Consider the following 52930-nt stretch of genomic DNA (forward strand, 5'->3'; position numbering starts at 1 on the left):
GAAGGACCCTTGGGAGACCCTGAATCTATCCATCTTTCCGGAGCATTTTGAGCGCCTCCATGAGATGCAAGCTGGCTTAAAACAAGCTGCCATCGAAAATCATGATGACAATAAGCTGATCGGCTATCCTTATAATTTTTGGGACTTCTACGAATTAACGAAACCATGCGAATAAAAAAACGAAATTTTATCACCCTGGGTCTCTTGTTGCTCACGGGCTTGCTTACGGTGCAAGCCGGGAAAGTATGGGATATAAAGGAATATGGTGCCAAAGGGGATAGTTTATTCCTAAATACCGAGGCCATTCAGCGGGCCATAGATGCTTGCCATGACGGGGGTGGGGGCGTGGTGCTCGTCAGTCATGGCGTATATATTTCGGGTACCCTATTTTTAAAGAGTAAGGTATACCTCAAAATAGAAAAAGGAGCCAAGCTGGTAGGGAGTGCCAATCCTATGGCCTCATGGCCCGGCATGTAGAGACCTTGTCATTGAAAAAAATAGTAGTCAACTCCATCCAACCGGATCGGCGAAAGGAAAGGGTTTTGGAGGATGTGAAAACCGTGAAAGGGGAGTGATTCTTTGCGCAAAATCGCACCGACTAGAGGCTCTTGTTCAATAGAGAATTTACCATGAAAATATAGTTATGTTTAAAAGTACCTTAAGCCGATTGGCTTTTTTAATGCTGTATGCCCTGTACTTTCCTACATGGGCTCAGGCGCAAGACCTGAATTTTAATAAAGGATGGCGATTCTATAACGCCAAAGCCGAAGGGGCTGAAAAGCCCGACTTCGACGATTCCCAATGGCGAGCGCTGGACCTCCCTCACGACTGGGCGATAGAAGGTCCCTTCGATGTGAAGTATAATGCCCGCAGTGGTGGTCTTCCTTTTCATGGTACCGGTTGGTACCGAAAGACCTTTAAAGTTCCAGCTTCGGCCACGGGCCAAAAGGTGCGCATCGAATTTGAAGGTGCCATGTACAACGCCCATGTATGGGTCAACGGGCAGTTTGTAGGCAATAGGCCCTTCGGTTATATAGGATTTGAATATGATATTACCGACAAACTACACTTCGATGGAACCGACAATGTGGTGGCGGTGCGGCTGACACCCGAAGACCTGTCGAGCCGGTGGTATCCAGGAGCGGGGCTCTATCGGTCGGTTTGGTTAAAAATAGATGCTCCCATTCATGTGGCTCATTGGGGTACCAACGTGACCACCCCTACGGTTTCCGACGCTAAGGCCGTTGTGCAGGTGGAAACTACTGTTCAAAACAGCAGCTCCCAATCGGCCGAAGTAGTGGTAAGGCAAGCGTTTTTCTCCCCCAGTAATGAGCCAGTTGGGGAGGTAGAAGAATCGCTTACCTTGCCGGCAGGTACTTCGGCTGTCTCCGGATTGTATGCCAATATTCAGAAGCCCCTGCGGTGGGATTTGGAAACTCCGAGTTTATATAAGGCCGTTACGACCATCCTGAAAGACGGCAAGGAGATCGATCGATATGAAACTCGCTTCGGTATTCGGACCATACGCTATACCACTGAGGGGTTTTATCTAAACGACCGTCTCGTCCGTTTTAACGGGGTATGTTTGCACCACGACAATGGTGCCTTAGGAGCCGCCGTATACCGCCGTGCCGACGAACGCAAGCTGCAGATCATGAAGGACATGGGTGTTAATGCCATACGTACCAGCCACAACCCACCCTCACGCGAGTTGCTGGAACTATGCGACGAAATGGGCCTAATGGTGTTAGACGAGGCCTTCGATGTATGGAAAATCCCCAAAGTACCCAATGGCTATAATCTGTTCTTCGAAGAGTGGGCAGAAAGGGACCTTAAAGATATGATCCGTCGCGATCGCAACCACCCTTCCATTGTGATGTGGAGCATAGGAAACGAAATATTGGAGCAAGCCGACAAAAAAAATGGCTGGAAGAAGGCCCAAATGCTTAACGAATATGTGAAGCAAATGGACCTTACCCGGCCGAGCTCCGCTGGCTTTAACAACTATCCAGGTCCTTTCGACTTTAATATGGCGCAACAGGTCGACATCGCTGGCATGAACTATAAGCCCTCAAAATACTCGGAAGAAATCGAGAATTACCCTGGCCTGCCTATTTATGGTTCAGAGACTTCTAGCGTCACCAGCAGTCGTGGCGTGTATCATTTGCCCATAGAAAAATACAAAACCCACGAGTCCAAGCAGGTTACCAGCTACGACATCATTGGGCCTCCTTGGGCCTACCCTCCCGACATTGAGTTCCATTTTCAGGAGTTGAACCCTAAGGTGATGGGCGAATTCGTGTGGACCGGATTCGACTACCTGGGTGAGCCCACTCCCTATGGAGGTAAAGACAATTCGACCAACGGATATTGGAATGCCGACTGGCCTGCTCGAAGCTCGTATTTTGGAGCCGTAGATCTTTGTGGTTTTCCAAAAGATCGGTTTTACCTCTATCAAAGTCAGTGGACCACCAAGCCGATGATCCACTTATTGCCCCATTGGAATTGGAAAGGTATGGAAGGAAAAAACATTCCGGTTTACTGCTATACCAATTGTGATGAAGCGGAGTTGTTTTTGAATGGCAAGTCCTTAGGGAGAAAAGTGAAAGGGAAGGATTTGACGGAGATATTGATCGATTTTTCAAGGTATGAACCCAAAACCTTCCAATCCAAATACCGACTGTCTTGGGACGTTCCATACCAACCAGGCACGCTCAAAGTGGTAGGCTATAAGGCAGGGAAGGTGGCGTTAGAACAGACCATGGTAACCGCCGGCAAACCCGCAAAAATAAGCCTTTCGGTAGATCGCCCTGAAATAGATGCTGACGGTAGAGACCTGGCCTATGTTACCATTCGTATTGAGGACAAGGATGGGAATTTATGCCCTGAGGCCGACAATCTGGTCGATTTCGACTTGCAAGGAGCGGGAGAGCTCGTTGCCGTCGACAACGGCAACGCCGCCACCGTAGAGTCCTTTCAGGCCTCTTATCGCAAGGCCTTCAGTGGCCAGTGCCTGGCCATACTTAGGGCTTCGGAGCACAGTGGTCAGATGACCCTAAAAGCTACTTCTAAAAAACTGAAGGGCGCTGAAATCGTCATTCAAACAAAATAATTGGATATGAGATCAATAAGAATTCTGGCCATTGCAGTGTTGATGGTTCTGGTAAAAGGCCTTGCCGCTAGTGCCCAGCAACCCAATGTAGTGTTTGTCCTTACCGACGACCAAGGGTATGGCGATATTGCGGCCCATGGGAATCCGTATATTAAAACACCTCATTTGGATGAGCTGTATCATAATAGTATCCGCTTTACCGACTATCATGTCGCTACTACCTGTGCTCCGTCACGGTCGGGGCTGTTGTCGGGTAAGTATTGTAATGAGGTAGGGGCCTGGCATACCATAATGGGTCGGCAAATGTTGGCGGCTGAAGAGACGACAATTGCCCAGTTGTTTAAAAATGCGGGATACAAAACGGCCATTTTTGGCAAGTGGCACCTAGGGGATAGTTATCCGTTTAGGCCCCAAGACAGGGGGTTCGACGAAACCCTTATCCACGGAGGTGGGGGGATTACCCAAGCTCCCGATTATTGGAATAACGACTATTTTGACGACGTATATCTTCATAATGGAAAGCCTAAGAAATACGAGGGTTATTGTAATGATATCTGGTTTTCGGAAGCCACAAAGTTTATCCTTAAAAATAAAAAGAAGCCCTTCTTCTGCTATATTCCTACCAATTCGCCCCATGGACCTTATCGTATTATGGACGAGTATAGCAACCCTTATAAAGGTATTGAAGGAATTCCCAATCCTAACTTCTATGGGATGATCGCCAATATCGATATGCAGGTAGGAAGGCTAATAGATCGCCTCAAAAAGGAAGGACTCTATGAGAACACCATTTTTGTTTTTATGACCGATAATGGGACGGCTGCAGGAGTCAAGTTTGGCAAGGATAACCAAGTAGCGAAGGGTTTTAATGCCGGTATGCGTGGCACAAAAGGTTCTCCTTACGAGGGAGGTCACCGGGTTCCGTTCTATTTGAATTATGAAAAGGCCGGACTGTCGCAAGGTCGTGATATCAACCAGTTAACTTCTTATACCGATTTTCTGCCTACCATGTTGGATTTGTGCAAGATACCGCTTCCTGATGATCTTGGGATTGATGGCCGAAGTCTCGTTCCTCTTACTCAGGCAACGCCCGTAGATTGGCCGGAGCGTACCCTTGTGGTGGATGTGCAACGGGAAGAACACCTCGTAAAGTACAAGCAATATTCGGTTATGACCACCGACTGGCGCTTGGTGAACGGAACGGAACTCTACAAAATCAAGGAGGATCCGGGTCAGAACAAAAATTTGGCCGCCCAATACCCCGAGAGGGTGCAAGTCCTTAAAAACGAATATGAAAAGTGGTGGGAAATTAACTCCAAAAGAGCCGAGGAATATAGTAGGGTAATTATTGGTTCGCCTCAGGAAAAGGTGACGGTACTCACGTCCCATGACCAGCATATTGAAGAAGGCGAAGGTCCGGCATGGAATCAGATGCAGGTTCGTGCGGGGGTGGGTGGCCATGGCTTTTGGGCGCTCAAGGCCCTTAAAAAGGGGAAGTATCGGATAGAATTGAGGCGCTATCCCCGCGAAAGTAAGCTGAAAGTGAGGGCCGTTGCGCCTAAAGGTGAAGAAGTTCCCGGAGGCGATGCCTACTTGCCAGGGAAGGCATTGGCGATCCAGAAAATGAAAATCAAATTTGGAGAAAGGACCTTAGAAAAAGAATTGAAGGACGATCAATTGGGCTGTGTCTTTGATGTGAATTTGGAAGAGGGGGATCTCGACCTTTATTCCTATATGGTCGACGACGTTGGTAAGGTATATGGTGCTTATTACGTATATATAGAAAAGAAATAGTAATAAGCTGGGCCTTAGGTTCCTTACCAAATAGGGGCCTAAGGCTAGCAATTAAACCTGAGTTGATCATGAAAATGCAATATTTATTACTCGTCCTCTTTTTTAGTAGCGCCACTATCATGGCGCAGCCCCCTGAACCTCCCCCGGGCAAGCGTTGGGTATTGAATGAAGCCTTCTCCGACGAATTTAACGGTACCGAACTCGATACCACCAAATGGCTCAACTACCACCCCACATGGAAAGGCAGGCCACCGGGCTTGTTTTTGCCTTCCCAAGTGTCGGTTAAGGACGGATACTTGCAATTGAAAGGAGGAAAAATGGCCAAAGATTCCATTATTTATAATTCGGCTGGCGAACCTATGGTCTTCAATGTGGCCAGTGGTATTGTAATATCTAAGGCTAACGATGCCTATTTTGGGTACTATGAATGTCGTTTTAAAGCCGCTAAAACGACCATGTCCTCTACTTTTTGGTTGTCTACCAGCACGGTGTCGGAAGGGCCAGAGCCCTGCAAGGATAAATATGGGCTAGAACTGGACATTCAGGAATGTATTGGTAGGGAGGGCGAGTTCGATGGCAAATGGTTTGCCAAAGGAATGCATTCGAATGGGCATTTCTGGTATACCGATTGTGAAGGCAAACGGCACGATTATCGTTCTCCCGAAGTTCGCTTCCCGTCCGATGCATTAGAGTCGGCTGCATTTAACACCTACGGCGGGTGGTGGCGCGACGAAAGCGGCGCTAGTTTCTATTATAATCGAGGAGAGCCCAAGGATATGCATTTTTACGATAAAGTAAAGTCCAAACCCTTTGATATGCCTATGACCATGCGCTTGGCCTCAGAGACCTACCCAACGCCATGGATATCACTTCCTACAGATGAAGAGCTGGCCGATTCGACCAAAAATGTATGCTATTACGACTGGGTTCGTTCTTATTATTTGGTAGATGTGGCGGAGCCCTTGAAAAAAGGCAATCGTAAAAATATGGGTTTGCTTCCTGAATCGCCAGATTGGCCTATGTTTCAGGAAAAGGTTACTTTTATAAAGACTACAGGCCCCGCCCAGATAGGCCACGAACTAGCCCTGAACTATATGGCCAGTAAGGACAGGGAGCTGTGCCTAGTGGTTTCGAATGAACAGGGGGAAAGTATCGAGGAACAAATATTACCCGTATATGCAGGCTATGGTCAGATGGCCGTGACGATCCGTCAACCATTGGCCCATGGGGTATATACGGCCAAGGTGTCGATCCGCCCTAAAGGTGCTAAGAATAATGATCGTGCTTATCATCACGATTCGATTGCCATTGAAAAGACCAAGGGGGCTCTTTAGGAAACCCAAGCAAGACTTGCTCAAATTATTGAGGATAGACATAACAAATACACCGCGACGCCATTATTCCTTCTCCATTACCGGTAATCACTTGGCGCTAATACATAGATGACAATACTGGATAATCTGGAGTATATTGATCCCGGGTTCAGGGGGCACGATGCTCCAGAATAGCCACCTTTTCCTTTAACCGCTTTCCTTCTGCTAGTTTTAAAATTATTCTCTCGTGTTCTTGACATTCTTTTTTAAATCTCTAAGCTTCAAACTTTCATTGAGGGCTTTTTGTTTTGCTGAACATTAATAACGACCAATATAATAAAACCGAATACTTCGAATATTCTTGATCTATTCATCTACCATCATTTTGTGCTTGTTTAAGCTACAAACTGGCCCAAGGATTCAAGCAGTTAAGAACACTTTGAATATAGATATCTGAAGTTGAAAGGAAATTCAAAGAGTCCATTCGGTGTGTGTTGAGACGAAATATTCCTGATTTCTGTAAAAGTGATTTGCCAAAAGTTTTTATTTTATCTGCTTATAATACGATATTTTATGAGTAGTTTAGATTTTATGAAAAAATTAGCTAACTGCAATGATCGAAATTTGTAAATTGTTTTATTTGGCATGTAGTAATCCTAATATCCTTCAAAGTTGGCGCCGAGAATTAGGTCGGCCATACAGAGTTCTGATCATTTTTCGTTACACAAAACCTGCAGGAATTCGGATGGCAATCAAGATCGGACTTTTTTTAATTAACATTACTATTGCGATTTTCATTACAAATAGCTGAATTTCGAAGTAAACCATTGACGTTAAGACTATAAATACTTTATTAAATTCAACCAACAAACTGAAAATGTTAGATAAATTAGTGGAAATTACTAATTCCAAAGCCTTTCTTTTAAATGGAGATCTCGTTATTAAAGAAGTTGTTGCAACGCAAAGAATATCTGAATTAAAAATCACTTTTGAGATCCAAGATTGCGAAGCTGTTGTATACAATTGTGAAGTCTCTTGCAAAGATATCGCCTATACAACTTCAAACAGATTGCATGAATACAAAAGACCATACAATCGTCTCAATCTGTATCACGACCATCCTGTTCTTTGGAACTATGAGAATTTCCAACACCTCGCTCTGAAAGGACGTTAGGTGAATATACCCGAGCTAATGGGAGATTTGTTTATCGTTCATGATCTGGCATGCGGTAATTGGGTAGACTTCCATTCAATATTTTTTCAACTTCCTAAGGTATTGAATGCCGATGGTGGAGCCATAGTTGCTGTTCCTTGGCGACTCTTGAATATTTACCAGCCTATGTTTGTCAAACACAAACTAATCTATTCAAATAAGGGTATATCTGAAGGTATAATGAATGGAGACAGAAAGCTTTCTGTTTTGCTTTTTGGAAACCCAGACATAAGCCCGGATATTTATAATCTCGGTCAACCATACGTTGTTGCTGAAAAGTTCATCGAGAAATTGAATCTCGTTGAAATAAGTTAAAGTCAAATAGTGCATATAAGACGTCGGTGTATATTTTCCGGTAAGCCGTCGCTTTATTCCGTGATCAAAAATGATAGGCTATTAATCAATCCAAGTCAGAGAGAATTTGTGCATTGATTGTGGAATTGCAGTTGAATGGATGAACCGTAGAGCATTCTGCAAAGAGCACAAAATAAGCGATTGTAAGTTGGGCTATTAGTAGGAAAAGCGGAATGGTGCATTTTAGGGACTGAAACAACTTAACCCAAGCATGTACCAAATGAATATAAGGTAATGATGTAGTCCTTTGAGTAACATAGGAAACGAAGCTCAAAATATTAGCCAACAGCAGGATAAACAAGCCGAAAAAAGAAGAAAAGTGGCGCGTGTACGTATGGCGCTACCTGAAAATCTGGAAAGAGAGGAAATTATATTGGATCCCGAAGGTGATTTGAGCGAATATAAAGTGATCGGTGAAGAAGTTACCGAAGTGCTAGTCATGATACCTGCCTCGTTTAGGGTCAAACGAATTATCCGCCGCAAATGGGCACTTAAAAATCCAGCAAAGTCAGATAATAAAGGTGTACTGATTGCTCCGATACCTTCCAGAACCATTAAAAGGGGCTTTTTGACGAGTCGGTGCTGGCACACCTGCTAACCAGTAAGTTTGTAGACCATTTACCGCTGTACCGGCAAAAACAGATCTTCGAGCGCCTAGGCATGAAGATACCTCCTTCAACGCTGACCGATAATACCAATGCAGCCTGCAAAGCACTAGAACCACTTTACAATGCCCTGAAACGAGAGGCACTCGCTAACTTGTATTTACAAGTTGACGAGACGGTGTGCCGTGAAATGGCGAGTTGCCATATGCTAACAGATTGATGATGGTGGGCCCATCGCAGGAGATGACAGGCATATCCTGCAAACCACCTTGTGGTGCTTTGCTACGAAAGTACAAGGTGCTGAGCGACAAGGAAAAGGCAGACTGGATCTGTCAGGTGAGTTCCAGTGAGTTGAACGAAAGTGAACTGTCATGGTAAAGTATCGATATCACCATATTCTGTTATAACCGGACAATAGTTTCGTGGCCGGGACAAAGTTTAGTGGCAGCAACCTGGTGTTGACTAATCGGCAGGCGGTACATAGGCAGCAAGACACTGTGACAGGCGATCTGTTGGAACAAGGGAATTTGTGCAGAAATGATAAGGGAAACGTACAACCGGATCACCCGGGAGGCGGTAAACCGATGATCTGTACAGAGACGGATCAGATCGTAGTACTGATGAAGACACTGTAATGGTGGAAGAGGGAAGGGTCTGACCAGATTGGTTTTATAACAAACAACAACTGTAGAAAGGGATGATTGATTATTATGAAACAAAGCAGCATCCCGTTACCAAGAAGATGGTACTGGAGGCTTAAAGGAAGGTGAAGGCAAACAAAGGTAGTGCAGGTATTGATGAGCAGAGCCTGACAGATTTTGAACAAAATGCATCGGGTCATCTTTACCGGATTTGGAACCGGATGACTTCTGGTAGTTATCATCCACCGGTTGTAAAGCAGGTGGAGATACCGAAGAAATCCGGGGGTGTTCGAAACCTGGGCATCCCAATTATCTCGGATCGTATTGCCCAACAGGTAGTGAAGAGCTATCTGGAGCCAAAGGTAGACACCAGCTTTCATGCTGACAGTTACGGTTATCGTTCGGGTAAGAGTGCTCATCAGGCGCTGGCCAAAGCGGTCACTAATTGCGGTTACTACAGCTGGGTAGTGGATTTAGAAATCAAAGGGTTCTTCGACAATCTGGATCACGATCTGTTAATGGTTGCAGTCAAGAGGTACACAGGGGAGAAGTGGATACTTATTTATATTGAGCGCTGGCTTAAAGCCGGTGTTTCAAAAGGTGGAGTTGTTGAGAAGCGGGAAAGAGGAACTCCTCAGGGAGGAGTAATTTCGCCCTTGCTGAGCAACATATTCCTGCACTTTGCCTTTGACAAATGGATGGAGAAATATCATTCTAATATGCCTTTTGAACGCTACTGTGACGATGCAATCATCCACTGTACGACTGAAAAGCAGGCTCTTTTTATTCGAGATGCCGTAGCTAAAAGGATGAAGGAATGCTACCTGGAACTGAACCAAGAGAAGACTCATGTGGTGTATTGCAAGAATATGACCCATACCGAGTCTCATAAGAGTGTAAGCTTTGATTTTCTTGGTTACACCTTTAGGCCGTTACGCAGACCAACCAAAAATGGCTGGCGTCTGACATATTTTCCTTGCATGAGTAAAAGCTCAAAGAATGATGTCAGACAAAAACTTCGAAAAGTAGTTGGTCGTGGCTACAAAGGGTCCATACAGGATCTTGCAAAGGTCTTAAATCCCAATATCCGAGGTTGGTACCGTTATTACTGCCACTACTCTCATTGGACAACCCGAGATGTATGGTATTGGTTGAACACCAAGATGGTAAGATGGATCATGAATACTAGACGCATGGGAAAGGGCAGGGCGTATCGGTGGCTTGTCAATGTTTACAAAACCAACCCACGTCTTTTTGAGCACTGGCCTAATGTGCGACCCTATTAACCTGTTTTGCTAATCTGGAAGCGCCGTGTGACGGGAGACTGTCACGCACGGTGCTGTGAGAGGTTTGGGGTGAAATTCCCCTTACCTACTCGACAGATTGCAAGTGCTTGAAGGCGGCAAGAAGGGCCCTTCTCACAGAGGATACCTATGGGCTTACCATGCTCCAGTGGATGGATTAGTCTTTTTTGACTACCGAACAGGAAGGGATCAATCTGGGCCAAAGGACATATTGAAGGATTACTCTGGCGTGATCCAGACTGATGCTTATCAGGCTTATCAAAGCCTGTTTGCTACTAATAATGGCATTGAACACTATTATTGTATGGCCCATATTCGTCGAAAATTTGACGAAGCAGTCAAATACGATAAGGGAAGAGCTACCTGGGCGGTAGATACCATTGCTAAGCTTTATAAGATAGAGAAAGAAATCAGAGAGGCAGAAACACTACTGACCGAAAGCCAGATTGTGGAGAAGCGCATGACAGAGGCTTCACCGATACTGAATGAGCTAAAAGAATGGATGCTACAGGAGTATCCCAAAGTACTCCCATCCAGCCCGATCGGAAAGGCCATCGCCTATGCATTGCCCCTGATGGACAACCGCAGCGGCGGACCGCATGAAGTACTATACATTACATGGGGATCTGCAACTGGATAACAACCTGATCGAAAATGCCATCAGGCCTGTGGCCTTAGGCCGGAAAAAGCGAAACGTCGCACCGTTCCTATTCGCTGGTACACATGAAACAGCCCAAAATGTGGCCATGATCTATTCCTTGTTTGCTACCTGCAAAAAACACAACGTGAATCCAAACGACTGGCTACTGGACGTACTACGCAAACTCAACGATATCAATTACGATGGTAAGTTCTCCGACCTGCTTCCGCATAGGTGGAAAACATCCTAAACCCTATTAATTAAGTAGCAATAGGGGGACCGTCGACTGCTTACACTTTAATGAGTTCTTTTAACATACCGGCTTTAATAAAAATTAAAGTTTGATGGTTAGTAAGATAGGGGGATTGCGTGAAATTGGCAAATTTTGGGGATTTATAGGAGGTATGATGTGGAAGTGGCCGGGGGCGTTTACTTGCTGTATACTGGTGATGAATTACAGCTGTAATCCAGTATATTGAAATAAATGTAAAATCTGTTTTTTGAAAATATGCAATGTAAAAGGGCGTTTTAAGCGCCTTATGGTGTTGATATTATTGATAAATAAAAAAAATATTGATAAAAAAGGTTTTATAGCAAAAAATTGTTGTAGGTTTGCATAATGAAACTATCAGACTGACTACATCATGAAAAAAGAGGAACTGCTTGCACAAATTATTACCGACTATCTGGAACCGCAGACTTTGGAGCAGAACTACGCGTGGGATATTTCTAAGCTTCTTATTGATGAATCCAATGTCCTGAGTTTAAGTCGTCAAGAAATTCTTGATGTTAAAGATGCGACATCTGCTTTCAGTCAAAATCGATTGTTAAAAAAGATTGTCAGTCAGAGATTATCTAATAACAAGCTGAACTATGAATTACTGCACTGGATTATAAAAGATTGGGGTGGGATATCTGCCTTTAAAAACCCTGCTGATAATAAGAAGAATCAAACAAGAATTGAAAGTTTTTTTGAAAGCCTTGAGGAACGTGCTCCACTAGCGACCGATCTTTTTAAGATTATCCCATCATTATCAAAATTGTCTAGTTTTTGGGATCCAGAAAACTATGTTATCTACGACAATAGAGCGATTTATACTTTAAATTATATAATTTATAAGGCAAATGAGAAAGGTGCTGGACTAAAATATTTTCCTATAAAAGGTGGTTCCCGAAATAAAATGGTTACTGAAAAGCCGATTGAGATTTTAATAGGTAAGTACAACAGAAGTGCATTTTATCCTGAAGAGACTGCTTATTACATATATTGTGATTTGATTAATGCTTTAAATGCCTTACTGTATCCTGGTCATATCGATGAGCCCTACCGCACTGAGATGCTTCTTTTTTCGAAAATTGAAATTCCTTTTCGAGCCATGAATGGAAAGCTGGATAATCTGAAACCAAAATTGCGTGGTAAATTAAAAAATCATCAGATGCAAAAGGTTAATGGATTATCTCCGAAACAAAAATACTACCCTATACAAAAGCTACTGGCCAATGCTTTATCCGAAGGGTTAACAACGGTTACCGCCACCATAGGTGAGCTTAATCAGCAAATTGAGAAAATTGGCAAAGGCAAGCTTCCAGAAGTAGCATATAAATATAATGTGTTTTGGGGCAATGACTTTGCATCCAAAACGCACGTTTGGAAAACAGCTTGGCTTAGTCAAGGTTTTGTTGTAGCCAATACAACTGGTGTTGTTAATTCTCAAAGATTGGACACTGATCCAGTTCCTTCGGAGGGCACTGTGTCCTTTCAATTCGTAAAAAAAGATGTATTTGCTGAGAATGGGTTGAATAACACCCCACTAGAAAAGGAGCTTGAAATAGATCTTGAAAGTCTTTACGAAAAGATACGGAACGAAATTAAAACAAATACACCGAAGTATTTCTCGATAATGTTGAAAGAAAATGGTGCATTGGTTACTGCGAACGAAATACTCAGTTCCACAGAGCCAACAGACGGATTTACGATTTTATTATTGATGGGGCGACTTGATCTGACTTTAGAATTTTTTATCGTAAACAGCCCCAAGTATCATCCATTGTTTGCAGAAACTTTGCTGAACAATGCGAAACATCGAATTGGAAGAATTTAACAATATAAAAAAACAAGTTATTATGGAAACTACTACAATTGCCCAAAGACTGGAAAATGAAATGTATGATCAGTGCGAAAAGATTAAAGAACTCGTAATAGGATATAATCCTAGTTATTATAAAAACATGATTAGAGAAAACGGCGGTTTGAATGCTGCATTCAAATTGCTTACTGCTGAAAAACTTTCTGAAGGTTTTATCACGCTAATTGAACGAGGTCATTACCAACTTACATTAGAGTATTTGATATTGACGGATAATGAATTTCAAACTTTGTTTGACGGGCAGATTCTGAAAAATGCTGAAAGAAAATTACGAGGATTAATTTGAGCGAATGATAGGTGTTTTGTAGCTAACATTTCTATACCACTATTTAAGTAGGAACCCAATTCTTGATAAATTAGGTTCCTACACTCAATTTTAAGAAAAACCACGCTGGTGTTGATCGTCTTGCAAAATCCTTTCAGATGCCAATTCCCTGATTCCTATTCAGCACACTAATAATTAACTTATTCACAGTCTCCATCTCCTCCGGCTTGCTAGCAGCTGCAAAAAGCGTAAAGCTAGCAAGTGCCTCATTGCTAATTAGTAGATTTCCTTCTTTCGATTTCAGCAATCCATTTACTTCGAAGAAAAGCAAAAAACCAGCAGCTGAAATTCGTTTATTGCCATCAACAAATGAATAATTTTGATGATCGGATAGAGTAGGGTAGCGGCCTTTTCCTCAATGAATGGATAAAAGTCAAACACGCCAAAGTGGCCTCCTTGGACAGGAATACCTAGTTGTCGCAAATTAAGCAACAACTGGGATTAAGTGATTCAAATTCAGTACTCTAATTTATATGGTAGAAGTCAATTATTCCTTTTGAACTACCGAGCAATCTTCGGTAGTTGCCGCTGTTTCCAGCTATTTTTATTAAATGTTTTTCAATTATAACACCATTAGTTCACCCCAAAATCAACCTACCACCCTCCGGGGCCTCACTTTAGAAGGGAATTTGCCACTTTAGAGGATCAAGTGCCTGCATTTTATTTGCTTTGGTATAGCAGCGCTTTAAGCCTGAAGTTTATGTGTTCGAAAAACTGGTAGAAACAGAATTTACTAAGTTTTAGATTTGTTTATAAATCCAAAATGATAGCAGAACAGTTTTTCTATTGAAAAGGTAGTATTCTTTTGTAATGGCAGCCTTTGAAAAGAGAAAAGTGAATTTTACAACAATCCAATAGAAAACAGTTGAATATGAAAAAGGTCATTCCCATTATCTTTTTGTTTCTGTTCTTTGCCGGAAACCTCTTTGTTTTGGCAAATGCGAAACCCAAGAAGCGCATAAAAGCGATGGCCTATAACGTGCATCATTGTAACCCTCCAACGGCTGGTGAGCTCATTGATGTAGGGGCGATAGCCAGAGTGATTAATGACCACAAGCCAGACTTTGTGGCGCTCCAAGAAATTGATGTCAATACCATTCGTTCAGGGAAGGGTCGGAATCAGGCGCAGGAACTTGCCCAGCTAACAGGCATGTTCTACTTTTTTTCTAAGGCCATTGACCACCAAGGTGGCGATTATGGCGTTGCGGTGTTGTCGCGATACCCCATTATTGATTCCATGCGCATTGCATTGCCTATCTTGCCAGATCAACCCGAAGAACTGCGTGCCGTAGCTGCGATCACCGTGGCTTTATCCAAAAAAAGGAATTTTGTCTTTGCCAGTACCCATCTGGGTCTTCGCGAACCCAATAGGCTGATTCAGGTCGATAAAATCATTGCCAATTTAACTACCTTGGATACCCCAACGGTGATTGCGGGTGATTTCAATGCCTACCCCGAAAGTCCGGTTATCGCCAAAATGGATCAATATTTTACAAGAAGCTGTACGGTCAACTGCCAATATACAATTCCTGTGATCAACCCAAAAAGCACCATTGATTATATTTTCTATAAATCGGCAAAGCCGATAAAAGTACGGAGCCATCAGGTGATTGACGAGCAATATGCATCGGATCATTTACCCGTCTTTGCTGAATTTGAAATAACCTTATAATCGCTTTCGAAAAGTGTTTGGGTTATGAAGTAAAAGGACTATCATTCGGTCGTTGTTACCTGCGTAGGTATCTTTCCTACCTCCTTATAATACCGATTACGATATTCTATAGGTGACATGCCGGAAATCTTTTTGAATAGCTCTCTAAACGCCTTAGGGTCGGTATAGCCTACGTCATACATCACGGTATTGATGCCAGCTCTATCTGATTCTAACATTTTTTTTGCCGCTTCAACCCTAACGCGCTGAATATATTCGATAATCGTATTGGAAGTGGCCCTTTTAAACCTCCGTTCGAAGGTCCTTCGAGCGACTGAAAAGTGATCACATAGTTCATCGACACTGATTTTTTCAGAAAAGTGAGTCTCTATAAACTCTTGAGCTTGTACTACCGCCTTATCATCATGGTCCTTTTGACCACTAAAAATGATAAAGGGAGATTGACTGTGGCGGTTGATGTCAATTTCAAATATTTTTGAAGAAAGTACAGCCATTTTTCTGCCAACAAATTTTTCGATGAGGTACAGGTTTAGGTTCAAGGACGAATAGGCCCCTCCACTCGTGTAAACACCACCCTCGTCGGTGATGATTTTATCATTTACAAGATTGACTTCCGGGTACATTTCACGGAATTCTTTGGTCATCAGCCAGTGCGTAGCACAGTTTTTTCCGTCTAGCAGCCCTGTTTTAGCGAGTAAAAAGGCACCAATGCACAGGCTAGCCACTTCCGAACCTTTTTTATATTGACCAATGATCCATGGAATAAAGGCATGATTGAGTTTTAAAATAGTTTGTATATCTCCATGAATGGCGGGAATAATGATGAGGTCAGTCTTGCCCACTTGGTCAATTGTGGTGTCGGGCTTTATACTGAAGATACCGTTGCTCAACTGGCTTTCTTTGGAATGACCGACCAGGTGAACATCGAAGAGATGCAATTGGCCAGAGCGTTCCAAATGGCTATTGGCCATTGTAAACATTTTGTAAGTCGCCTCTAGATTGCTCAGGCTAGTATCACCTTCGGGTACAAGTATAGAGATGTGTTTCATAATGGAAAGCTACAAACTAACCTTGACGTAATCAACCCCTTATATTGTCGTATTTGCACCAAGTAATTGCCATATATTTTTTAGAATTTTGGTAGGAATATAAACCTATAAAAAGAAGAAACAAGAATTATGGCTCAATCTCCCCGTAAAGGATCTTAAAAAAACAAGGGTATTTTTCACTGAGTTAGGTTTTGAAGTCTTGCACGAAGGTCCGGAAGAAATGATAGGGTTTAGAATCGGCAGTGTTCCAGTGATGATGGTGACTGAGGAGCAGTTCGGGAAATATGCCATGCACATACCATCACGGACACCAGCAAGAGTGCCGAAGTACTCATTTCGGTAGGGGCTCCTCATAGGAAATATGTAGAAGATAGGGCCCTTAAAGTAGAAGCTGCTGGGGGAAAAGTGTTTTCTCCGCCAGCGGATATTCAAGGATGGATGTTCGGATGTGCCTTTACAGATTTAGATGGACACCGATGGAATCTGTTATATATGGATAAGTATAAAGGGTAGTATGAATTATTTATTAACTTCAATATCTTGTAGGTCCATTTTTAAAGCACACTGTAACTATGACTAAAATAACCGTTACTCCAGATTGTGGAAACGCACCGAAGAAGGTCTTTCTCAAAGACTTTAACATAGCATTTGCAACTGGCGATGCTGATTTTATCATCGATCATGTCAGCGATGATATATGTTGGGAAATATACGGTGACAAAACCATCCAGGGAAAGGAACAGTTTGCTAAAGAGATTAACCTCATGAAAAGCTATGTAGCAGACGAAGTAGTCATTCATACGATCATTACCCATGGCAAAGAAGCGTCGCTCAATGGGGAGATGAAGATGGGGGATAAAACCTACGTTTTTTGTGATGTGTACCGCTTTGCAAGTGCAGGAAGTTCTATTATCAAAGAAATGCATTCATACGTGATTGAAACCAATAACTAAGTCGTTTTTAAATTTTAAATAGATCATAAAATATTAGGGAATCATGGCAGCAGTAAGTACTTATCTCAACTTTTCAAGAAATACAGAAGAAGCATTCATTTTTTACAGGTCCGTTTTTGGAGGCGATTTCTTTGGAAATGGCCCCATGAGGTTTGGCGATATTCCCCCGCAAGAAGGTATGCCTTCCATTGCCGAAGAGGATAAAAACCTTATCATGCATATCGAATTAAAAATATTGGACTGCCACAATCTTATGGGGACCGATGCTCCTGAGTCGATGGGCTTCAGGTTGAACTTTGGTAACAATGCGTATATCAACCTCCAGCCCGATACGCGTGTGGAAACCAAGCAGCTATTCGATGCCCTGTCCGAAGGGGGAGAAGTAACCCAGGAGCTCCAAGATATGTTTTGGGGTGATTATTATGGAAGTTGTATCGACAGGTTTGGGGTGCAGTGGATGTTTAATTGTGGGGAGAAAAATGAGGCAGAGCAATAAAAAGCAAGTTTCACAAGAGGATACCAGCTATTCAATCATTGAAGTTTTCAAAACGAATGTGATGGATGGCAAGCAGGCCGAAAAAATAATCCGAAGGTTAAATGTGTTCTTCCCAAAGCACAAAATCAATTTCGATCTCGAAGATTGTGACAACATCCTTCGGGTAGAGTCGGTGAGGGGGGGCATAGAATCGCAGGAAATAATAAAGGCGGTAGAACACCTCAACTATACAATCGAAATTTTGGAATGAGTGAGGTTTTGGCCCGTCAGGCAGCGGGCTGAGTAAAGATGAGATTCGTAAATATAATTCTGAAATTATACTCTATAATGATGCGTAAACTTACCTCTTTTACTTTCCTATCCCTCAATGGCTATTACAAGGGAGAGAACGACGATACGAGCTGGCATCGCCATGGTGAAGAAGAAGGAAAATACTCCGAACAATCTCTTAGTGCGGACAACGCCCTTCTCTTTGGTAGAATCACCTATGAGATGATGTCCAATTTTTGGCCGACGCCAATGGCCGCAGAAATGTTTCCGGTAGTAGCGGCTGGCATGAATAACGCCGAGAAAATTGTATTCTCAAATACTTTAAAAATTCCGGATTGGAGTAACACCACCATTCTGAATGGTGATATTGTGGGCCGAATACGCAAGCTAAAATCAAGCGAAGGGCCTGACCTGACTATTTTAGGGAGTGGAAGTATTGTTTCACAGTTTTCTAATGCGGGATTGATTGATATTTATCAAATCATGATCGATCCCGTGGCATTGCCAAGTGGTACTCCTCTTTTTGAAGGAATAAAAAGTAAGCTCGATTTGAAACTCACGGATTCCAGGATATTCAAGAGTGGCGTGGTATTGCTCACTTATACTAAACCATAAAATATGAGAAATGTTATTGCGGCCATAAACATGACGCTTGACGGGATTTGCGACCATACAGCAGGCATGCCCGATGATGATTTACATCTACATTATGCCAGCCTAATAGGCCATGCTGGAGTAATTTTATATGGAAGGACGACCTACCAGCTCATGCAATATTGGCAAACACTGCTAAAAAATCCTTCAGGCCAGAAAGCTATGGACGATTTTGCTTTGGCAATGGACAAAATACCAAAAATTGTTTTTTCACGGACCTTAAAAAACACCGAATGGGAAAGTGCAGAATTGTCCAATCGCCCCCTTGAGGAAATGATTTCAGAACTCAAACAATCTCCCAATGGGGAAAATAAAGATATCCTGGTCGGCAGTCGGAGGTGAATTATTCAGTTACTAAACCTGAATTTGATAGATGAGTTTCAGGTTTGCATTTACCCAATGCTTGAAGGAAAAGGTCGGGCCTTGTTTGACAAAATCAAAGACCAGAAAATTTTCAGCCTTGTAAATACAAAAATCTTCATGTCAGGAGCAATTGTGCTTTATTACGAACCGAAGCGTCAATAGTCAAAGTGAAGTTTATCCAGGCATTCCATGATCATAATAGCCAATGGAAAAAAATAGCAGGGTACAGAAATCTGATGGACCAGGTGCCGCCTAGTATTACACTTGCCTAGGTTTGGGCCGGGTCGCTGGGTGTCAATTAAGCCGTCATTTTGTATTTGTATAGTTTCCCTACTGGTTCTAGGATTCAAGAGCATGATTAGTTTATGCCCACCCCCGCACTGGCGTAGCCGGTAACTACATGGATATGACTCATCCCATCCGCAGAGATATTAAAAACCAGCATTAACCTCGTTTGAGCGGTAATTGGTATATTAAGTCCGGAGGTAATACCATTGCTTATCGAGCCAATTGCTACTATTCCGGTAAGCGAAGGTGCTAGTGTAACTATAGCACCAGGGACCGGAGTAAAAAGGTCATTGAGAGTAGTGGATTGGTATAGTTGAGCGGATATGGTGACGGTAGAACCCACTAATGTTATAGCAACTGTATTACTAAAATAGGCACTTATGGATGTAATGGTGCCATCCCGAGGCATAGAAAAAGCCATATTAGGAATAAATGCAGCACTAATGTTGCCGCCAACGAGGGAGATCCCAGAGGTTGAACTGCCAAATCCAATTACTGAAGCATTATCAGTTAAGCCTCCTACAGTAGTATTCATTGTGATGGGTGTACCAGAAGCGTAAGGAATGATGGTGGAAGGAGGATTGTTGGAAGGAGGTGTTACGGGTTTCCAGCTTCCGTCAAAATAATACAAACCAGGCGTATTATCGGTTTGATAGATGATTAGGCCATTTGCCGGAGAATCGATTCCGTCCCTTGTGCTTTGGTCCATTCTTGGTATGAGCAGGCCTTTGTCTGCCGATTGTACCTCAAGCTGGGCACTGGCATGTGGTGTGGTAGTACCAATGCCTACTTGTGCCCATGTCTTGAAAGAAAGAACCACTGAAAATATAGCGAAGAGAACGGATAAGAACGTTAGACGTGGCAAGTTGGGTATATAAATCATGGTGCTTTTCATAATCAGGAGGGTGTTAACAGGTTAGGGTTTTACGATTTTATAGGAATGTATGGTGCCACTGGCATTTTGTAATTGGAGCAAGTATATTCCAGCAGGGAGGCTTTTGATGTCTATCGGCAGATGGTCGTAGGACCTCAGGAGCTCCTGTCCTTGAGTATTAAGAAGCCGCAGTGAGGCGATGTCTTGCCTGTATTTTGGATGGATAACGATCCGATCCCCCACCGGGTTTGGATATACTACCACCGTAAATTCTTCGTCATTCGTTACGTTAATGATTTTACTAAATGCAAATGTCCCGTCCAGGTCCACCATTTTGAGCCGGTAAAGATTGTTGCCCAACCATGGATTATTGTCGAAAAATGAATAGGCTTTCGGTTCGGAACTATTAGTAGTAGACGTTACTCGTCCTAATGCCATCCAAGTTTTGTTATTAAGGCGTTTTTGGATCTCGAAGAAATCGCTATTCGTTTCCTCGGTGGTTTTCCAGTTAAGTACGATTCGATTCTCCTCTTGCTTACCACCAAATTCAACCAAGGTTACCGGTAAAGCTCCTAAGGTAGCAGCAGTGATTTTGCTGATAGATACCTCGGGTGTGATACTGTTGTAAACATAATTGTCGTCACTGTTTACGGTACTACCCATACTCGTGATGGGTACGTCGTTGCTGATATAGGCCACTTGAAGGTTACTTTCGATGTTTCCATTCAGTTCTGATGGATCTAAATAGTATAGACCCAGTTCGCCCTCAAATAGAATGGGGGTGGCGAATTCATAAACTCTTGAAATACTGCTAGGGGAGCCCAGTATTTCAGTAGATGAAATGGTAAGGGCATTGTCGCTGATCGTCATATCGGCTGTGGGGGTGACGGTAAGGCCGTTAATCGCCGTGGAGGTGTTGCTGAGAATGGTCACGCCTTCGGTCCCAACGACAAACTGTGCTTGAATTGGTATGGTGGCCAATAATGCCAACATACCAGAGAGGAGGTAGTTTTTCATGCCATCATATGATTTTATGGGATTACTTTGAATAGCGAATCCATGTATCATTTGATTAAATCTACAATTTATTTTATTGAATATGAAGTTTATTGCATAGAATTAGCTCTATATCTTATTGTGTTTGAGTTAAATAGTTTAAAATCGGCTGAGGAGTGGGCGCTACAAAGAAAGAGTCTGTCCAAATTTTTATCAGTCCTTAAAGGCATACTGGGCTAATCGTGCTCCATCCATGTGCTGTTGAAACCGGGGGGGGGCGGTATATTTAAACCCATGCATCCCGCTGTGTTCACCTTGATAATTAGATTCAATAGATGTAATATTACAGCATTAATACCTATGGCAATTGCCAGACAAAGGATTCCTGTAAATAAACCAAAGGACCTATTCGCTCACCCGTCAGGCGGAAGAAGACTTTATTCATAATTGTATAGGTTTAAAAAAATGGTGAATTACAAGCAGAAAAGTACATTTCCTCTATGGAAAACGCTTTTGAATGAACGGCACAAAGCTAGAATGATCAATCGATCAGGAATATGAACTGGCTTTCCGAATGGGTGGCAGACTGTAAAGAGAAGATTTAATCTATTTTTCCTATCCCCTCTAAGGATATTGAACCATTATTGAGTAGAAAATGAGTAGATTCATCAGGAAGGTAAGCGTAGGGTTTGTGGCGGCAGTATTTATGGCGTTAGTTGTTTATGGTCAGGTAGATAACCCCTTAAATCGGCTAGTACCTCGGGAGGAAATGGAACGTATTTTTGATGAAATCAAAACGCCATACAAATATGGTGTTGTGCTACAACATCCAGATACTACCAAGATGGTGGATAGTCCTACCATCTTTCGCAAAAACGATGTTTGGTATATGACATATATTGTTTTCGATGGTCATGGATATGAGACTTGGTTGTCGGAAAGTGATGATTTGCTTCACTGGAAATCGAAAGGAAAAATATTGTCGTTTACAGATGGGACTTGGGATGCTAACCAGAAAGCCGGCTATGTTTCTCTCGTTAATACCGAGTGGGGAGGTGATTATTCCGCAGAAAATTATAAAGACAAATACTGGATGACCTATTTGGGTGGAAATACGGCCGGATACGAATCCGGCACTTTAAAGATAGGTTTGGCAAACGCTACGACTTTGACGGAGGCCGTAGAATGGAATACCACTCATGCGCCACTATTGTCGCCCGAAGATGAGGATGTTCGTTGGTTTGAGAATAAAACCATTTATAAAAGTCTGGTCATTCATGATAAGCTCCAACATACTGGGCATCCCTTTGTGATGTATTATAATGCAAAAGGCGACACGGCTAAGTATGAAAGTATTGCCATGGCCGTATCCGACGATATGCTCACCTGGAAGAGGTATGGAGAACATCCTATAATCACGAAGGGGAAAGGTATTTGTGGCGATGCGCAGATTGCGAAAATCGGTGATATTTATGTGATGTTCTATTTTGGGGCATTCTGGAAACCCGGCGCTTTCGAGCGCTTTGCCTGCTCGTATGACTTAATCAATTGGACAGACTGGGACGGAGCGGACTTGATCGCTCCGTCCGAGGCTTATGACAAAACCTATGCCCATAAGCCTTGGGTAATCCAGTGGAATGGTGTCGTTTATCACTTTTACAACGCCGTGGGTGAAAGCGGTAGGGTGATTGCCTTAGCGACGTCCAAAGATTTATCAAATTGATCGCTCTCATCCGTTCGGCCACCAAGCCTGAGCGTTAGGTGTTTCCGTAGTCCTATACGGGATATTATAGAATGATTTTTGGTCTCGTATACGGCGGTTCGTTGGGGTTTTCTGGGCTACAAGTTCGACTAGAAATAATCGAGCCTTCGCTATATAAATAGCAACTGCGATTCGCTGTTGCCCACTTTATCAGCTATTTTGTTTAAAGACAGGTCGGTTTATGTTATATTTATTGTTTAATATTTACTTCAGGGATTTGGACCAATAGGTCATAACAAGTCCGATACTAAATCGTAAAACGGTAGGCCCTCTGTCCCTTGCCAGGTTACAGATTGAAAAAATAAATACTCAAAACATGAAAGCGGCAATACGTAGAAGTTATGGTTCCCCAGATGCAATTAGAATTGAGGATATAGAAAAACCCATCCCCAATGAAAATCAACTCTTAATAAAGGTTCATGCATGTACCGTCAATCGGACAGATTGCGCCATACTTAGTGCAAAACCCTTTATTATGCGCTTTCTTTTGGGATTGTTGCGACCCAGGAAAATAATATTGGGGACCGACTTTGCCGGTGAAGTAGTTTCAGTAGGTGCGAATGTCAGGTCTTTTAGCATGGGGGATGGGGTTTATGGTTTTAATGACTCGGGCCTTGGGTCACAGGCTGAATATACTTTGACAACGATCGATAATTTATTCCCCATTCCCGAAGAGGTAGGTTATCATCAAGCCGCAGCAAGTCTGGAAGGAGCTCATTATGCCTACACTTTTATTCATAAAGTAAATATCCAATCTGGTCAGAAAGTACTGATCAATGGGGCAACTGGCGGGATTGGCTCGGCGCTCCTGCAATTTGTAAGACAATTTGATGTTGAAATTACCGCCACCTGTAATACCAAAAATATCGAGCTGGTGCGATCGTTGGGAGCCGATAAAATATGCGATTATACCCAAGAAGACTTTACGAAAGGGGGGGATACCTACGACTTTATATTCGATACTGTGGGTAAAAGTACCTTTGGAAAGTGCAAATCACTATTAAAAGAAAATGGAATTTATATATCCTCAGAGCTAGGGCCTTACTCTCAAAATGTTTTTTATCCACTTTTGACATCCTTCTCCGGTAAAAAGGTGATTTTCCCGATTCCTTATCCTGTGCGGGAAACGATTCCTTATATCAGAAATCTTTTGAAGTCTGGAAAGTTCAAGCCAGTAATAGATCGAAGCTATGTACTTGAGGATATAGGCCAGGCTTACGAATATGTGCGGCAAGGGCTGAAAACAGGGAATGTTTTAATCGATGTGGTGCCCAACAAGCAATAAGGGCCAAACATTGAATTGTAATCGGGTAATAATTGAAACAAACTTGCTTTGGTTTCTTTTAAACGGTTGGACCAATCAAGCCCTTACAAAAATTGATCAAACAAATGAATTTTTTGAATAGAATAAGAATAACACTCCTATTAATAATACCTGGTTTATGCTCGATGGTGGCCTATTCACAGCCTATTAATTTGGAAAAAAATACGCAAACGCTTTTGAATCGGCTGGAACCTAGTGCTGTGAAGTCTATAGTTACAAATCAAAATACGTCCAAGGCGGAGCAACTCCTCGAATATTACAAAAATAGAAAGCATATCAAGCATCCTATCAATAGTGGATCGGACCGGGGGATGATTGCTGAAAAGGAATTGAAATATGCAAATGATGCACTCGCGCATATATTTGTGGGACAGCCTAGTTATCCACCTCATTTTTGCGGAGATGATATCAACTGGAATTCTCGACCCGTCCCCGATAATGAATGGGTGTGGCAACTCAATCGCATGTATTTCTGGGATGCGATGGGAAAGGTATATGCCAAAACTGGGGATGAGCGCTATGCCAAAGAATGGTGTAGTCAGTTGGTAGACTGGACCGACAAGAATCCACGCGACAAAGCCCATGACTATGCTTGGAGGTCTATTGAGGCAGGAATAAGAGGGTATAAATGGACCGGCCTTTACTACCAATTTCTCAAATCGGAACATTTTACATCGGAGGTGCTGGTTTCTTTGATGAACAGTTGCTATGACCATGCCGAATTTTTAATGACCAAATATACTTCAGGCAGTAATTGGAGTCTTATGGAGGCCGAGGGCCTTGCTTTTATTGCCATTACCTTTCCAGAATTTAAAAATTCAGAAAAGTGGAAAACGGAGGCCATACGCCGACTTAATATTGAAATAGACCACCAGGTATATGCCGATGGGCATCAGCGCGAATTGGCCATGGGGTATCATTTGGGTTGTATTCACTGGTTTTACAGAACTTATGAGCTAGCCCAAATGAATGGATTAGGAGACGCTTTCCCGGATTCATTTCATAAAAAGATAGAGAAAATGTGTGAGGTCCCTATGAAAATAGGTTTGCCCGATGGTACGCATGCACAGTTTGGCGATGATTGGGCTGGAGTTCCTGGGCAGCATGCCAATTTGTTCAAGAAATGGTCGGAACTATTTAATAGGGAAGATTTTCTTTTTATGGCCACCAACGGCGAACAAGGTCATAGGCCCGATCAAACCGCCTATGCATTAAATAATAGTGGAATCTACTCCCTACGGAGTGACTGGGGTAAAGATGCTATCGGTATGGTTTTAAAATGTGGCCCAAATGGGGGAGGGCACTGTCAGCCTGATAATGGAACCTTTACCCTGGCTGCAGGAGGGCGAACTTTGATGCCCGATGCGGGAAGTTATATTTACCATGGCGACCCAGAAGGCCGGAAATGGTTCCGTCAAACGAAGGTGCATCAGACCCTAACGCTGAATGGAAAAAATACAAAATATGCCCCTAAGCTACTTAACTGGAAACCCGGAGCCCATCTGGATGTTTTGGTAGTTGAAAATGCCGGGTATCCCGATCTTACCCACCGCCGTTCCGTATTCTTTGTAGATAAAAGGTATTTCGATATTGTAGACGAAGCCATTGGAGCGGGTATTGGTGATGTGGATATTCATTTTCAATTGGCCCCAGGCAAGGCCGTAGTCAACGGCGATCAGGGTTCTTTTCGGTCCGATTATAAAGAAGGATGGAATATTTTTGTGGCTTCTAATCAGCAGAAAGGACTTGAACTCCATGAAGAAGAGGGGAGGGTGTCTTTTGGAATACACCAAAGCGGAAACGAGACCCGCCTTTCGTTACCGATTAAAAAAATCAAGCGAGGAGTCCGTCCTGCGGTTTGTGACCTTGGTTGCTCCCTACGAAAAGGATATTCCACAGATAAAAGTGGAACTCCTGAATCGACCGGGGCAAGACTTCAATCATCTTCAAATTTTGGTTCAAGAAAAGGGTGTGAAAAGGATTTTGAAAAGTGAGTTTAAGGACTAAAAAGGGAGTGCTTACGGTGTAATGTCTGTTTCAAAGGACGGCAGTAGCCTAGCATCCTCTAAGGCAGCTGTTCGGTGGCCCTCAATTTTAATGTAATCCTTGCTTTGGGCAAATTCAATGAATTTAGCTACCGAATGGTGTTTGACTAACAGCATAGCATCCCATTGCTCGGTCTGGGGGCCAATTAGAAAGTCTTTACACTTTCCGTAATAGAGAATTTTACTTCCTGCCTTTTCAAAAAGAGGTATGGTATGTTGCAAATACAACTGGTATGCATCTTCTCCACTGATCTCCTTGGCTGGTTGTAGTGTTTCGAAGTCGGCATAGTTGGCCACTGACCTATATTTGAGTAGGTTTAGCATGACTATTTCTCCTTTGCCGTTAAAGTTTTGATAAAAACTCATTCCTGCTTCAACAGTTGCATGGGTATAGTGACTCATTTTTTTCTGAGGTTAAGTAGCCGATCGTTTTTATCTAATCCGCGCTTGTTGGTGTTTGTATGACTCTGTACAGTAGGTGTTTATATAATTTGCGCCTTGGCCAAATTTAACAGAATCATCACTTTTTTCAAATGATTCTGGTTTATTTTGCGATGGATTCAATGTTCTAGGTGGCATACAACATTGAATTCTTGTAGCCAGAGGCCTCTAGTGTGCTGATTTGAGGTAGAGCCTGACCGAAATATGGTCACGCTATACGAGGAGGAGGCCTTTAAAAAGGATGTCAGAAAAGTAGATTATAATATTTAAGACACAGGACATTTTGCATAAGACATCGGAATAACTAGGGGATTTATGAAAAATAGGTAGGGTGGATCATTTAATATACCCTTAATAACTGGGCTAAGTAGGCAGAAAGTGTATTTTACTTTAAAGGATAGTTATTGGTGGGGTACGTCTATCTTGCTCTCTATAACTCAGAGCGTAAATAAATGGCCTCGGTCTGTTTGCGTATTTTGTAGTTAATGGGTATGGAAGTGTCAATATAAAAATCCTGATTATGATTGGTTTTGAATTAACAGTAAGAGGTGAAAAGGTTACGGGTGCCCTAAGGGATGGTGTATTTTCTATTATTTTGACCAAGATGGCCAATAAGGATTTGGACACTATAGAACTAGATTTTACGGGATTGAATACGGCTGATACGGAAAATTATGAAACGCTTGCGTGGTATCAGTCGAGCCTAGCGATTGGAGATGAGATCATAATAAAGGTCAAGGAAATTCAGGACGTTTCGCCTCCCATAAAAGTAGGGAAACATAATCTTGAAAACAGGAATGCCCAGCGGGTTGAAGAATATTATCGCCTAAAGAGGGAGTTGGAGGAAAAGGGGTTAATTTGAAGACCTTATATTTCCAGCCGGAGCAAGCGCTTTAAACCGGCGGGTCGGATTTCTGCACCCTCTGATATTCCAAGTAGGAAAATGTGATCGGGATAATGGAAATCACGGCTGTTACTACCAATAGGACTATGATGCTACGGGCGTGGCTTAAGAATAGGCCCTACTTAAATCTTAAAATCCATTGTAAAAGATCATCTATAACCGTCGTATTGAGAGAATAAATCACAAACTTCCCTTTTTTTCGCTCTGAACCAGCTCAGCCTTTTTAAGAATGTACAGATGTTGCGAGATACTGGGCTTTGAAATATTGAAAAGCTGGGCAATATCACCTGCCGACATATCCCCAGCTTTTAGGTGAACTAGTATCTCTAGCCGGGTTTTGTCATTCAATGCCTTAAAAATCTCGTTCATATTTAGATATTTAGACAAATATCTAAATATATTGGAAATACCCAAGACGGACCTACTTGTAATTGGAATATCAGTCGTTGATACCGTCGAATAGCTCAGTTAGATTAGTCGTTTATACGGGCCAGATTACCGATCACAAATGGCGCAATCGGGCTCGCCTATTAGTTTTCCATCCTTATTCATTTCGAATTTACAGCAAACCGTAAACTGATCGATTAAAATGGCTTTGGCTCTGCGAATCCGAGCTTTGAGATTGGCGAGGCTAATGTCGATGATTTGAGCGGCTTCAGCCTGGGACTTTCCTTCCTGATATACCAATTGCATAGGGGCTTGGTAAAGTTCAGGAAGTTGATTGATAAATCGATCCAAACAGCATATTGGTACGACATCGTCGTTCGATGGAGTAGGGACGTTGTCGGTTATAATATCTGGTTGTCTGGTCTTGAAATGATCGTACACTTCATTCCTGACGATTTGGAATATCCAACTTTTGAGTTTCTCAGGGTCTTTTAGTTGCCCTATTTTTTGATGTATTTTTATAAAAGATGTCTGCAGTATATCTTGGGCTGTATCTGGGTGTTTAACCTTTTGTAGGACAAAAGAATAGAGCTCCGAGTGATATTGTTGCCAAATATGTGCCGTATTCATAAGTTGTAAGTAATAAAAGGTTGACTTTTTGGATGGAGTCAACCTTTGGTGGTATTAGCAACAGTCGCACTGATCGCAATTGCAGCTTTCACAAGGACATTCGTTGGTCGCGCAATTCACACAATCGCACTGGTCACATTGACATTCTTCACATTGACAAGTATTCATAGTTTCGTTGTTTTTGGTTCATATTATAGACTGAGATCTGACAAAAAGGATACTCTATATGAATAAAAAATTGGCATCGTTACAAATTGCTACAGCCTTGGTATATGATCCAGACAATTTTCATGCCACAGTTTTAATTGGTTTTCTTGGTCAATATTCCCTCCTGAAAGAATGACCAATACCCGTTTTTTAGTTTTCTGTCCCTTTAACCATCTACAAACGCCATCCATGGACATGGCACTGGTGGGCTCAATATGAAGTTTTAAAAGATGAGTCAACCATTGTGTCCAATAGATAATTTTGGATTCTTCTACCTCATATAGCTCGTCGAGTAGTTTTAAATATTCGACGGTGATATCCCCTACGGCCATGGTCATGGCACCGTCGGCTAGGGTATCGGGTACGGCTGCAAGTTTTTGAATCACATTCATTCGTAAAGATTGGGCGGCATCATTGGCATTTAAGGGTTCGACCCCTAGCACCTTAGTGCCTGGAGAAAGTGCATGGGTGGCGACTAGCGTGCCAGACAATAGGCCTCCACCCCCACAGGGGGCAGCTACGGCGTCTAGACGATCCACCCGTCTCAGTGCTTCATAAATGGCCGTTCCTTGTCCTGCTATTACCTGATGATGGTTGAATGGAGGAATCCAATAGACCCCCATTTCTTCGGAAGCCTTCTTTACGCTTGCATCGGTCTTATTGCGATCCGCTCCCAATTCAATTTGCGCCCCATAAGAGGCAGTGGCTTGAATCTTGATTTTTGAGGAGTAGGCAGGCATATAGATTGTGGCGGGGATATCAAACTGAGCCGCGGCCCAGGCTACTGCCTGGGCGTGGTTGCCCGAACTGTTGGCGATGACCCTTATAGGTTTTACACCATTTTCAGCTAGCCATGAAATGACGTTACAGGCCCCCCTCGCTTTAAAAGCACCAATTTTTTGCATACACTCGGCCTTGAAAAAGATTTCATGACCCAGCCAGGTATTCAATAATGTAGAGGATAGTATGGGTGTTTCTGTGACGTATCGTTCTATCCGACTATGGGCCTTCTCGATGTCTTGAATTTTAAGCATAGGTGTTTTGTGATTTCTTTATGATGGTATAGGTCTCCTTAAAATATTGGCGCTATCCAATTTACTGCCGAATGAGCTAATTTTATATATGCCTGTTGTCTGAAACGAATGATTGGGGATTATGTTTCTTTATCCAAGGTTGATTTCCATCAAAATGTTTTATGATAACATTTATGGGTATGTAGCTGGTGAAATACTAAGAATATGGACGTTGGTCTTATCCGAATAGTAGCTCCTAGCTTTTAAATGCGATTTATGGCATTGTCGTTTTCGAACTAGAATCTTATATCCCTCGACGTAAAAGGTCGTAGCCATCGCTTTTTTCTCTAACTTGGCCGCCGTAACTAGCTAAAAGAATAAACCTTAAAATGCGCTTTAGAAATATTATATTCGGACTGGTTTTAATGATAAGTTTGGCCGTCCTGTCCGCTTGTCAATCGGGAAAAAATTTAAATCATACCACTTCCACGGTCAATTCTAAGGCCTCCCTCAAGAAGCCCTATCTTATACTGATCTCTTTAGATGGTTTTCGGTGGGATTATGTGAACCAGTATAAGCCACCATTCTTAAGTAGCTTTATCCAGAATGGCGTACAAGCCGAATCTTTAATTCCCGCATTCCCTTCCAAGACTTTCCCCAACCATTATACCATTGCTACCGGGCTCTACCCGGAGGGGCACGGGATTATTGGGAACACCTTTTTTAATTACAAAAAGGATGTCACTTATAAAATCGGGAATCGGGATATGGTTGAGGATGGAAGTTTTTATGGAGGCACGCCCATTTGGGTCCAGGCCGATAAAGCGCAAATGGTGACGGCCAGTTATTTTTTTGTGGGCTCCGAAGCCAATATTCAAGGTGTGAAGCCGACCTATTATTACAAATATGACGGTAATGTAAAAAATGAAGACCGAGTGGCCCAGGCTTTGAAATGGTTGACGTTACCCGCCAAAACACGACCCCATCTGATCACCCTGTACTTCTCCGACATGGACGACTTTGGCCACCGCTATGGGCCCGACAATCAGGAGAAGATTAAAACTGCCTTATTCCAATTAGATAAAAACCTTGGAGAGCTCTTTAAAGGGGTAGCGGCTTCGGGCCTTCCCGTCAATGTAATGGTGGTATCGGACCATGGAATGACGCCCGTCGAAACGACTCACCTGATCCCTACGGAGTCGATAAAGAACGACAGCCTGTATACGGTTATGGACAATGGGGCGATCATGAACATTCACCCCCAGGAGGGCGTTTCTATTGATGGGGTATTGTCGTATTTACAACAAAAGGAAAGTCATTTTAAGGTATATAAAACGGAAGACACCCCCGGCTTCGAATATACTCCCAAAAGCAAAGACTGGGGAGCGCTACAAATCATACCCGATAAGGGGTATTATTTCAGTTCCCGACAAGGAATAGACAGTAAAGTACGAAACGGCATTGAGGTCTTTGGGGTGCATGGCTATGACCCCACCTTTAAGGATATGCAGGGGATATTTTATGCGCAGGGCCCAGCCTTTAAAAAAGGCTATACCACTGGTTCTGTAAAAAATATTCACCTCTATCCCCTTATGTGTAAAATACTGGGATTGCCTATTCCAGCAGCAATTGATGGCCAACTTAATGAGCTAGAAGGAGTACTTGCACCAGCCGGCGGGGGGCGATAGTGAAGCCTATTCGAATGGATTGCTGGGGATACCAGTTAAAAAAGCAGAAAACGCACGCCTATTGACTGGCGTGCGTTTTCTGTTTATCGGGTGAAGACCGAAATTTAATAACCTGGGTTTTGCTGAATCTTTTCCTTATTGATATCAATCTGGCTTTGGGGGATCGGGAACACCAAATGGTTTTGAGTCAGGGTAGTGACTAAGTTGATCTGGTCCTTTTTTCCGTTAAGGACCGGTATGGCCCGGTCGGTACGAACCAGGTCATACCACCGGTGTCCTTCAAACGCAAGTTCTACGCGTCGCTCCTGTTCAATAGCCAATCGGAAGGCCTCCTGGCTAGGCGTATCAGCAGCGCTTCGGCCTTGGAGCCCTGCTCTAGTTCTGACCTGGTTTAGATAATCGAAGGCGGGTCCGTTGGCTTGATATGCGAGTTCATTTAAGGCTTCTGCATACATCAGCAGGACGTCGGCATAGCGGATCACCGGGATATTATTGCCGTTGTCTCCAGAAGTAGCGGGAACATCAAAATATTTCTTTACATACCGATCCGGAATCACTTGTCCGCTGGCGTTGGTATAGGAAGTAGCCAAGGAGATATCTTTACGTAAATCGCCCTCTTCATAGGCATTAATAAGGTCGAGGGTAGGTTGGTTGTTGCCACCTCCCCCAAAATTAATCACGGCATTTCCCGAGTTTTGAGGGGCAAAGGTATTGGGCCAGGGGTTTCCTTCTCCACTTCCTCCCGATTTGAATTGAATATCAAAGACACTTTCCTTATGGTTTTTATTGCTTACCGTAAACACATCGGCGTAGTTAGGCAGTATTTCATATACGCCTGAGTCAATGACTTCTTTGAGCTTTGTGTTTGCCTGAGCATAATTTTTAAGGGTCAGGTATACCTTGCCCAATAAGGCCTTAGCGGCTCCTTTGGTGGCCCGTCCAATATCATTGCCGCTATAGCTAAGCGGTAAGGCGGCTTCGGCATCGGTAAGGTCCTGTTGTATCTGAGTATAGATCTCGGATGCTGGGCTGCGGCTGTAGTCATACCCTTCGTCGGCATTGGTAATGGACTTGGTCACTAAGGGTACGTCTCCAAAGCTGCGCACTAGGTTAAAATAGACGAAAGCCCTTAAGAACTTAACTTCTCCTATGTAGCGGCTTTTGAGGGCTGCGTCCATAGAGATAGCCTCTATTTTGTCCAAAATGGTGTTGAACCGAGCAATGGCCGTGTAGCTATCATTCCATCGAGCCAGAATGTAAGGATTGGTAGTTCGGATGTAAAAGCGGTCGAACTCATCCTGATCGGTTACCGAGCCGGAGGCCACAGGGATGGTATTGTCGGAGGTGATTTCCCCGAAAATGTAGTTATTGGTAGAAACGCCGCTGGCCTGCAAGCCCGCATAGGCCCCGTTGACGGCAATTTTAATGTCGTCGGCCGATTGGTAAAAATTATCGGTGGTGGCCGATGAAATAGGTTTAAGGTCTAGAAAATCTTGGCTGCATGCACTAAGGGTTAGCACTACCAAAAGGGACCAAAAATTTGATTTTATATTTTCCATAATTTCCTTGATTAATTCTCTTATTAAATACCTTACAAGCTTAAATTTAGTCCTATGGTGAAGGTCTTGGCCAAGGGGAACACTCCGTAGTCGACACCCCCAGTAAGTGGGCCTTCATAATTACTTACCTCTGGATTGTAGTTAAGGTATTTGGTGAAAGTGAACAAGTTCTGAGCGGATCCATAAATGCGTACCCTGGAAACTTTAATTTTGGATAGTACCGATTCGGGGAGTGAATAGCCTAGACTTATATTCTGTATGCGAAGATAGGAGGCGTCCTCAATCCAACGGGTCGAAACTGCATTATTATTCCCGGTGGTACGTGCATTGGCACGAGGAGTGATGCCATCGCCTGGGTCCTGTGGGGACCTCCATCGGTCAAGAACCGTGGTGATCTGGTTGGCGCTGCCTTCGAGGTTTTCAAAGAAGCGACGGCTCAGGTTCAACACCTCGTTGCCTTGAGAACCTTGAATGGAAATTCCTAAGTCCCAGCCTCGATAGGCTAAGGTGTTGGATATCCCATATATAAAGTCGGGTTGATTGTTGCCAATAATGGTCCTATCGTTGGCATCAATTTTACCATCGTTGTTGATATCGGCATATTTTACATCTCCTGGGCGCGAAGTGGCGTCATGAGGGTTGGCGTCCAAGTCGGCCTGATCTACAAATACGCCCAGTTGCTTATAGCCATAGAAGCTTCCAATAGGGGAGCCCACCCGGGTGATATTGGTCTGGCCAATTCCGCTACCGCTGACGATATCGTCGCCGTTAGGTCCTAAGGCCAATACTTTATTTCTATTGAGGGATAGGTTGATCCCAGTACTCCAGGTGAATTCCTGAACCAGGTTACGGGTATTTAAAGAAAACTCCCATCCTTTATTTTCCATTTTACCGATATTCTTCACTACCGATCCAAAACCAGTGAGGGTAGGTACGTTAACCGAGAGGAGCAAATCTTTGGTGGTACGTTTATAGTAATCTACTATGACCTGAATGCGGTTGTTAAATAGACCCATGTCGATTCCGACGTCCAATTGCTGGCTCCTTTCCCAGCCGAGCTTATTATTGGCCAATGAACCAGGTGCTAGCCCCGAGACGAGCGTGTTGCCAAAACTGTAGTTGTCGTATACCAGACTGGCCACATAAGGATAATAATTGTTGAAGGCATTATTGCCGGCTAAGCCGTAGCTCATGCGCAATTTCGTTTCCGAAATCGCCGAAATGCCCTTCATAAATGATTCCTCGCTTATCCTCCAGCCTATAGAGGCTGCCGGGAAAGTACCCCAGCGATTTTCGGTTCCGAAAATAGAGGATCCGTCCCGACGGACCGAAAAGTTTAACAGGTATTTGCCATTATAATTGTAATTGATTCTGGCAAAATAAGACGCCGACGCATTGGCTGTTTTAAAAGAGGAGCCAGTCGTGGTAGAACCATTAGCACTGGCGTTCAAGGTCTCGACAACATCGTTGGGGTACGAGCTACCTCCAGTAAGGCTCTCCTCATATTGTAACCTGGTAGACTCCATCCCGACCAGAACATCCACTTCGTGTACATCGTTGAAGGTCTTATTGAAATTAACCGTTTGGTTGAACAACCAGCTTAAAGTCTGGTATGAGTTGGCGTATCCGGTGGCTACCGTCGGGGGCAATTGCTGGTTCAAAGGCATCTTCGACGTCCGATAAGAATTAACACGGTTACCCTTTAAGTTCACATTGGCCGTGGCCCTATAGGTGAAATGCTTTAAGAAATCGTATTGAGCATAGGTGTTACCTAAAAAATTGATAGATGTGTTTTGACGGTTCAGTTCAGTAATATTCGCTACTGGATTGGTGATGCCCGGATAGTTATATGGGGCTGCAAACCCGGCCATGGAGGTATAGCCACCCGCTTCGTCGTAAATAGGGATCATCGGCAATACCGATAGGGCGGCGTTGATAATCCCATTGCTAGCCCAATGGCCTGCGTCGCTCACTTCTTGCTCTACTTTGAAGGTTGGATTCAAGTTCATGCCGATCTTTAGTTTGGGCAAAAGATTTAGTTCGGCATTGGCCCTAAAGGTGTAGCGTTTTAAGTCGGAACGTTTGATAATCCCCTCTTGGTTGAGGAAGCCTCCGCTGATCAGGTATTTTCCCTTGTCGGAGCCACCTGAGGCCGTCAGTTGAATATTAGACATTTTAGCTTTTTGGAAAATCAAATCTTGATAATCGTAGTTGGGTAAGTTAGCTACCTTGGTAGGGTCATCAAAGTCCAACCAGTCGAAAACTTCGCCTCTAGGATATCTGTATCGGAGGTAGTCGGTGGGCCTTACGCTGTTTGGGTCCGTCACGTTCGCACCCACTATATTGTCGAGGTAGGCGTTGTTGGAGGCTTCTTTGCCAAACTCGGCAAACTGTTGGGAGTCCAGTAGGTCTAGTTTTTTGGCTACTTCCTGTACCCCCGTATACATATCGAGGCTCAGTTGGTTCTTGCCATTTTTACCCTTTTTGGTGGTGATCAGGATCACCCCATTCGAGCCTTTCGAGCCATATATAGCGGTAGAGGAGGCATCCTTAAGGACGTCCATACTTTCTATGTCGTTGGGGTTGAGGGTTCCAAATATAGTAGGGTCAACGATGTTCCCGTCCACCACGATTAATGGGGAGTTTCCTGCACTAATAGAGCCAAATCCCCTTACCTTGATGGCTGGACTACTTCCTGGTGTACCGTTATTTTGTTGAACAACTACCCCTGCAATCTTTCCTTGTAAGGCGGTTGCCACGTTAGAAACCGGCATATCCTTAATTTCTTCCATGGGTACAGAGGCAATAGCCGCCGTTACGCTTGCTCTTTTTTGAGTACCATAACCCACCACTACTACTTCTGAAAGTGACTTGCTATCCTCAGTCATCACCACATTAAGAACCGATAACGCTCCCACAATCTTTTCTACACTGGTATAGCCTAGGTAGCTAAAGACCAAGGTGGCTCCCTCTTGGGGTACGACTATTCGATAGCTCCCATCGGCCTGGGTGGTGGTTCCGGTGCTGGAGTTTTTAATGAGGATGCTCACCCCCGGTAGTTCTTGTCCTTGCGCATCGGTAACTTTTCCAGTAATGGTGATATCGGCATTTTGGGCTTCATTGATAAGCTCCGAACGGGCCTGGATCGGTTTGTACCGAATCGTCTTTTTGTTTTCAGTTTTGGTTAGGATGATTTGCTTTCCGACCACTTCATAGTTCAAATGAAGAGATTCGGAAAGTTTGTCCAAAACTTGAGAGAGGGGCTCCCGGTCGGCGGTAATGGTAATTCTGGTGTCAGCTGGTATTAAATCGGCCTTATAGGCAAATTTTACACTGGTTTGTTTTTCTATTTTGCCCAATACAAATTCAATTTTGCTATTAATGAAGTTGAATTTGACGGTTTGAGAAAGTAGTTCTTGGCCCATGGCACTATTTGCCGAAGAAAGATTCGGAAAAGTTAAGATAGCCAAAAATTGGAGGAGCGATAGGGTCAGTATCGGCATCCTTTTTTTGTAGGAATTGAAATGTTTTTTCATATATGTAATTGGAGATGGTTGGTATTCGATGGGTTTAGATTTTTTGGTGAAGATGCTGGCGCCCTGGTCCCTTAGCAGCCCGGGCTATAAATAATAATTTTGGCGTCGATCATTTCAAAACGTGCGTTAAGTACTTTACAGACGATGTTCAATTTTTGATAAAGGTCTTCTTGAGATATATCCAAATTGAGTTTGCAACGGCTCATCAGCTCTTCATCGTACAGGATGTCTATACCATAAGCTTGCTCAATACTTTTGAAGATGTTGACGGCCGATTCATTATTGAAGTAGAAAGAGGGAGGAGCCACCTTATCGAGGACCTCCGGGTGGTCTACCACCGATTTAGCAAAGGTGGTAGTCTTAGTTTCAAATACAGCTTGCTGATTAGGGGTGAGCACGATCCCATTTTCTGCGGCCTTCGATTCCTCTCTTTTGGAATACAGAGAAACTTTTCCAGAATTGACAGAGACAGTAACTTTAGTATCCCCTTTGGGAGCCTTTACAATGAAACTCGTTCCTAAAACTTTGGTTACCAGCCCCTGAGCATACACTAAGAAGGGTCTTGAAGGATCCTTATGGATGTCAAAACGGGCCATACCTTCTAGCGTTACTTGCCGGAGAGGCGCTTCAGCAAAGTTTTTAGGATATTTTAAGGTGCTATTTTGATGAAGGTAAACCTGGCTACCATCGGCCAATTTTATGTCTATGCCTGGTTTGTTTTTATTTACAATTTGTACCCATTCCAGTTTCGAATCATTCGACAGCATAAGGGGGGGGATCCAATGGTGTGTATACAGCATCCATAGCAAGCCGACAGCCAAGGTGATTCCAATAGAAGCGGCAGCAGTTTGGGGATTGAACCATAGTGGAATCCTAAAACTACGTTTGTTTTCTTGAAGCGTAGCGTCAATTCTTTGCCATACTGCATCGGAGCTTTCCTGTGGTATTTCTTTTTCGTTGAGGTGGTAGAGCTCGGTGACTAATGTTCTGCTGGTTTCAATCGTATGGTACTTTTCAGGGAATTCGGAAAGGAAATGTCGCCAAAAGGCTTCATTTTCTTCATCGGGGAAAATGACCCAGTTTTTAAAGTAGTCATCAGCCAGAAAGTCCTCCACGTCATATTCGTAATAGTTCATAAGGTTGGCTTTTCAGTATATAGGTTAATATTTGAGGGGGAAGTGTAGAAAGCTGTAAATCAGAAATTAGCGAGGAGAAAAATCGAGAGAATTCTTACAGCCTCCTTTAAGGCTTTAATCCCTGAATAGATAAACTTGCAGGCTGATTGATAATTAACGCCCATTATTTCGGCAATTTCTTCGTTCTTAAAATGGTGGTAAAACCGTAGGTTTAAGGCCTGCTGCTGGCGCGGACTTAATTGTTGAAAGTTTTTCTTCAATTGATATTCCAGATGGTTCTGAGTTTCGGTATCAATCAGATACGTTTCAATCACGAATTCGTCGGCATTGGCCGTCTCCGTCGACAGGTCTTTCATTTGATAGAAATGATCCCTGGTTTTTGCGTTAGATATCTTGTTTCTTAAGGCCTTGAAAAGATAGAATTTGATGGAATTGGTATCGCTGAGATTCTTTCGACTCGTCCATAAATCTATAAACAGATCGTGAAGGCTATCTTCTGTTAGTTGTATATCGTTCGTGATTTTTAGCCCATACGACAGCAAATCCTTGGAATAGCGCTCATAGATTTTGTTGAAAGCGTGATAATCACCCTTTCTAAAAGCATTCCATAATGCTATATCCAGCATGTTTGAATTATCAGTCAGCATGGTTAACACCTATCATTAAAATCGTGGGTTGTAAATATAAAAATGATATTTAGTAAAGTTTTTATTGCTTTATATTAACTATATCCCAAGAATGAGGCTTTTTAATCCATTTTTTTCTGAATAATTTTAAATATTCTTTTCTTTTTTTGTTAATTTATTTACAGTCAATGGGTTACCTATAGTGGAGTAAAGGTACTATTAAGAGACCAATAGATACCGACCTGAAAAGTTGCGGATTCGTAGAATTACAGAAATAGGAGCATTTACTTTAGAACCGTACGAAGGGTCCTATACCGAGCTTATGAATGGGTTTATATGGCTGTGCCACGGGACACTCCGCGACTTAGGCCTAGGCATGGCGACCGAGCGATCGTAATAAGGAGCCCATGGAAAATATGGTAGGAGTGAGGCCCCCCCATCCTCCAGAACATGAACCAAGTTTTAGCCATCAGTGATTTATTGGAGCGGATTGTCCAGTTTAATCAGGTTCTTTATCGATCCACAAGTATTTTTTGATGACTTATTACGCCACTTTTTTGTTGGATAGTGAGCATGTAAAGGCCGACAGGCAAGGTGTGAACCGGTATCGTATTGGCTATGTTTCTACCTGACTTGTAAACAAGGGCGCCTCTGAGGTTGTATAGCTCGATCGACTCGATTTTGGTAGACGGTTGGGACTTTATGGTTAGAAAATCTGCTACTGGATTCGGGAAGATTTCCAGTATAGCTGGTCCACTCATTCCTACAAATACGATTCGGCTATAGGAAAATGTCTGCGCATGGCTGTCTGCGCCGCGGTCGATCATTTTCAGTCGGTAAAAATTATCGCCCATGTCGGGGGTAGGGTCTGTGAAAGTGTACAAACGGATTTCGGAGCTTTCGCTAGCCGCTTTTTTCGTTCCGATCGTCCTCCATTGCTTGCCGTCGATACTGTGTTCTATATCAAATCTTTCGCTGTTGGTTTCCGAGCTGGTTCTCCATTTTAATATTACCGAATTCTCCTGCTCGGTAGCTGAAAAGTCTATAAGTGTTACCGGAAGTGCGCAATTTCGAAAAACGGATAAAGAACTAGAACAGCCATTTTTGGTGGCCGTAATTGTAGCGGTTTGGTTAGAAGGAATATCAATTACACTATTGCCTGAAACCGTCCCTGTGTCCGTAGTAACTGTAGCTCCATCTGTAGCCGTAAAGTAGACCGAATAGGTGATAAAGTCAATGGAGCAACTATACTCGGCCCCACTCAGTACAATGGATGGAACATCACTTATACCCACCGTATTACTTTGGCCTGTCACAGGACTATTCGCTCCTCCAGAGCCGCTGACACTGATGAGCTCATAAGTAAAATTGCCGGAGGACGTGGTAGGGACGGAGACACTGGCCGTTGTAGCGGACCCTATTGCATTCAGTGGTGTATCGGCTCCACCATTCATTTTGTAAGTAAAAGTGTATGGTGGAATGCCGTTTTGGGCGGTAAAAGTAACTTGCGGGGAAGGTTCTCCCACGCAGCCTGTCGTCGCGGCCGAAATGGTAGCCGTAAGATTGTTGCCGATGGTGACGGCGACCGTCTGCGGAGTGGCAGGGGTGAGCATGCAGCCCAAGGCATCGGTTACGCTGAGTAATTCATAGGTAAAGACACCAACGACTTCGGTGGGTTGGGTAATACCCACCGAAGTCGCTAGGCCCGTGGTGGTTAAGGTAGAGGCCATTCCAGTATTTATGCTGTAGCTAAATGTGTAGGGCAGTGTGCCTCCAGTCGCACTGAAAGTGACCGTGGGGGGCGCTACACCTTGATTTACCGTAACGGTGCCCGATAGCGTGGAGGTGGCGAGTTTATTGACCGTTAATACGGCGGCCGTGGAGGTGCTGCTGGCGCAGGGATTAGAAACGACACACTGATATTCCGAGTTGTCGTCCGTCTCCTGAATACCCATTAGTGTGAGTGTAGAGGTGATTGCTGTGGGGTTGCTAGCCGAGGTTATATTTGTAAAAGCACCACCAAACGGCTTTTTTTGCCATTGGTAGTCGTTAATAGTACCCGTTGCCGCTACTGAAAAAGAGACGTTTTCTCCCGCACATTTCTCCTGATCTATGGGGTTTTGAGAAATATTGGGTGCTGGCGTAGGGGTAACCGTTACCGTATAGGAGCAGGTTGCACTGGAACCTATACCGTTAGTAGCCGTTACAAGGACTGTTGTCAATCCCGTAGGGAAGGTATAGGGAAAAGTTATAGGGTTTCCAGCCACGCTATAAACAGTCGCTGGTGTTGGGCATCCTTCGGCGGTGGCAGGTAAAGATAAAGTGGCTGTACAGGTACCGTTATCTGGATTCACCACCTGGCTGCTAGGGCAAGTGCTAATGGTGGGTGCCGATATAAGGGCCGTTACCGTTGGGTTGCTTGGGCCTGTGACTGTAGGATCGTCCGTTAGTACGTTGCTAAATCCACTACCACTCACCGTCCCTTGATTGGTGACCTGGCAGGTGGAGGCCGGTATACTATTGTTGATGGTGGCCTTAAATTTGACGATAACATTCTTGGCTGCAGGAAGACTGAAACCACTTCCACTTCCATTAACGGAAACCGTTTCACCCGACATGGTGGCTGTCGTTCTAGCACTGGTCATGTTCCCAGTGATGTTGGACGGTTCTGAACTTTTAAGCTCAGTGGCAATCGTCGGGAATGTCGTTTCATTGGTTTTTGCTTCGGTTGATCCGGAAGGCTCTATCCCTACGGGAATTTGCTGTAAGGATGTGGCCTCCTCCATTACGGCGACTCTCAAGGAAGTAACATTGGGTACAGCACAAGTTTGACCGGTGTTATAGCTGGTCAAACCCGATCCAGCCTGGAACACGCTGGCGTTGGGCGGGGTGTTGGCGTTGGCACTCCACACGGTAGCGAGGGTATTGCCAGTGCCTTGTAGGATCACCTCGTTACCTACAGCACCCGGACGTAAGCGCAGGGCGGTTCCGGTGGCTACAGCGACGGTATTATTGCTGATATTTACACAAAGCTTGGCTTTGTTGTCTGTCAGCGTTCCGGTAAGGTTGACGTCAATATCATAAAATGCTCCAGCCCCGGTGCTGATATTATTTCCGCTAACCGTTACATCGCTTTTAGTGGTATTATTTGGCGAGTAACCCCATACTCCAATCCCGGAGTCAAATAGAATTCCCGAAATGGTGTTATTGCTTATTTTGACGACTCCTTTAGCGGAGGCCCCTTCGGTATCAAAAAAAATTCCGAATCCACCACCCCCGTCGCTAGTTACTACATTTCCATCCACAGTACCTTCCTGAAATGAATTATCGCTCATTTTTAAGTTTATTCCTGGACCATTTTTACATTTAAAATTGTTGCTAATTACATTGTATTTCAGTGATGAGGTGCCCAGAGAGTGTAAATCGATCCCGATAGAGGTTAATTTGGTGGTTCCGTCTAAGGCAACATTATTGACGATAGCATTTCGAATATCTCCAACCAGTTGAGAGGAATTATTGGCAATCATTTTGATACCTTGGGTTTGGCATCTTAGAAACTGGCTTCCCCCGGTGATTTTCATCTTCATTTGGGAAGTGCCATATCCTTCCATCAGTATCCCGCCATTGTTTGGTGCATCCTTAAAAATAGAGTTGTCAACTGTTAAAAGGGTCAAATTCGTATTGGTATTTCCAAAATATGCCACCCTTCCAGATGGTGCATTGGTCACGGTAGTATTTGCAAACGTAGAATTTGTGATGGAGCTCGTTCCCGTTGTATTGATGGCAAATAGGGCCCCTTCGTTGACCTCATCGCCAGCGTTGGCTACCGAGCTGTTGCTGATTACCAGGTTGTTGACGCTTTTTAGGTTGATGCCATGCTGCACTACGGTGCCCGATATAATTACTTTTTCTAGTTTAAATCCGTCGACCACGTTGGCATAAACGGCGGCGTTACAAGCAGCGTTATCCGTTGTGCCACAGGACGCTGCGTCCTGTGTATTGGCATTGGTAAGGTTGATATTGCTGAGGGTAACACCAGCCGCAGTGCTAAAATCTATACCTCGTCCTGTAATATTCTGGATGGTACCTCCTGAGCCCTGTGTAGTGCCTACGCCCGTAATCCGGAATGTGCCTGTTGTTCCAGAAACAGAAATTCCTTTTGCTGCGCTATTGCAGGACACCGAAACAAGCGTCACGTTCAGTGCCAACGAACTACCCGCAATCTGAATGGCAGTGACACCCGTGGAGGAGATGGAGCCTGAGTTTATTCTCAGAGATCCCCCACTATTCGAAATGTTTATTGGGCTTACTGATCCCGAAGCCACCGTCGATGATACTTCTGAGAACTCTGCAGCAAAAGTTACGTTAGACATATTGAGGGCCCTGCCGCTACCCGATAGCCCTACTTCACTTATTGTAACCGTTCCTGCTGTAGACCCAGCTAATTTCGCCCCGCCCGAAGCACCAATATTCAAGCCACGGATGGTATTGGTGGCAGCCGTATTGATGACATTGAAGGCGCCCGAACTCGTTAGAGTCGGACGGGTGCCACCAGTAGTAGGCAATATACTGTTCCCATTTGGCACCCCATAGCCCGAAATCGACAAGAGTGAAGCGGCGGCACCCTGGCCTACTAGTTTTTGTTGATCGAGCAAGGTGAGTGGTCCACTATAATTGCCCTGATAAATAAAGATGGTATGACCCGTTTTAGGGTGTAATGCCCCGCCGTCGTTAATAGCCTGAAGACTCGCTATTGACGTAAAAGGTTTAGCCAAAGTCCCGTTTTCCCCCGAGGAGCTGGCTCCGGAATTTACAAACCATATGGCACCGGCAGAGGTGATTGTGGCGGTAGCGATGGAGGTGAATCCCGAACCGTTTTGAAGGGTATATGTAAAAGTATCATTGCCCGTAAATCCTGCTGGGGGAACATAGCTAAAGGCGCCAGTCGTGTAGTTTAAGTTAATAACGCCACCTTGGCTGGTGGCTATGGCTCCCGCACCGGATATACTCAATGTAGCCGCATCGGGGCTTATGTCGTTCGCTAGCAGCCCGCTTCCGGCAGATACGTCGAGTCCTACATTTCCTATGGTAGTATAGGTGTCATTTTGCGCGATGGGACTTACTTTAACTGATCCGGCCACGAGTGTGGTATTGGCATCAATCTGATCGGTAAAGGAGACTCCATTGGCATCCGTTCCGCTATTGGTGATCGTTACAGTATATTCGAGTTCATCTCCGGCCGATGCACCCGGCAAGCCAATGTCATTCGTTAATAGGTAGGTATTAGTCGCAGTAATGGTCGGTATTAGCAGTGTGGACTGCTTTGAAGTTTTTCGATTAAATGGTGGATTGGGAAGTCGGTTGTTCTCCGGGTTTTCTCCGTCTGATCGTTGTATTACTGAAGTCGAGCCGATTTTGGTGCTATTTTGGATCGACAATCCGGAGGCCAATAGGGCTGCCGCAGCAAGGAAGACGATGAAGTTTTTCATTATTTGTCGAGTTTGAGTGGACCGCGGGGAGCGTCAGAATGAGGCGATGCCCCTTACTATCAAGAAAATATGACTTCGTATTGCATGCCATTCTGATCAGCACCGATGGGAACAAGAAAAACTTCAAATAAACCGGTCGATGGATGTAAAAGCCGGTAGATTCCTTGTGGCCAATGATCGTTTACTCCCTCCGTTTGTAAGACGACCGAAAAGGCGCCTCTTTTAATAGGCGAGTAAGTTTCGAGAGGCGTTATTTTGGTTACAATCACAGGCTCAGCTTGGTCCAAAGTAAATTCAATGTAGAGTTTCTGGCCAAGATGATCCCTGAAATCCTGCTCGGTTACCTTGCTTAAATCGTATTTTTCCATTCCATTAGGTGATATACACCGTTAGTTTCACTTATTTTTTTAAATCCTAAACGGGTGTAAAGGTCTTTGGCTGGATTGAAAGACTCCACATGAATACTCAGCCCCCGTTCCCGCTGGTCGGCAAGTTTTATCAGGTCATTTATTATGCCGCTTCCTATTCCTCGATTCCGGTAGGGGGGCAGTAGCGTGATGTCGATGATACGCATTCCTCGTCCTTGGAAGTTTTCATGAAAGTATAACCTTCCTATAGCTACATTGTTCTGGCATATTACCCAAAAATCTGCTCCTATATAATTTTTTTGATAATGGTTGTGCTGGGCTTCAAATTGGCTAGTGATAAATGCTAATTTCATTGCGCTGGTCCACTCTGGCAACTGGTCCATTTCCTGTTTTCTGGTACTTCCGTACATGGCCAGTAAGGAGGGCATGTCTTGGGGCTCAATGCTGCGTAAAGTAATTTCCGGATGGGCTGGTTTGAACTGCATGTTTCTTAAAATAGGAGTCAGTGGCAAATTCTGGTTCAATCAACGTCCTAATTGGTATTACCCACGCTGCGGATAAACCCCTTGAAGGGCGATGCAAAAGTACGTAGTCAGATAGGGCTGCAGATTATTATGGGGTTGACCACCACCTGAGGATGCTATTGAACTTGCAGACATATTTACGGTAGGGTTACCCGCCTTAAACACGGCTCCGTTGCTGGATCTGGCAATGGTGTGTGCCGAGGGATCCGCAATTTCACCGGGCTGGGGCGTCAGTCCAACGGTATGACTGTGTGCTGGGATTTCGGATTCTAGCAAGGTAACCTTTTCGGTGCCGCCTTTTTCTCCTAGGCGGCGTAGGGTCAGCCCTGGGCCCCGTCCCGAATGCATGGGAGCCCTCCCCTGAAGATCAGGCAGTGCAAAAGTAGTTCGGCCGTCGCCTCCATAGGTGGTACCCAACAGGGAAAATAAGGCCGTATTTTGAGACAACGGTAACAACTGACCGTTGCACCAAGACCAGCCTCTGGGTGGAAAATTGAATGGGAATATTCTTATTTCTGCTACAAAAGGATCCATAAGTTGACGTTAAGTTTAAATTAAAAATGAAGGGATTTTAACATTAGGACGGAGAAGGAAAAATTCCGAATAGTGAAATGATGAAACTCACACACAAGAAAGGCTGGATATTGTTATGTGGCCGTGAGCCTCCTGTCGGAGCAATAGCTTCTGGACTCATGGTTGCTCCAGAGGGAGGATCACCCATAAACATTTTCACTGTAGACGAGGTGCCCAGGATAGCATTTTTAGGTTGTGCCGTATTCGCTCCATCTTTGGAAGCCATCATAGCATGGGAATGCGACGGGATTTGAGTATTGTCGAGCGTGATTTGTTCCGCCCCGCCTAATTGGCCAATGGTGAATCCATTGCCTTGATGCAAGGGCAGTCGCCCTCTCAAATCTGGAAGTGAAAATGTAGTCTGTCCGTTTCCACCATAAGTCGTTCCAATTAACTGAAAGAGTGTTTCGTTTTCGGAAATGGCAAGAAGCTGCCCTTCACAAAACATCCATCCTGCGGGAGCAAAGTTTCCTCCAAACATTCTTATTTCTCCAATATAAGGCTGTGCCATAATTTATAGGTATTAATAATGGATTTAAATAGCAAGAATTGTAAACTAATTGCGAGTCGGGAAAACTCCCTGCAAAGCAATACAGAAACTGATGGTCAGAAAAGGCTGCATGTTTATATGAGACTGGTTTCCTCCTCCACCTCCAATGGTATTCGGAGAAAGGGCGGTAAGATTAGCCAGAGTATTCTGGTAGAGATCCGCAGGTTTTGAGTTGGAAAACAGGCTATTTGAAGGATTATTGATGTTATTGTCCGAAGATCCGGGATCTATCGCACTCATCAGATGGGTGTGGCTAGGGAGCTCCGAAACGGATAAGGTATGAGATTGCTCCCCTCCTTTTTCGCCGAGCCGGTGGCCTTGGCTTACGTGCATGGGAACCCTGCCTTGGTAGTCTGGCAAGGCAAAATTTACACGACCATCACCACCAAAGGTGGTACCCAAAAGTGAATATAAGGCTTGGTTTTGGTTGATCGGTAGTAGCTGTCCATTGGCCAAAGCCCAACCCTTAGGTGGAAAGGTAAAGCTGACCATTCTGATTTCTGATAAAAAGGGTTCGGCCATAAGAGAAAGGTGTTTATATGAAAATTTAAAAGAATACACGAGGAAATTTCTCTGTTTGATTCAGGCACCTACTTTTCGCCTGATACTGATGCGGCTTGGGTTATAGAGTATGTGTGGGATTATTTTTAGAAAAGGAGCCTGTGCTACCTAGACGTATTTGTTCAATAAATATATGAATATATACACATAAAGTGTTCTATAACTTAGTTATCGGTAATAAAATTTTTTCTATTTAGGGTTAAATTAAAGAAAGGGAGAGAAACCGTCACGACTTTCGTGTATGATTTTTCTTTAACCTAAGACCGGAATATTTAATTCTCAGGCCTTAGATCTAGGTCCATCAGTGCACCCAAATCAAATGTTTTGTAGTCTTTACCGTCTGAGAAGTCATACTCGCCTACTAAATTGATGTGTGCCCAGCTTTGGGTAGAAGTACTGATTATTTTCTTCAAGAGAATCTGTTTGTCCTGTTGTGAGCCAGCTGCAACTAGTTTTCTGATAACAACATCAGGTAATAGGCATTTATAGAATTGGCTATTAGTCGCTTACACCCTTGGACTGTTAACAGTTCTTTTCTGGTTGCCCATAGGAGCTCCTGATTATTGCCAACCGTTATGGCTTTTGAAAATTTGTTGCTGCTTTCAACTTTGGATAGAGAGCCCGAAACCGATTTTCGGATTACTTCATCATCGATGTATTCGTAGATGTAAATAGTCTTGTAAAGCCACCGCAGATCCTTCAACGCTTTATATAACGGGTGCTGTTTTGAATAAGAGTTCAGCCGCCTGAATAAGGTGGATGCCTTGGCATAACCCAGTTTAATGGTACAAACCAGCCTTAGTATTTCGTCCCAATGCTCTTCGAGAAGTGCCAGATTGATTTTTGCGTCCGGAATAATTTTATAGTTCTGTTCACGGTATGTACGCACTTCATCAATAGTGTACAGCTGTTGATGATGAAACCTGGCAAACCTGGGGCGAAATTTTATTCCAAGGAGCCCGGTTACAGCAAAAACCGGTTCACTAAATCCGTGGGTATCTGTGGAATGGGCATAGGGCAGGATTACTACATTATGTGTCAGCCCGTCGTTTACATAATGTAATTCAGGATCCGCTGCACTAAATATAGTCGAATAAAAAAGTTGTCCTGATTCATCCAGAAAGGAATACAATGTAACGCCCCTGCCATTTCCAAAGTATTTGAAGGAAGCATATGCAATCAGGGATGCAACCGAGACATCAAATTTCTGTCCGTCACTGGATGTATGGATAAAGCCGGTGTCTTTTTTGAAATGTTCAGTGAGCGGTAATGCATTACTAAAAGCGAGGACTTTGTCATTGGCCTGAACCAACAAGTCCGGAGAAAAATAATGTAAAGCTGTTGTTTCCAATGAACTTGTACGGATTCCTTTGGACATAAAAGAGAACTTACGGATGCCAATATTACATCCGTAGCCAAGGATTGCTGCAAAAAACAGCTTTTCTTCGGGCCGTTTCGGTGTATGGTCAATGCCGGCATGTTTGAATACAGAAACAAAATTGCTCGCATTTGTACTGTTTGAAGGACTTCCAGTAAGGGAATGACGTATTCCTGGGAAAAAAGAGATTCTGATTCCACAGCATCTTCTTCGGACTTGTCTTTCATTAGATGCCAATTGCCGTCTGCATCAAAATAAACCTTCTTGTTTTGTCCGGTGTCTATGTGCTCATTGGTTTTTTTTATTTGAGTGTTGAGCTCTTCATTTAGCCGTAGCAGCGTTATACGTGAGTCTCTATACACCGTTAATCCGGCCTGCTGGATGAGCTTATCCTTTTCTTTATTCCATACACTCCCAGGGATTTCATATTCTTCAAAACTACGATAGTCGTAAGATGAATCAATAGGAAGCGCCCCGGACTTGATGTTATCCCGTATCTGTTCGAATAAAAATACTTTGTACAATCCTACCCGCAACTTTCCTTCAGAAGTCAGCACGCGCTGCTGCTGCTCCATGTTTAAAAAATCAGTTGGAACCGGTCCCCTGGCCAAGATAGAGCCGTCCTTTTCCTGAAAATAAAGGAAAGCTTTCAAGATGTCTTTTCCCGATGAAGTTGTACTGGCCACCAAAGCTTTTATAATTTCACTGAACTTTCCTGTGATCCTGGAAGAACCCTTTTCAATAGCCATGTAAAAATCTTCCCGGTTATTTATTTCCTGATTTGCCTCCCGCAGGGTTTTAAGACGCTGCTCGTCGTCTTTTAACAGCTTTTGTGATAACCGTTTGTTTTTGAAAAGCTGCTCGATCAATGTTACTTTGGCCAACGGTTCTATAGTAGTATCAGCAATAATTATTTCGATGGTGCCCGAAACATCAATGTGAGTGCTGCTCCGATAGGCAACGCTGCTGACCAGCTGCGCAGTCTGCATCCTGTTTTGATACAGCTCTTGTTTTACCAGATTCTCACAACCATTGACATAATTAGGGACCGCACTATTTAAGGTCAGGATAAGTGCATCGCCCAACAAATAGTATTGATGAATGATAAAGGAAATCAAAAGCAGGTACCGGATCATATTGCGGGTAGCTATCTGAGGTACCTAGTTGTTAATGACGTATTCGGCATAAAATGGAATCGTAGCGTCTGAGAGTTTTAAGCGTTTGGCAACAGGTAATAATTGCAGATACATCCGTTTTAAATGCTGAAAGTTATGGACACGTTTCCGGATTTGCTTTGTCTCCATCGACTGTGAGATGGGCTTAAAAAAGGTGATTTCGTACCGTTTAACTGTTAAATGCCGTCTGGAATCCTCCTGATAAGAATTATGTTCTATAAGAAGCTGGTCCAATAGTAAAATATCTTCGGATGTTAAGTGCCTGGTCAAGATGGATTCCAATTCCCACTCAAAATTTGAAAGGGCTTTATCCAGTATCGTTTTTAAAGTCTGGTATGTAGGAATTTCAATACGTTGCTCCTGAAGAAAAGCGACCATACCCTCAAAAATTAAGTATGGCCTGGTTTGTACATATGCAAGCCTGTGTGTTTCTTCAATCAAAACCTGTTCTGATGACTTTTCAAATGGAGCAAATCCAAAGTACCCAAGCATGTCTTCCCGATGCCTGAGCGTAGTCCGGCCTTCATATTCACTCATTTGTACCGCATTTACATCAAGGGAAATTCTTTCCGAAACAAAATCTACGTCACTTTGATGAAAACGGCTTGATACAAAGAAGCGGCCGACAATACGGAAATATCCAACCTGCAAAAGAAAGCCCACTTTATTGGAAGGTGTCTGTAAATTCTTAACATATTCGGTAGCCCACTCAGGAGTCTTTAGATAAATCAGTTTTTGTTCCGGAGTCAGCACAGGGGGGTAATCAAATTTTTGGCGGGCTTCTGAGTTCAGATAATCTTTTCTAGGTAGACGATACTGAGGATGAATAAATGTGTGTATAAAAAAACGCCGCTCAGAATGTACAAACCTGCCAGGCTTGTTGGAGCCTAAAAAATAATCGGAAAGCAGACATACTAACCTAATTTAGTAAAATAAACTTGTACCTCAATCTAAGTACATTAAATTTGATTGAACAGATGAATTAAAGTATCCAAAAGTGAAAATAGGATACGCGCGGGAATCGACCCAGAACCAGAATTTGGAAATGCAGCTGGATGCACTACAAAAGGCAGGCTGTGAAAAGGTATTTCAGGAAAGGCTTCCGGAATGAAATCGGATCGGCCACAGCTTGCTGCCATGCAGCAGATCCTTCGTGAAGGTGATGTGATTTACATTTACAAGCTGGACCGGTTGGGACGGTCTTTAAAACATTTACTTGAAATGACCTCCGATTTTGAAAAGCGGGGGATTGGCCTTGTATCGATCAATGATCATATCGATATTACCACTGCCCAGGGAAGGTTCATTTTTAACATCTTCGCATCATTAGCAGAATTTGAAGAGACCTGATCCGTGAAAGGACAAGATCTGGATTAGAGGGAGCAAGGGGCAGGGGACGAAAAGGCGGCAGGAGCCGGGGATTATTCAAGGAGGCCGAAAAAACGGCTATGCTCGCACAGACCCTTTACAACGAGCGAAAGTTAGGGGTTAACGAAATTGCAACTGATTTGAAAATTTCAAAAATGACACTGTACAAATATTTGAGACATAGAGGAGTTAAGATAAGCGGAAAAAGTACAGTTGATTGATTCCGCTTCATTTTAAAGCTATTAGGTCTTAATATACAAGGTTGAAGACCAAACAATTGTCCTACACCAAAGTCGTGACTGTTTTTGTCCGTTCTTTTAATTTAAGCCCAGGTTGAGCAACGCAGCCAGCAGAGCTATGAGCGGATCATGGCCGGAATCTTCGTCAATTTTAAAGGCAGCGCCCCACAGGTGTCAACGTAGCTGAAATGCTTGGGGGAAGATGATATTGGGCTGATCTGTCGGAGCGTGGCCCAGGACAGCGGCCCGGTTGGCGCGGATCTCGCCCGGAAATGGCTTGAAAGGGACACGGCGAAAAATGCCATGGAGCTGGCCGGGTACCGGCAGCAGCTGCGTAAACAGGGGCTGGATACTGGGAAGGACAGGAGGATGAGTTTGGGGATGTAAAAATGCCCCGTTACAAAAACGGGGCATTTTGAAGGCAATGATTTAAATTACCAATTATTTATCCTGAATTGTAATTAGACGTTCAAAAAGCCCTCCATTCCAAGTAATACCTTTGGATTTTCCGGCCTCATAAATCAAACTATTATTTATCCATAACTTTGAAATGAATACCGCCCCTGGGGACCTTGACATTAAGGATTTAATGGTGTCTGTATCATTTTCCTTCCATTGAAGATAGGTTATTGTCTCTTCTTGGTCAACTTCTCCGGGGTACACAAACATTCGTAGATACTTGTTTCCGTTGATCTCATTTAAAATTACTCCTTTTGAGGCTGCCAAATCAGGGTTATTAACTTCAACCTTGTCACCATTTTTTAGATAAAAAGTCTCCACATTTGAAGGGTCGATATAGTTAGCGCTTGCGTTTGAAAATACATTAATGCCATTTTTATCAACCCTAACAAAGTCAACGCTAGTGTCTACTTCTACTGCGGTCGGATCGTCACTGTCATCTTTACAAGATGTTAAGACTGCAATTCCAACCAATAATGCGAGTAATGTTTTCATAGTAAGATAATTAAGGTTTTCTGATATTTGTGATCATTTGTACTTTATAGTTGTAGGTATCTGTCCCTGGGTTAAAGTTATTATTCATATACCATCAATTGTCGGTAGCACCCCAGCCCCAATTCATCCATAATTGACCAGTCGATGTAGATAAATATTTCTCATATTGACTTGGGTTCCAAGGATTTTGATGACACTCCCAGTAATTAGTATCTCTATAGGCGTCAGTTACCCAGCAGTGTCCATTTGAATATATATTAAAGATCCACCAGCCACTTTCCTTTCCGCCGGCTAGTATGACAGGTCTGTTATTATAGAGTTCGTTATGGACAGTAGAAAAGATGTAATCACCTCTAGAAGGGGTTGGATACCCCATATTTGCAAATGTACGGGGGATATCTTTATTTTGTGCACCTGTTCCATCGCAGCCATAACTATTATCTAGGTTATGATTGATACCTAGATCTCTCATCAACGTAGCGGTTGCGGTACTTCCGAGAACATCATCCATAGATGACCATGCGTAGGCTGCGGGATATTGATGGTATTTCTTTACTTCGCCGACTGCGGTAGCAACACAACCGGTAGGTGCTTTGCCACTAGCTCTACTGCTACAAAGTACAGGAACAAGGTCATTAAAGCCAGCACCCGATTGCCGCCATCTCGCGGTGTTCAGATTTTTTGTTACGATCTCAATAAAGATTTGACCATTATACGTGCAATCATCTGGGCCAAATGTTCTTGCTGTTTTTGAGTCAGCTGATGCGTTAACACTTAGGTATGTATCCCACATCTTCTTCATATAAGGACTTTGCTTAGAGTTTTCAGCGCGGATCTTTTTTATTGTCCCATCCATCTGTTGTAGCCAGGTAACTAGGCCGCTGGGGTAATATTCTGCATCTGTAATAAATGGGTTTTCATCGGAGTATCTAGTATGGGATCGATGCGGTTGTCACCCGCGATTATGGCAAACCCACCATTTTCGTAATTGACGATATACATTGAAGGATTAGTTCCGTCTGGCTTGACACTAAACGTACTCTTTACTCGCTTCAATGCATTGTTGCTTCTAGCATTAGGCCGATTATCTTTTGGTGCTTGTGTGTTAGCAATTTTAGTGGCCAGATCTACGTCTACAAAATTTGAATCAATTATTTGATTTACGTTGGCCGGTTCGTCAAAAGAATCCTTTTTACATCCTGTAAAGAAAAGGAGGGAAATGAGAAAAATGGTAAAATAGCCATTCTGGGAGAAAAACTGTCTAAGCATATAAAAGGAGTTGGCCGCAATCCCAAAACTGGCAAAAGAAAGGGAGGTATTAAAGTACATACTATTATTAAAGCCAATGAGAATGTTCCTTGTTTGGTTCGTTTCAGCGCAGCCGCAAGCCACGACCATTTGTTCTTAGATCAAGTCCATAGTTTGGCTCC

49 protein-coding genes and 2 pseudogenes (1 of these 51 running past the window's edge) are annotated in these 52930 nt (G+C 43.5%); 28 read left to right on the forward strand and 23 right to left on the reverse strand.

What is annotated here, in order from left to right:
* From CLV98_RS12345 to CLV98_RS12425, 15 genes are all read left to right on the forward strand, one after another.
* Positions 1–175 carry the final stretch of a sulfatase family protein gene (locus CLV98_RS12345; protein ID WP_211320024.1) on the forward strand. The gene continues 1394 nt to the left of window position 1, outside the view, so only the last 175 of its 1569 coding nucleotides appear in the window; the start codon falls outside the window, past its left edge; its stop codon occupies positions 173–175.
* Complete coding sequence (locus CLV98_RS12350) at positions 166–477, forward strand: glycosyl hydrolase family 28-related protein (RefSeq protein WP_109674624.1); 312 nt, start codon at positions 166–168, stop codon at positions 475–477. The genes CLV98_RS12345 and CLV98_RS12350 overlap by 10 nt, the downstream gene beginning before the upstream one ends.
* A gap of 166 nt (positions 478–643) precedes the next feature.
* On the forward strand, positions 644–3112 hold the full coding sequence (galB, locus tag CLV98_RS12355) for a beta-galactosidase GalB (RefSeq protein WP_109674625.1): 2469 nt from the start codon (positions 644–646) through the stop codon (positions 3110–3112).
* Positions 3113–3118: 6 nt separating this feature from the next.
* A complete protein-coding gene (locus CLV98_RS12360) occupies positions 3119–4906 on the forward strand; it encodes an arylsulfatase (protein WP_109674626.1) in 1788 nt (595 codons plus the stop codon).
* A 68-nt stretch (positions 4907–4974) separates the two neighbouring features.
* Positions 4975–6240 carry a LamG domain-containing protein gene (locus CLV98_RS12365; RefSeq protein WP_109674627.1) on the forward strand — a complete coding sequence of 422 codons (1266 nt, stop codon included), beginning with the start codon at positions 4975–4977 and terminating at the stop codon, positions 6238–6240.
* 856 nt (positions 6241–7096) lie between these two features.
* Positions 7097–7393: a hypothetical protein gene (locus CLV98_RS12370; RefSeq protein ID WP_109674628.1), complete on the forward strand. Its 297-nt coding sequence runs from the start codon at positions 7097–7099 to the stop codon at positions 7391–7393.
* 18 nt (positions 7394–7411) lie between these two features.
* Positions 7412–7747, forward strand: coding sequence for a hypothetical protein (locus CLV98_RS12375; RefSeq protein WP_146202273.1), 336 nt, complete (start codon positions 7412–7414; stop codon positions 7745–7747).
* 286 nt (positions 7748–8033) lie between these two features.
* The gene (locus tag CLV98_RS12380) at positions 8034–8384 is read left to right on the forward strand and encodes an IS66 family transposase zinc-finger binding domain-containing protein (RefSeq protein ID WP_109674630.1); all 351 of its coding nucleotides are present in this window, start codon (positions 8034–8036) and stop codon (positions 8382–8384) included.
* Positions 8366–8611 carry an IS66 family transposase gene (locus tag CLV98_RS12385; RefSeq protein WP_109674631.1) on the forward strand — a complete coding sequence of 82 codons (246 nt, stop codon included), beginning with the start codon at positions 8366–8368 and terminating at the stop codon, positions 8609–8611. Before CLV98_RS12380 ends, CLV98_RS12385 begins: the two co-directional genes overlap by 19 nt.
* Positions 8612–9157: 546 nt before the next feature.
* Positions 9158–10318: a group II intron reverse transcriptase/maturase gene (ltrA, locus tag CLV98_RS12395; protein WP_211320025.1), complete on the forward strand. Its 1161-nt coding sequence runs from the start codon at positions 9158–9160 to the stop codon at positions 10316–10318.
* A gap of 103 nt (positions 10319–10421) precedes the next feature.
* A complete protein-coding gene (locus CLV98_RS12400) occupies positions 10422–10976 on the forward strand; it encodes an IS66 family transposase (protein ID WP_262512148.1) in 555 nt (184 codons plus the stop codon).
* Entirely contained in the window at positions 10936–11226 is a 291-nt protein-coding gene (locus tag CLV98_RS24015; RefSeq protein WP_109674634.1) for a transposase domain-containing protein, read from the forward strand. The genes CLV98_RS12400 and CLV98_RS24015 overlap by 41 nt, the downstream gene beginning before the upstream one ends.
* Before the next feature lie 394 nt (positions 11227–11620).
* A complete protein-coding gene (locus CLV98_RS12410; RefSeq protein WP_109674635.1) occupies positions 11621–13078 on the forward strand; it encodes a hypothetical protein in 1458 nt (485 codons plus the stop codon).
* Positions 13079–13100: 22 nt separating this feature from the next.
* Positions 13101–13409: a hypothetical protein gene (locus CLV98_RS12415; protein ID WP_146202274.1), complete on the forward strand. Its 309-nt coding sequence runs from the start codon at positions 13101–13103 to the stop codon at positions 13407–13409.
* 910 nt (positions 13410–14319) lie between these two features.
* Complete coding sequence (locus CLV98_RS12425) at positions 14320–15120, forward strand: endonuclease/exonuclease/phosphatase family protein (RefSeq protein ID WP_109674638.1); 801 nt, start codon at positions 14320–14322, stop codon at positions 15118–15120.
* 41 nt (positions 15121–15161) lie between these two features.
* Here CLV98_RS12425 and CLV98_RS12430 read toward each other — a convergent pair whose 3' ends face one another.
* Positions 15162–16169: a GlxA family transcriptional regulator gene (locus CLV98_RS12430; RefSeq protein WP_109674639.1), complete on the reverse strand. Its 1008-nt coding sequence runs from the start codon at positions 16167–16169 to the stop codon at positions 15162–15164.
* A gap of 175 nt (positions 16170–16344) precedes the next feature.
* Here CLV98_RS12430 and CLV98_RS24190 point away from each other — a divergent pair.
* From CLV98_RS24190 to CLV98_RS12460, 6 genes and pseudogenes are all read left to right on the forward strand, one after another.
* Positions 16345–16512: pseudogene (locus CLV98_RS24190) on the forward strand (hypothetical protein); the annotation flags it as partial.
* Positions 16513–16741: 229 nt separating this feature from the next.
* Complete coding sequence (locus CLV98_RS12440) at positions 16742–17122, forward strand: nuclear transport factor 2 family protein (protein WP_109674640.1); 381 nt, start codon at positions 16742–16744, stop codon at positions 17120–17122.
* 43 nt (positions 17123–17165) lie between these two features.
* Complete coding sequence (locus CLV98_RS12445; RefSeq protein ID WP_109674641.1) at positions 17166–17618, forward strand: VOC family protein; 453 nt, start codon at positions 17166–17168, stop codon at positions 17616–17618.
* Positions 17602–17868 carry a Rossmann-fold NAD(P)-binding domain-containing protein gene (locus CLV98_RS12450; protein ID WP_109674642.1) on the forward strand — a complete coding sequence of 89 codons (267 nt, stop codon included), beginning with the start codon at positions 17602–17604 and terminating at the stop codon, positions 17866–17868. Before CLV98_RS12445 ends, CLV98_RS12450 begins: the two co-directional genes overlap by 17 nt.
* Positions 17869–17945: 77 nt before the next feature.
* Positions 17946–18503: a dihydrofolate reductase family protein gene (locus tag CLV98_RS12455; RefSeq protein ID WP_229203347.1), complete on the forward strand. Its 558-nt coding sequence runs from the start codon at positions 17946–17948 to the stop codon at positions 18501–18503.
* A 3-nt stretch (positions 18504–18506) separates the two neighbouring features.
* Positions 18507–18884 (forward strand): dihydrofolate reductase family protein, encoded by a 378-nt coding sequence (locus CLV98_RS12460; protein ID WP_229203348.1) that lies wholly within the window; start codon positions 18507–18509, stop codon positions 18882–18884.
* A gap of 379 nt (positions 18885–19263) precedes the next feature.
* Here CLV98_RS12460 and CLV98_RS24065 read toward each other — a convergent pair whose 3' ends face one another.
* Positions 19264–20088 carry an exosporium glycoprotein BclB-related protein gene (locus CLV98_RS24065; RefSeq protein ID WP_109674644.1) on the reverse strand — a complete coding sequence of 275 codons (825 nt, stop codon included), beginning with the start codon at positions 20086–20088 and terminating at the stop codon, positions 19264–19266.
* Positions 20089–20109: 21 nt separating this feature from the next.
* Positions 20110–21084 carry a T9SS type A sorting domain-containing protein gene (locus tag CLV98_RS12470; RefSeq protein ID WP_158281246.1) on the reverse strand — a complete coding sequence of 325 codons (975 nt, stop codon included), beginning with the start codon at positions 21082–21084 and terminating at the stop codon, positions 20110–20112.
* Between the two features lie 634 nt (positions 21085–21718).
* On the opposite strand from CLV98_RS12470, the gene CLV98_RS12475 reads away from it, so the two are divergent.
* The 3 genes from CLV98_RS12475 to CLV98_RS12485 all read left to right on the forward strand — a co-directional run bounded on the left by CLV98_RS12475 (position 21719) and on the right by CLV98_RS12485 (position 26143).
* Entirely contained in the window at positions 21719–22786 is a 1068-nt protein-coding gene (locus CLV98_RS12475; protein ID WP_229203349.1) for a glycoside hydrolase family protein, read from the forward strand.
* A 355-nt stretch (positions 22787–23141) separates the two neighbouring features.
* The gene (locus tag CLV98_RS12480) at positions 23142–24110 is read left to right on the forward strand and encodes an NAD(P)-dependent alcohol dehydrogenase (RefSeq protein WP_109674646.1); all 969 of its coding nucleotides are present in this window, start codon (positions 23142–23144) and stop codon (positions 24108–24110) included.
* Between the two features lie 191 nt (positions 24111–24301).
* The gene (locus CLV98_RS12485) at positions 24302–26143 is read left to right on the forward strand and encodes an alginate lyase family protein (RefSeq protein ID WP_158281247.1); all 1842 of its coding nucleotides are present in this window, start codon (positions 24302–24304) and stop codon (positions 26141–26143) included.
* Positions 26144–26167: 24 nt separating this feature from the next.
* Here the strand turns inward: CLV98_RS12485 and CLV98_RS12490 are convergent, their stop codons facing one another.
* Positions 26168–26596, reverse strand: coding sequence for a DUF1330 domain-containing protein (locus tag CLV98_RS12490; RefSeq protein ID WP_109674648.1), 429 nt, complete (start codon positions 26594–26596; stop codon positions 26168–26170).
* 559 nt (positions 26597–27155) lie between these two features.
* Between CLV98_RS12490 and CLV98_RS12495 the strand changes: the two genes are divergently transcribed.
* On the forward strand, positions 27156–27497 hold the full coding sequence (locus CLV98_RS12495) for a hypothetical protein (protein ID WP_109674649.1): 342 nt from the start codon (positions 27156–27158) through the stop codon (positions 27495–27497).
* A 222-nt stretch (positions 27498–27719) separates the two neighbouring features.
* Here CLV98_RS12495 and CLV98_RS12500 read toward each other — a convergent pair whose 3' ends face one another.
* The 3 genes from CLV98_RS12500 to CLV98_RS12510 all read right to left on the reverse strand — a co-directional run bounded on the left by CLV98_RS12500 (position 27720) and on the right by CLV98_RS12510 (position 29797).
* Positions 27720–27908, reverse strand: a complete 189-nt coding sequence (locus CLV98_RS12500) for a metalloregulator ArsR/SmtB family transcription factor (RefSeq protein WP_310588717.1) — start codon at positions 27906–27908, stop codon at positions 27720–27722.
* 126 nt (positions 27909–28034) lie between these two features.
* Entirely contained in the window at positions 28035–28556 is a 522-nt protein-coding gene (locus CLV98_RS12505; RefSeq protein WP_109674650.1) for a sigma-70 family RNA polymerase sigma factor, read from the reverse strand.
* A gap of 257 nt (positions 28557–28813) precedes the next feature.
* Complete coding sequence (locus CLV98_RS12510; RefSeq protein WP_109674651.1) at positions 28814–29797, reverse strand: serine/threonine dehydratase; 984 nt, start codon at positions 29795–29797, stop codon at positions 28814–28816.
* 368 nt (positions 29798–30165) lie between these two features.
* On the opposite strand from CLV98_RS12510, the gene CLV98_RS12515 reads away from it, so the two are divergent.
* Positions 30166–31464 (forward strand): alkaline phosphatase family protein, encoded by a 1299-nt coding sequence (locus CLV98_RS12515; protein ID WP_109674652.1) that lies wholly within the window; start codon positions 30166–30168, stop codon positions 31462–31464.
* Positions 31465–31568: 104 nt separating this feature from the next.
* On the opposite strand, the gene CLV98_RS12520 is transcribed toward CLV98_RS12515, so the two are convergent.
* From CLV98_RS12520 to CLV98_RS12575, 13 genes are all read right to left on the reverse strand, one after another.
* Positions 31569–33023, reverse strand: coding sequence for a RagB/SusD family nutrient uptake outer membrane protein (locus tag CLV98_RS12520; protein WP_211320026.1), 1455 nt, complete (start codon positions 33021–33023; stop codon positions 31569–31571).
* A gap of 32 nt (positions 33024–33055) precedes the next feature.
* Positions 33056–36559: a SusC/RagA family TonB-linked outer membrane protein gene (locus tag CLV98_RS12525; protein ID WP_109674653.1), complete on the reverse strand. Its 3504-nt coding sequence runs from the start codon at positions 36557–36559 to the stop codon at positions 33056–33058.
* A gap of 71 nt (positions 36560–36630) precedes the next feature.
* Positions 36631–37695 (reverse strand): FecR family protein, encoded by a 1065-nt coding sequence (locus CLV98_RS12530; protein ID WP_109674654.1) that lies wholly within the window; start codon positions 37693–37695, stop codon positions 36631–36633.
* Positions 37696–37754: 59 nt separating this feature from the next.
* Positions 37755–38321: an RNA polymerase sigma factor gene (locus CLV98_RS12535; RefSeq protein WP_229203350.1), complete on the reverse strand. Its 567-nt coding sequence runs from the start codon at positions 38319–38321 to the stop codon at positions 37755–37757.
* Positions 38322–38833: 512 nt separating this feature from the next.
* Positions 38834–43810, reverse strand: coding sequence for an Ig-like domain-containing protein (locus tag CLV98_RS12540; protein ID WP_109674656.1), 4977 nt, complete (start codon positions 43808–43810; stop codon positions 38834–38836).
* Positions 43811–43869: 59 nt separating this feature from the next.
* Positions 43870–44178, reverse strand: coding sequence for a DUF6916 family protein (locus CLV98_RS12545; RefSeq protein ID WP_109674657.1), 309 nt, complete (start codon positions 44176–44178; stop codon positions 43870–43872).
* The gene (locus CLV98_RS12550) at positions 44160–44663 is read right to left on the reverse strand and encodes a GNAT family N-acetyltransferase (RefSeq protein ID WP_109674658.1); all 504 of its coding nucleotides are present in this window, start codon (positions 44661–44663) and stop codon (positions 44160–44162) included. Before CLV98_RS12550 ends, CLV98_RS12545 begins: the two co-directional genes overlap by 19 nt.
* Positions 44664–44720: 57 nt before the next feature.
* The gene (locus CLV98_RS12555; RefSeq protein ID WP_109674659.1) at positions 44721–45236 is read right to left on the reverse strand and encodes a phage tail protein; all 516 of its coding nucleotides are present in this window, start codon (positions 45234–45236) and stop codon (positions 44721–44723) included.
* A 43-nt stretch (positions 45237–45279) separates the two neighbouring features.
* Positions 45280–45786: a phage tail protein gene (locus CLV98_RS12560; protein ID WP_109674660.1), complete on the reverse strand. Its 507-nt coding sequence runs from the start codon at positions 45784–45786 to the stop codon at positions 45280–45282.
* A 45-nt stretch (positions 45787–45831) separates the two neighbouring features.
* Positions 45832–46347 (reverse strand): phage tail protein, encoded by a 516-nt coding sequence (locus CLV98_RS12565; protein WP_109674661.1) that lies wholly within the window; start codon positions 46345–46347, stop codon positions 45832–45834.
* Between the two features lie 311 nt (positions 46348–46658).
* Complete coding sequence (locus CLV98_RS23440; RefSeq protein ID WP_158281248.1) at positions 46659–46799, reverse strand: hypothetical protein; 141 nt, start codon at positions 46797–46799, stop codon at positions 46659–46661.
* 35 nt (positions 46800–46834) lie between these two features.
* Entirely contained in the window at positions 46835–48001 is a 1167-nt protein-coding gene (locus CLV98_RS12570; protein ID WP_109674662.1) for a Tn3 family transposase, read from the reverse strand.
* A gap of 923 nt (positions 48002–48924) precedes the next feature.
* The gene (locus CLV98_RS12575) at positions 48925–49863 is read right to left on the reverse strand and encodes a DUF4158 domain-containing protein (RefSeq protein ID WP_109674663.1); all 939 of its coding nucleotides are present in this window, start codon (positions 49861–49863) and stop codon (positions 48925–48927) included.
* A 121-nt stretch (positions 49864–49984) separates the two neighbouring features.
* Here CLV98_RS12575 and CLV98_RS24305 point away from each other — a divergent pair.
* Both CLV98_RS24305 and CLV98_RS24310 read left to right on the forward strand, forming a co-directional pair.
* Positions 49985–50289: pseudogene (locus CLV98_RS24305) on the forward strand (recombinase family protein).
* A 98-nt stretch (positions 50290–50387) separates the two neighbouring features.
* Positions 50388–50528, forward strand: coding sequence for a helix-turn-helix domain-containing protein (locus tag CLV98_RS24310; protein WP_445438688.1), 141 nt, complete (start codon positions 50388–50390; stop codon positions 50526–50528).
* Between the two features lie 459 nt (positions 50529–50987).
* Here the strand turns inward: CLV98_RS24310 and CLV98_RS12590 are convergent, their stop codons facing one another.
* The 3 genes from CLV98_RS12590 to CLV98_RS12600 form a co-directional block, all read right to left on the reverse strand.
* Positions 50988–51500 carry a hypothetical protein gene (locus CLV98_RS12590; protein WP_109674665.1) on the reverse strand — a complete coding sequence of 171 codons (513 nt, stop codon included), beginning with the start codon at positions 51498–51500 and terminating at the stop codon, positions 50988–50990.
* A gap of 94 nt (positions 51501–51594) precedes the next feature.
* Positions 51595–52302: a C10 family peptidase gene (locus CLV98_RS12595; RefSeq protein WP_158281250.1), complete on the reverse strand. Its 708-nt coding sequence runs from the start codon at positions 52300–52302 to the stop codon at positions 51595–51597.
* A gap of 71 nt (positions 52303–52373) precedes the next feature.
* On the reverse strand, positions 52374–52769 hold the full coding sequence (locus tag CLV98_RS12600) for a Spi family protease inhibitor (protein WP_158281251.1): 396 nt from the start codon (positions 52767–52769) through the stop codon (positions 52374–52376).
* Between the last annotated feature and the right edge of the window lie 161 nt (positions 52770–52930).

Source organism: Dyadobacter jejuensis, from assembly GCF_003149085.1.
GTDB lineage: Bacteria > Bacteroidota > Bacteroidia > Cytophagales > Spirosomataceae > Dyadobacter > Dyadobacter jejuensis.

What these genes read in the sequence shown, in the direction of transcription:
- CLV98_RS12350 (WP_109674624.1), top strand. Translation starts at nt 166, where the DNA reads ATGCGAATAAAAAAACGAAATTTTATCACCCTGGGTCTCTTGTTGCTC.
- galB (WP_109674625.1), top strand. Translation starts at nt 644, where the DNA reads ATGTTTAAAAGTACCTTAAGCCGATTGGCTTTTTTAATGCTGTATGCC.
- CLV98_RS12360 (WP_109674626.1), top strand. Translation starts at nt 3,119, where the DNA reads ATGAGATCAATAAGAATTCTGGCCATTGCAGTGTTGATGGTTCTGGTA.
- CLV98_RS12365 (WP_109674627.1), top strand. Translation starts at nt 4,975, where the DNA reads ATGAAAATGCAATATTTATTACTCGTCCTCTTTTTTAGTAGCGCCACT.
- CLV98_RS12370 (WP_109674628.1), top strand. Translation starts at nt 7,097, where the DNA reads ATGTTAGATAAATTAGTGGAAATTACTAATTCCAAAGCCTTTCTTTTA.
- CLV98_RS12375 (WP_146202273.1), top strand. Translation starts at nt 7,412, where the DNA reads ATGGGAGATTTGTTTATCGTTCATGATCTGGCATGCGGTAATTGGGTA.
- CLV98_RS24015 (WP_109674634.1), top strand. Translation starts at nt 10,936, where the DNA reads ATGAAGTACTATACATTACATGGGGATCTGCAACTGGATAACAACCTG.
- CLV98_RS12410 (WP_109674635.1), top strand. Translation starts at nt 11,621, where the DNA reads ATGAAAAAAGAGGAACTGCTTGCACAAATTATTACCGACTATCTGGAA.
- CLV98_RS12415 (WP_146202274.1), top strand. Translation starts at nt 13,101, where the DNA reads ATGGAAACTACTACAATTGCCCAAAGACTGGAAAATGAAATGTATGAT.
- CLV98_RS12425 (WP_109674638.1), top strand. Translation starts at nt 14,320, where the DNA reads ATGAAAAAGGTCATTCCCATTATCTTTTTGTTTCTGTTCTTTGCCGGA.
- CLV98_RS12430 (WP_109674639.1), bottom strand. Translation starts at nt 16,169, where the DNA reads ATGAAACACATCTCTATACTTGTACCCGAAGGTGATACTAGCCTGAGC.
- CLV98_RS12440 (WP_109674640.1), top strand. Translation starts at nt 16,742, where the DNA reads ATGACTAAAATAACCGTTACTCCAGATTGTGGAAACGCACCGAAGAAG.
- CLV98_RS12445 (WP_109674641.1), top strand. Translation starts at nt 17,166, where the DNA reads ATGGCAGCAGTAAGTACTTATCTCAACTTTTCAAGAAATACAGAAGAA.
- CLV98_RS12450 (WP_109674642.1), top strand. Translation starts at nt 17,602, where the DNA reads ATGAGGCAGAGCAATAAAAAGCAAGTTTCACAAGAGGATACCAGCTAT.
- CLV98_RS12455 (WP_229203347.1), top strand. Translation starts at nt 17,946, where the DNA reads ATGATGCGTAAACTTACCTCTTTTACTTTCCTATCCCTCAATGGCTAT.
- CLV98_RS12460 (WP_229203348.1), top strand. Translation starts at nt 18,507, where the DNA reads ATGAGAAATGTTATTGCGGCCATAAACATGACGCTTGACGGGATTTGC.
- CLV98_RS24065 (WP_109674644.1), bottom strand. Translation starts at nt 20,088, where the DNA reads ATGAAAAGCACCATGATTTATATACCCAACTTGCCACGTCTAACGTTC.
- CLV98_RS12470 (WP_158281246.1), bottom strand. Translation starts at nt 21,084, where the DNA reads ATGAAAAACTACCTCCTCTCTGGTATGTTGGCATTATTGGCCACCATA.
- CLV98_RS12475 (WP_229203349.1), top strand. Translation starts at nt 21,719, where the DNA reads ATGAGTAGATTCATCAGGAAGGTAAGCGTAGGGTTTGTGGCGGCAGTA.
- CLV98_RS12480 (WP_109674646.1), top strand. Translation starts at nt 23,142, where the DNA reads ATGAAAGCGGCAATACGTAGAAGTTATGGTTCCCCAGATGCAATTAGA.
- CLV98_RS12490 (WP_109674648.1), bottom strand. Translation starts at nt 26,596, where the DNA reads ATGAGTCACTATACCCATGCAACTGTTGAAGCAGGAATGAGTTTTTAT.
- CLV98_RS12495 (WP_109674649.1), top strand. Translation starts at nt 27,156, where the DNA reads ATGATTGGTTTTGAATTAACAGTAAGAGGTGAAAAGGTTACGGGTGCC.
- CLV98_RS12500 (WP_310588717.1), bottom strand. Translation starts at nt 27,908, where the DNA reads ATGAACGAGATTTTTAAGGCATTGAATGACAAAACCCGGCTAGAGATA.
- CLV98_RS12505 (WP_109674650.1), bottom strand. Translation starts at nt 28,556, where the DNA reads ATGAATACGGCACATATTTGGCAACAATATCACTCGGAGCTCTATTCT.
- CLV98_RS12510 (WP_109674651.1), bottom strand. Translation starts at nt 29,797, where the DNA reads ATGCTTAAAATTCAAGACATCGAGAAGGCCCATAGTCGGATAGAACGA.
- CLV98_RS12515 (WP_109674652.1), top strand. Translation starts at nt 30,166, where the DNA reads ATGCGCTTTAGAAATATTATATTCGGACTGGTTTTAATGATAAGTTTG.
- CLV98_RS12520 (WP_211320026.1), bottom strand. Translation starts at nt 33,023, where the DNA reads ATGGAAAATATAAAATCAAATTTTTGGTCCCTTTTGGTAGTGCTAACC.
- CLV98_RS12525 (WP_109674653.1), bottom strand. Translation starts at nt 36,559, where the DNA reads ATGAAAAAACATTTCAATTCCTACAAAAAAAGGATGCCGATACTGACC.
- CLV98_RS12530 (WP_109674654.1), bottom strand. Translation starts at nt 37,695, where the DNA reads ATGAACTATTACGAATATGACGTGGAGGACTTTCTGGCTGATGACTAC.
- CLV98_RS12535 (WP_229203350.1), bottom strand. Translation starts at nt 38,321, where the DNA reads ATGCTGGATATAGCATTATGGAATGCTTTTAGAAAGGGTGATTATCAC.
- CLV98_RS12540 (WP_109674656.1), bottom strand. Translation starts at nt 43,810, where the DNA reads ATGAAAAACTTCATCGTCTTCCTTGCTGCGGCAGCCCTATTGGCCTCC.
- CLV98_RS12545 (WP_109674657.1), bottom strand. Translation starts at nt 44,178, where the DNA reads ATGGAAAAATACGATTTAAGCAAGGTAACCGAGCAGGATTTCAGGGAT.
- CLV98_RS12550 (WP_109674658.1), bottom strand. Translation starts at nt 44,663, where the DNA reads ATGCAGTTCAAACCAGCCCATCCGGAAATTACTTTACGCAGCATTGAG.
- CLV98_RS12555 (WP_109674659.1), bottom strand. Translation starts at nt 45,236, where the DNA reads ATGGATCCTTTTGTAGCAGAAATAAGAATATTCCCATTCAATTTTCCA.
- CLV98_RS12560 (WP_109674660.1), bottom strand. Translation starts at nt 45,786, where the DNA reads ATGGCACAGCCTTATATTGGAGAAATAAGAATGTTTGGAGGAAACTTT.
- CLV98_RS12565 (WP_109674661.1), bottom strand. Translation starts at nt 46,347, where the DNA reads ATGGCCGAACCCTTTTTATCAGAAATCAGAATGGTCAGCTTTACCTTT.
- CLV98_RS24310 (WP_445438688.1), top strand. Translation starts at nt 50,388, where the DNA reads ATGCTCGCACAGACCCTTTACAACGAGCGAAAGTTAGGGGTTAACGAA.
- CLV98_RS12590 (WP_109674665.1), bottom strand. Translation starts at nt 51,500, where the DNA reads ATGAAAACATTACTCGCATTATTGGTTGGAATTGCAGTCTTAACATCT.
- CLV98_RS12595 (WP_158281250.1), bottom strand. Translation starts at nt 52,302, where the DNA reads ATGAAGAAGATGTGGGATACATACCTAAGTGTTAACGCATCAGCTGAC.
- CLV98_RS12600 (WP_158281251.1), bottom strand. Translation starts at nt 52,769, where the DNA reads ATGCTTAGACAGTTTTTCTCCCAGAATGGCTATTTTACCATTTTTCTC.